This window comes from Candidatus Njordibacter sp. Uisw_039, from assembly GCF_047730075.1.
Lineage (GTDB): Bacteria > Pseudomonadota > Gammaproteobacteria > Pseudomonadales > Balneatricaceae > Njordibacter.
Genome location: NZ_CP159831.1, coordinates 1,821,662 through 1,879,332, shown reverse-complemented (window position 1 = coordinate 1,879,332; position 57,671 = coordinate 1,821,662). Strand labels below are relative to the sequence as shown.

The 57,671-nt window shown below is 43.6% G+C and carries 47 protein-coding genes, 2 tRNA genes and 3 pseudogenes (2 of these 52 running past the window's edge); 25 read left to right on the top strand and 27 right to left on the bottom strand.

Features of this window, described 5'->3' with window-relative positions:
- Positions 1-52, top strand: the final stretch of a protein-coding gene (locus tag ABXT70_RS08895) for a BolA family protein (RefSeq protein WP_443640135.1). It extends 290 nt beyond the left edge of the window; only the last 52 of its 342 coding nucleotides appear in the window; the start codon falls outside the window, past its left edge; the stop codon is at positions 50-52.
- 229 nt (positions 53-281) lie between these two features.
- Here ABXT70_RS08895 and ABXT70_RS08890 read toward each other — a convergent pair whose 3' ends face one another.
- Positions 282-1,163, bottom strand: coding sequence for a LysR substrate-binding domain-containing protein (locus ABXT70_RS08890; RefSeq protein WP_443640134.1), 882 nt, complete (start codon positions 1,161-1,163; stop codon positions 282-284).
- 148 nt (positions 1,164-1,311) lie between these two features.
- On the opposite strand from ABXT70_RS08890, the gene ABXT70_RS08885 reads away from it, so the two are divergent.
- Together ABXT70_RS08885 and ABXT70_RS08880 are read left to right on the top strand one after the other, a co-directional pair.
- Positions 1,312-2,868, top strand: a complete 1,557-nt coding sequence (locus tag ABXT70_RS08885; protein WP_443640133.1) for a trimethylamine methyltransferase family protein — start codon at positions 1,312-1,314, stop codon at positions 2,866-2,868.
- A gap of 23 nt (positions 2,869-2,891) precedes the next feature.
- Positions 2,892-3,983, top strand: coding sequence for an aminomethyltransferase family protein (locus ABXT70_RS08880; RefSeq protein ID WP_443640132.1), 1,092 nt, complete (start codon positions 2,892-2,894; stop codon positions 3,981-3,983).
- A gap of 63 nt (positions 3,984-4,046) precedes the next feature.
- Here ABXT70_RS08880 and ABXT70_RS08875 read toward each other — a convergent pair whose 3' ends face one another.
- Positions 4,047-5,594, bottom strand: coding sequence for a trimethylamine methyltransferase family protein (locus ABXT70_RS08875; RefSeq protein WP_443640131.1), 1,548 nt, complete (start codon positions 5,592-5,594; stop codon positions 4,047-4,049).
- Positions 5,595-5,875: 281 nt separating this feature from the next.
- Between ABXT70_RS08875 and bmt the strand changes: the two genes are divergently transcribed.
- Positions 5,876-6,922: a betaine--homocysteine S-methyltransferase gene (gene bmt, locus ABXT70_RS08870; RefSeq protein WP_443640130.1), complete on the top strand. Its 1,047-nt coding sequence runs from the start codon at positions 5,876-5,878 to the stop codon at positions 6,920-6,922.
- Positions 6,923-6,947: 25 nt separating this feature from the next.
- Here the strand turns inward: bmt and ABXT70_RS08865 are convergent, their stop codons facing one another.
- The gene (locus ABXT70_RS08865; protein ID WP_443640129.1) at positions 6,948-7,421 is read right to left on the bottom strand and encodes a thioesterase family protein; all 474 of its coding nucleotides are present in this window, start codon (positions 7,419-7,421) and stop codon (positions 6,948-6,950) included.
- A 66-nt stretch (positions 7,422-7,487) separates the two neighbouring features.
- On the opposite strand from ABXT70_RS08865, the gene ABXT70_RS08860 reads away from it, so the two are divergent.
- The gene (locus ABXT70_RS08860; RefSeq protein ID WP_443640128.1) at positions 7,488-8,510 is read left to right on the top strand and encodes a GlxA family transcriptional regulator; all 1,023 of its coding nucleotides are present in this window, start codon (positions 7,488-7,490) and stop codon (positions 8,508-8,510) included.
- Positions 8,511-8,521: 11 nt separating this feature from the next.
- Here ABXT70_RS08860 and ABXT70_RS08855 read toward each other — a convergent pair whose 3' ends face one another.
- Genes ABXT70_RS08855 through ABXT70_RS08840 form a run of 4 tightly spaced genes read right to left on the bottom strand, consistent with a single transcriptional unit; the run spans position 8,522 to position 13,159 of the window.
- Positions 8,522-9,304: an enoyl-CoA hydratase-related protein gene (locus tag ABXT70_RS08855; protein ID WP_443640127.1), complete on the bottom strand. Its 783-nt coding sequence runs from the start codon at positions 9,302-9,304 to the stop codon at positions 8,522-8,524.
- Complete coding sequence (locus tag ABXT70_RS08850) at positions 9,301-11,376, bottom strand: acetate--CoA ligase family protein (RefSeq protein WP_443640126.1); 2,076 nt, start codon at positions 11,374-11,376, stop codon at positions 9,301-9,303. Before ABXT70_RS08850 ends, ABXT70_RS08855 begins: the two co-directional genes overlap by 4 nt.
- Positions 11,377-11,408: 32 nt before the next feature.
- On the bottom strand, positions 11,409-12,569 hold the full coding sequence (locus ABXT70_RS08845) for an acyl-CoA dehydrogenase family protein (RefSeq protein ID WP_443640125.1): 1,161 nt from the start codon (positions 12,567-12,569) through the stop codon (positions 11,409-11,411).
- 50 nt (positions 12,570-12,619) lie between these two features.
- On the bottom strand, positions 12,620-13,159 hold the full coding sequence (locus ABXT70_RS08840) for a thioesterase family protein (protein ID WP_443640124.1): 540 nt from the start codon (positions 13,157-13,159) through the stop codon (positions 12,620-12,622).
- A gap of 434 nt (positions 13,160-13,593) precedes the next feature.
- Here ABXT70_RS08840 and ABXT70_RS08835 point away from each other — a divergent pair, with 434 nt between their 5' ends.
- Positions 13,594-15,276: a formate--tetrahydrofolate ligase gene (locus tag ABXT70_RS08835; RefSeq protein ID WP_443640123.1), complete on the top strand. Its 1,683-nt coding sequence runs from the start codon at positions 13,594-13,596 to the stop codon at positions 15,274-15,276.
- Between the two features lie 63 nt (positions 15,277-15,339).
- Here the strand turns inward: ABXT70_RS08835 and ABXT70_RS08830 are convergent, their stop codons facing one another.
- Positions 15,340-16,374 carry a LacI family DNA-binding transcriptional regulator gene (locus ABXT70_RS08830; protein ID WP_443640122.1) on the bottom strand — a complete coding sequence of 345 codons (1,035 nt, stop codon included), beginning with the start codon at positions 16,372-16,374 and terminating at the stop codon, positions 15,340-15,342.
- Between the two features lie 164 nt (positions 16,375-16,538).
- Between ABXT70_RS08830 and hisD the strand changes: the two genes are divergently transcribed.
- Both hisD and ABXT70_RS08820 read left to right on the top strand, forming a co-directional pair.
- On the top strand, positions 16,539-17,840 hold the full coding sequence (hisD, locus tag ABXT70_RS08825) for a histidinol dehydrogenase (protein ID WP_443640121.1): 1,302 nt from the start codon (positions 16,539-16,541) through the stop codon (positions 17,838-17,840).
- Positions 17,841-17,871: 31 nt separating this feature from the next.
- Positions 17,872-18,888: an alcohol dehydrogenase catalytic domain-containing protein gene (locus tag ABXT70_RS08820; RefSeq protein ID WP_443640120.1), complete on the top strand. Its 1,017-nt coding sequence runs from the start codon at positions 17,872-17,874 to the stop codon at positions 18,886-18,888.
- A 76-nt stretch (positions 18,889-18,964) separates the two neighbouring features.
- On the opposite strand, the gene ABXT70_RS08815 is transcribed toward ABXT70_RS08820, so the two are convergent.
- Positions 18,965-19,729 (bottom strand): IclR family transcriptional regulator, encoded by a 765-nt coding sequence (locus tag ABXT70_RS08815; protein WP_443640119.1) that lies wholly within the window; start codon positions 19,727-19,729, stop codon positions 18,965-18,967.
- Positions 19,730-20,070: 341 nt separating this feature from the next.
- Between ABXT70_RS08815 and ABXT70_RS08810 the strand changes: the two genes are divergently transcribed.
- The 7 genes from ABXT70_RS08810 (at position 20,071) to ABXT70_RS08780 (ending at position 30,153) form a co-directional block, all read left to right on the top strand.
- Positions 20,071-21,666, top strand: a complete 1,596-nt coding sequence (locus ABXT70_RS08810) for a GMC family oxidoreductase (RefSeq protein ID WP_443640118.1) — start codon at positions 20,071-20,073, stop codon at positions 21,664-21,666.
- On the top strand, positions 21,659-22,255 hold the full coding sequence (locus tag ABXT70_RS08805; RefSeq protein ID WP_443640117.1) for a YjbE family putative metal transport protein: 597 nt from the start codon (positions 21,659-21,661) through the stop codon (positions 22,253-22,255). The genes ABXT70_RS08810 and ABXT70_RS08805 overlap by 8 nt, the downstream gene beginning before the upstream one ends.
- A 125-nt stretch (positions 22,256-22,380) precedes the next feature.
- Complete coding sequence (locus ABXT70_RS08800; RefSeq protein WP_443640116.1) at positions 22,381-23,484, top strand: TRAP transporter substrate-binding protein; 1,104 nt, start codon at positions 22,381-22,383, stop codon at positions 23,482-23,484.
- A 242-nt stretch (positions 23,485-23,726) separates the two neighbouring features.
- Complete coding sequence (locus ABXT70_RS08795) at positions 23,727-26,060, top strand: TRAP transporter large permease subunit (protein ID WP_443640115.1); 2,334 nt, start codon at positions 23,727-23,729, stop codon at positions 26,058-26,060.
- 380 nt (positions 26,061-26,440) lie between these two features.
- On the top strand, positions 26,441-28,219 hold the full coding sequence (gene xsc / locus ABXT70_RS08790; RefSeq protein ID WP_443640114.1) for a sulfoacetaldehyde acetyltransferase: 1,779 nt from the start codon (positions 26,441-26,443) through the stop codon (positions 28,217-28,219).
- Between the two features lie 220 nt (positions 28,220-28,439).
- Positions 28,440-29,921 carry a glutamate--tRNA ligase gene (gene gltX / locus ABXT70_RS08785; protein WP_443640113.1) on the top strand — a complete coding sequence of 494 codons (1,482 nt, stop codon included), beginning with the start codon at positions 28,440-28,442 and terminating at the stop codon, positions 29,919-29,921.
- 156 nt (positions 29,922-30,077) lie between these two features.
- Positions 30,078-30,153, top strand: a tRNA-Ala gene (locus ABXT70_RS08780).
- Positions 30,154-30,323: 170 nt separating this feature from the next.
- On the opposite strand, the gene ABXT70_RS08775 is transcribed toward ABXT70_RS08780, so the two are convergent.
- The gene (locus tag ABXT70_RS08775; RefSeq protein ID WP_443640112.1) at positions 30,324-31,592 is read right to left on the bottom strand and encodes an HNH endonuclease family protein; all 1,269 of its coding nucleotides are present in this window, start codon (positions 31,590-31,592) and stop codon (positions 30,324-30,326) included.
- Between the two features lie 321 nt (positions 31,593-31,913).
- Between ABXT70_RS08775 and ABXT70_RS08770 the strand changes: the two genes are divergently transcribed.
- From ABXT70_RS08770 to ABXT70_RS08750, 5 genes and pseudogenes are all read left to right on the top strand, one after another.
- A tRNA-Ala gene (locus ABXT70_RS08770) sits at positions 31,914-32,064 on the top strand.
- 204 nt (positions 32,065-32,268) lie between these two features.
- A complete protein-coding gene (locus ABXT70_RS08765) occupies positions 32,269-32,652 on the top strand; it encodes a tyrosine-type recombinase/integrase (RefSeq protein WP_443640111.1) in 384 nt (127 codons plus the stop codon).
- Between the two features lie 15 nt (positions 32,653-32,667).
- Positions 32,668-32,826, top strand: a pseudogene (locus tag ABXT70_RS08760) (phage integrase central domain-containing protein); the annotation flags it as partial.
- Positions 32,827-32,904: 78 nt separating this feature from the next.
- Positions 32,905-33,276 carry a tyrosine-type recombinase/integrase gene (locus ABXT70_RS08755; protein WP_443640110.1) on the top strand — a complete coding sequence of 124 codons (372 nt, stop codon included), beginning with the start codon at positions 32,905-32,907 and terminating at the stop codon, positions 33,274-33,276.
- A 61-nt stretch (positions 33,277-33,337) separates the two neighbouring features.
- A protein-coding gene (locus ABXT70_RS08750) for an IS3 family transposase (RefSeq protein ID WP_443640109.1) occupies positions 33,338-34,488 on the top strand; the annotation gives its coding sequence in 2 pieces (ribosomal slippage) (positions 33,338-33,581 and positions 33,581-34,488; 1,152 coding nt in all).
- Positions 34,489-34,505: 17 nt separating this feature from the next.
- Here the strand turns inward: ABXT70_RS08750 and ABXT70_RS08745 are convergent.
- The 5 genes and pseudogenes from ABXT70_RS08745 to ABXT70_RS08725 form a co-directional block, all read right to left on the bottom strand.
- Positions 34,506-34,900, bottom strand: a pseudogene (locus ABXT70_RS08745) (SIS domain-containing protein); the annotation flags it as partial.
- A 390-nt stretch (positions 34,901-35,290) separates the two neighbouring features.
- A complete protein-coding gene (locus tag ABXT70_RS08740; RefSeq protein ID WP_443640108.1) occupies positions 35,291-36,682 on the bottom strand; it encodes an MBOAT family O-acyltransferase in 1,392 nt (463 codons plus the stop codon).
- A 1-nt stretch (position 36,683) separates the two neighbouring features.
- Positions 36,684-37,625, bottom strand: coding sequence for a biotin/lipoyl-containing protein (locus tag ABXT70_RS08735; protein ID WP_443640107.1), 942 nt, complete (start codon positions 37,623-37,625; stop codon positions 36,684-36,686).
- Positions 37,619-39,574: a thiamine pyrophosphate-dependent enzyme gene (locus ABXT70_RS08730; protein WP_443640106.1), complete on the bottom strand. Its 1,956-nt coding sequence runs from the start codon at positions 39,572-39,574 to the stop codon at positions 37,619-37,621. Before ABXT70_RS08730 ends, ABXT70_RS08735 begins: the two co-directional genes overlap by 7 nt.
- A gap of 4 nt (positions 39,575-39,578) precedes the next feature.
- The gene (locus ABXT70_RS08725) at positions 39,579-40,805 is read right to left on the bottom strand and encodes a hypothetical protein (RefSeq protein ID WP_443640105.1); all 1,227 of its coding nucleotides are present in this window, start codon (positions 40,803-40,805) and stop codon (positions 39,579-39,581) included.
- A gap of 272 nt (positions 40,806-41,077) precedes the next feature.
- Here ABXT70_RS08725 and ABXT70_RS08720 point away from each other — a divergent pair.
- Positions 41,078-42,169, top strand: a pseudogene (locus ABXT70_RS08720) (IS3 family transposase).
- Here ABXT70_RS08720 and ABXT70_RS08715 read toward each other — a convergent pair.
- Complete coding sequence (locus tag ABXT70_RS08715) at positions 42,166-42,372, bottom strand: hypothetical protein (protein ID WP_443640104.1); 207 nt, start codon at positions 42,370-42,372, stop codon at positions 42,166-42,168. The pseudogene ABXT70_RS08720 and the gene ABXT70_RS08715 sit on opposite strands and share 4 nt — an antisense overlap.
- 575 nt (positions 42,373-42,947) lie before the next feature.
- Here ABXT70_RS08715 and pal point away from each other — a divergent pair.
- The 3 genes from pal to ABXT70_RS08700 all read left to right on the top strand — a co-directional run bounded on the left by pal (position 42,948) and on the right by ABXT70_RS08700 (position 46,570).
- A complete protein-coding gene (gene pal / locus ABXT70_RS08710; RefSeq protein ID WP_443640103.1) occupies positions 42,948-43,595 on the top strand; it encodes a peptidoglycan-associated lipoprotein Pal in 648 nt (215 codons plus the stop codon).
- A 129-nt stretch (positions 43,596-43,724) separates the two neighbouring features.
- Positions 43,725-44,375: a tetratricopeptide repeat protein gene (locus ABXT70_RS08705; protein ID WP_443640102.1), complete on the top strand. Its 651-nt coding sequence runs from the start codon at positions 43,725-43,727 to the stop codon at positions 44,373-44,375.
- 152 nt (positions 44,376-44,527) lie between these two features.
- Positions 44,528-46,570: a tetratricopeptide repeat protein gene (locus tag ABXT70_RS08700; RefSeq protein ID WP_443640101.1), complete on the top strand. Its 2,043-nt coding sequence runs from the start codon at positions 44,528-44,530 to the stop codon at positions 46,568-46,570.
- 588 nt (positions 46,571-47,158) lie between these two features.
- Here ABXT70_RS08700 and ABXT70_RS08695 read toward each other — a convergent pair.
- From ABXT70_RS08695 to ABXT70_RS08685, 3 genes are all read right to left on the bottom strand, one after another.
- Complete coding sequence (locus ABXT70_RS08695; RefSeq protein ID WP_443640100.1) at positions 47,159-48,316, bottom strand: aromatic ring-hydroxylating oxygenase subunit alpha; 1,158 nt, start codon at positions 48,314-48,316, stop codon at positions 47,159-47,161.
- A 109-nt stretch (positions 48,317-48,425) separates the two neighbouring features.
- Positions 48,426-48,674 carry a hypothetical protein gene (locus tag ABXT70_RS08690; RefSeq protein WP_443640099.1) on the bottom strand — a complete coding sequence of 83 codons (249 nt, stop codon included), beginning with the start codon at positions 48,672-48,674 and terminating at the stop codon, positions 48,426-48,428.
- 4 nt (positions 48,675-48,678) lie between these two features.
- Positions 48,679-48,864 (bottom strand): hypothetical protein, encoded by a 186-nt coding sequence (locus ABXT70_RS08685; protein WP_443640098.1) that lies wholly within the window; start codon positions 48,862-48,864, stop codon positions 48,679-48,681.
- Positions 48,865-48,931: 67 nt separating this feature from the next.
- Here ABXT70_RS08685 and ABXT70_RS08680 point away from each other — a divergent pair, with 67 nt between their 5' ends.
- A complete protein-coding gene (locus ABXT70_RS08680; RefSeq protein ID WP_443640097.1) occupies positions 48,932-49,534 on the top strand; it encodes a hypothetical protein in 603 nt (200 codons plus the stop codon).
- Between the two features lie 284 nt (positions 49,535-49,818).
- Here ABXT70_RS08680 and ABXT70_RS08675 read toward each other — a convergent pair whose 3' ends face one another.
- From ABXT70_RS08675 to ABXT70_RS08640, 8 genes are all read right to left on the bottom strand, one after another.
- The gene (locus tag ABXT70_RS08675) at positions 49,819-50,118 is read right to left on the bottom strand and encodes a hypothetical protein (protein WP_443640096.1); all 300 of its coding nucleotides are present in this window, start codon (positions 50,116-50,118) and stop codon (positions 49,819-49,821) included.
- Between the two features lie 143 nt (positions 50,119-50,261).
- Positions 50,262-51,346, bottom strand: a protein-coding gene (locus ABXT70_RS08670) for an IS3 family transposase (RefSeq protein WP_443640095.1) whose coding sequence is annotated in 2 segments (ribosomal slippage) — positions 50,262-51,094 and positions 51,094-51,346 — 1,086 coding nt in all. Because the reading frame shifts where the segments join, the coding sequence is not laid out codon by codon here.
- 345 nt (positions 51,347-51,691) lie between these two features.
- The gene (locus ABXT70_RS08665) at positions 51,692-52,906 is read right to left on the bottom strand and encodes an aminopeptidase P family protein (protein ID WP_443640094.1); all 1,215 of its coding nucleotides are present in this window, start codon (positions 52,904-52,906) and stop codon (positions 51,692-51,694) included.
- A gap of 58 nt (positions 52,907-52,964) precedes the next feature.
- Positions 52,965-54,065: an ABC transporter ATP-binding protein gene (locus ABXT70_RS08660; RefSeq protein WP_443640093.1), complete on the bottom strand. Its 1,101-nt coding sequence runs from the start codon at positions 54,063-54,065 to the stop codon at positions 52,965-52,967.
- 9 nt (positions 54,066-54,074) lie between these two features.
- Positions 54,075-54,872 (bottom strand): ABC transporter permease, encoded by a 798-nt coding sequence (locus ABXT70_RS08655; RefSeq protein ID WP_443640092.1) that lies wholly within the window; start codon positions 54,870-54,872, stop codon positions 54,075-54,077.
- Between the two features lie 5 nt (positions 54,873-54,877).
- Positions 54,878-55,699, bottom strand: a complete 822-nt coding sequence (locus tag ABXT70_RS08650) for an ABC transporter permease (protein WP_443640091.1) — start codon at positions 55,697-55,699, stop codon at positions 54,878-54,880.
- A 188-nt stretch (positions 55,700-55,887) separates the two neighbouring features.
- Positions 55,888-57,033, bottom strand: a complete 1,146-nt coding sequence (locus ABXT70_RS08645) for a polyamine ABC transporter substrate-binding protein (RefSeq protein ID WP_443640090.1) — start codon at positions 57,031-57,033, stop codon at positions 55,888-55,890.
- A gap of 48 nt (positions 57,034-57,081) precedes the next feature.
- On the bottom strand, positions 57,082-57,671 hold the 3' portion of the coding sequence (locus ABXT70_RS08640; protein WP_443640089.1) for a creatininase. The gene runs 214 nt beyond the window's last position; only the last 590 of its 804 coding nucleotides appear in the window; its start codon lies beyond the right edge, outside the window — the gene reads right to left on this strand; it ends in the stop codon at positions 57,082-57,084.

Sequence of the window (57,671 nt, the reverse complement as noted above, 5' to 3'; positions counted from 1 at the left end):
AGAAAAGATGCCTGCAACGGCCCCCTGTATGGGTGCTAATAAGGCGAGTTAAGGGACTTTTTATAATTTAAAGATGAGTGTAAGAAATATCAGCCTGATACGACTAACTCATATCCCCCTAACTTATTTACTAGAGAAACTCTATTGGACATACCTTTGCTTTATTGATGCTGGCGTTGTTAGCCGTGTTGACGCTGATGGTCGAAATTAATTTTACCTACCCAACCCAAGACTTTAGATTTGGCTTATTTTCTAGTACTGGAAATCTGGTAAAAGTCCGCTTAGCCGTATTCTTGCTTGGCTAGGTCTAAGATCCAGGTGCGGAAGTGACGCATTGCTGGGTTGTCTAAGGCCTCGTCGGCATAGACTAAGTAGTAGCCATAGTCGTTAAGTTGTACCTCGGATATTGGTATCAATGTGCCTGCGAGCTGTTCGTTTTGGGCTAGGTCGTCGTATAGTGCCATGCCTTGGCCGTCGATGAGTGCCTGTAGGCGCACACTTGGGTCCGGAATGACTAAGTGGCTGCTGTGGGGATAGTAGGCGATTCCAGCGGCATGATGCCATTGTTGCCATGCCCTACTGCCTTCACGGTCTTGTAGTAATGGGGTTTTTTGTAGCACCTGTTTAAGGCCCTCAGCTTTTACTTGGTGGGCCACCTGAGTGCCACCATAGGCCCGCACGGGGCAACTAAATAATTTTTCTACCCTAATATCTTGCCAATGGCCATTGCCCCATCTAATAGCAATGTCGATGCCGTCATTAAGAAAATCTTGTAGGTCGATCATGGGTTGCAGTTTCAATGTAACTTGAGGGTTATGTTGCATAAAACCCATCAATCGTGGCGATAACCATCGGGCGGCAAAATAACTGGACATGCCAACGGTGAGCTGATCGCTGTCTTGTTGGGCTAATTGGTTAATGGTGTTAGTTAAGTGCTTAAAGCTGGTTTTGCTATGAATTAACAAGGTCTGTCCCTGGTCGGTTAAACATACACCTCGTGGTTGGCGTTGAAACACCTGAAAGCCCAATTCATTTTCCAACTTAGCCATCTGATAACTGATCGCTCCTTTGGTCATATATAAAGCTTGGGCAGCTGCGCTATAGCTTTCATAGTTGGCCACCTGAGTAAATAAATGTAACGCATTGAGGGCTTTAAAGGTCATATGTGTGTCTAAATTTTTTGATCGAATAGTTCAAAATAAATGCCTTGTTCATATGCATAAACAGGCGTTTAATCCCTTTTTATGGGTTTATATATCGACTTAGCATAACCGTTTTTTTTGTTAAGCGATAAAATATTTTGGTCATACTATGAATGCAGATATTCCAGTTCCAGTTGCCACTTCTAAGATCCGCCGCGGCGGCCGTACTCAGCGTTTGGCTGCCCGTACCCAAGCTGAGCAAATTAATTTTGTACCCAGTCAACGTCAAATTCCGGTTTACGATTTGTTGACTAAGCATGAGATTAAGCAGTTACAAGACCAATGCGACTGGCTGCTGCAAGAAGTGGGGGTAGAGTTTATTGACGATGCCGAGTCTATTGAGCTATTGAGCCGTGCCGGAGCCCAGGTTTCGGGTACCAGGGTAAGGTTTAAACCAGGTTTGCTGATGGATATTTGTGCTACGGCCCCCAAAAGTTTTCAACTGCATGGTCGTGACCCTAAGCATACGGTAACGGTAGGTGGCAATCAGCTGGTATTTACCCCTGCCTATGGTGCGCCCTTTGTGACTGACTTAGATCAGGGTCGGCGCTACGCTACGCTGCTGGACTTTGAAAACTTCGTTAAATTAGCTTATCAAACACCTTATTTGCACCACTCTGGAGGCACCGTTTGTGAGCCCATGGATGTGGCCGTCAATAAGCGCCATTTAGACATGGTCTATGCCCATCTGCGTTATTCAACTAAGCCTTTTATGGGGGCGGTAACCGCGCCAGACCGTGCCGAAGACTCGGTGGCTATGGCACGTATTGTATTTGGCGCCGAATTTATGGAAAACCATTGTGTCATGCAGGGCAATATTAATGTTAATTCGCCTTTGTGCTTTGACCAGACCATGACATCGGCATTAAAAGTGTATGCCCAAGCAGGCCAGGGTATTGTTTTGTCGCCCTTTATATTGGGTGGCGCTATGGGGCCTGTAACCATGCCTGCTCTTGTGGCCCAAGCTCATGCCGAAGCACTGGTAGGCATTGCCTTAAGTCAGTTGGTGCGGCCAGGTACACCGGTGGTGTACGGAAATTTTTTATCCACTATTAACCTCAAAACTGGGGCTCCAACTTTTGGCACACCGGAGGCTAATTTGGCGGCCTTGGCCATAGGCCAGTTGTGCCGTGCCATGGGTTTGCCATTGCGTTGTGGTGGCCATCTAACGGCGGCTAAGAGCGCGGATGGTCAGGCTATGCAAGAGTCTGCAGACAGTATGACAGCTGGTTTAATGGCTGGGGCAAATTATATTTTGCATGCTGCAGGTTGGCTCGAGGGAGGGCTGACTATGGGCTATGAAAAGTTTGTTATGGACCTTGATCGTTGTGGCATGATGCTGAGGTTTAACCAAGGGCTTAACCTTGATAACAACAGTTTTGCCAAAGATGCGTATTTGGAGGCCGGTCCAGGGGGAAATTTTATTGGCGCCAAGCACACCATGGCTAATTTTGAACAAGCCAACTATATGTCCAGCCTCGCCGACACACAGTCTTACGAAAGCTGGAGTGAAGCCGGTAGTCTCACATTGGAGCAGCGAGCCAATCAACAATGGAAATCTATGCTAGCTAACTATCAAACACCAACCATGGAGCCTGCCACAGAGCGGGCATTGCAAGATTTTATGGCTAAGCGCAAAGCCGCTCAACCAGACCAATGGTATTAATCACACTAACTTGAGGAGTTATTATGGCCACACTTGAACGCACTTCCGCCTTGGCTGCAAGGCATGCTGTGTTAGGCTCAGATCTAGAAGATTGGAACGGCATGGGCACTGCCTGGAGCTATCACAGTGACGCTAACGATGAGCATGATGCGGTAAGAGATAGGGCAGGCATGTTTGACATGTCACCGTTAAAAAAGGTTTGGGTTAAAGGGGTAGATGCGGAACAGGCACTCAATCACCTGATCACGCGGGATTTAACCCTAGTAGCGCAGGGTGAGTCGGTGTATACCGCAATACTTACCGAACAAGGAGGCGTGGCTGATGATGCCATTGTCGCTAATTGTGGCGATTTAACCTTTTTGTTGTGTCATGGGTCAGGCTCAAGCATGGAATTGTTGCAACAGTCGGCGGTAGGCCTAGAGGTAGATATTCAACTGGACGACGATTTGCATAACATTTCCGTGCAGGGTCCCCAAGCATTGGCTATTCTTGATGCTCATACGCCGATGAATTTAGCTCAGTTACCTTACTTCCACCATCAAGCAACAAGCTTGTTTGGGTATGAGGTGCGTATTTCTCGCACCGGTTACTCCGGCGAGCGTGGCTACGAAATTTTTGCCCCAGCTCACTGTGTGGTGGATATTTGGGATCAGCTGTGTGAATTAGGGGTGATGCCTTGCTCATTTACTGCATTAGACAAGGTGCGCATAGAAGCCGCGCTATTGTTTTATGGCTACGATATGACGCATGAGCACTCTGCGTGGGATGTGGGTTTGGGTTTCTGCGTTAATCTAGCCAAAGCAGATTTTCGTGGTAAACAAGCAGCGCAACAACGCCTTAGTAAGCCAGCCTTTAAGGGAGTGGGTATTAGTATCAACCATGATGATGCTTTGGTGGGTGGTGAAAGTTTGTGGCTTAACGGCGAAGAGGTTGGGGTGGTTAATAGTCCGGCCTACTCTCAACGGATGGAGCAAAGCCTAGCCCTGGTGCATTTAAGCCCAGGTGCGGCTTTGGCGGGCACGAAGTTAGAGGTTCGTAGCGAGGCTTTTACCGGCACTGCAGAGGTGCTAAAAACGCCTTTTTACGATGTTAATAAAAGCCGCACTCGTGCTTAACGAGCATAAAAAAAGCCCCCGTGGATCAGATCCATGGGGGCTTTTTTGCTAATGGCGCGTGGTTTAGAAGTCGCCTGTGCCTGCAAGCTCTTCCCTACGCTTGGCCATAAAGTCTTGTAAGCCGTCGTCAATACCTTGATCCAAAGGTGGTGCTTGGTATTCATTAAGCATTTTCTTCCAAAGCGCATTGGCCCGCACTAGCATGTCTTTGCTACCGTCTTCTTCCCACTGCTCAAAACTGTTGTTGTCTGTAAGGTTAGACATGTAAAACGCTTCTTTAAAGTTAGCTTGAGTATGGGCACACCCTAAAAAGTGGTTTCCTGGGCCTACTTCACGAATTGCATCTAGTGCTTGACCGTTTTCTGAAAGGTCTATGCCCTTGCAGAAGGTATGAGCCATGCCAAGCTGATCCAAGTCCATGACAAACTTTTCATAACCCATGGACAAACCGCCTTCTAACCAGCCGGCAGAATGTAATGCAAAGTTAACGCCAGCCATAATGGTAGGCATTAATGTGTTGGCGCTTTCATATGCAGCTTGGGCGTCAGCAATTTTAGAACCAGGCAATGAACCACCACTACGAAATGGAACACCTAAACGACGGGCTAGTTGTGCAGCACCATAAAGCACTAAAGCAGGTTCAGGTGTACCAAAGGTAGGTGCACCAGATTGCATGGAGATGGAGCTTGCAAAGGTGCCAAAGATACATGGTGTGCCAGGGCGGTATAACTGAATGAAGGTGATACCAGCCAATACCTCTGCAAGAATTTGTGCCAAGGTGCCCGCAATAGTTACAGGAGACATAGCGCCAGACAAGATAAACGGCGTGACTACACATGCTTGATTGTTCTCAGCATAAACTTTAGCCGCACCCAACATGGTGTCGTCAAAGGTCATCGGCGAGTTAGCGTTAATTAAGCTGGTGGTGACGGTATTGTTCTTAACAAAGTCTTCGCCAAATACAATCTTGGCCATGTCCACAGTGTCTTGAGCGCGAGAAGGTGCAGTTACAGAACCCATGAAGGCTTTGTCGCTATACTTAATGTGGCTGTAGAGCATATCTAAGTGACGCGTCGTTACCGGCACGTCTACTGGTTCGCATACGGTACCACCAGAGTGGTGCATGTAAGGCGACATGTAGGCTAACTTAACGAAGTTCTGGAAATCGTTAATAGTGGCGTAACGACGGCCGTTGTCTAAGTCACGTACAAAAGGACAACCATAACCGGGAGCGAATACGGTGTTCTTGCCGCCAATCTCTACGCTACGATCGCTGTTACGTGCGTGCTGAGTGTAGGTAGATGGAGCCGACGCTTGAATAATCTGGCGACACATGCCTTTAGGAAAACGTACACGTTCGCCTTCTACACTAGCGCCAGCAGCTTTAAGTACTTCCAACGCTTCTGGGTCGTCACGGAATTCAATACCAATCTCTTCAAGAATAGTATCAGCATTACGTTCGATAAGTTCTAGGCCAGCTTCATCTAATACTTCAAATGGATTGAGTTGGCGGGTAATAAAGGCGGGTGCTTGTACAGTTTCACTGGCGCGTGATGCTTGACGTGCGCTACGACCACCACCGCTTTTGCGGCGTCCACGGACTTCACTCATGGAAATAATCCTCAATAAAATGGAACGAGTTTAATATGGGCCAAATTTTGCAGTTCTTGAGGTTTCTATGCTGACTAAGTGGCGACTGCTTGTTGTGTCTAAGCGCCACTTTTATGAAACGTAAGCGTTGGGCACAAAAGTTGAGTATAAACATGAATCATATTCATAGTAATTTGAGAAAAACTCAACTTGAATAGTGAGTGTAAACGCCCCTAAAGCTAGCTAACAAGCACCTAGATAGGTAGCATAACGTCATTATTCGTATTTTTTGAGAATCAGTTATGACCGCTAATCTACTTCAAGATTTATTAGCAGAGCGTGGTGTTTTACTTGCAGATGGTGCTACTGGCACCAATTTATTTGCCATGGGATTAGAAACAGGTGACGCACCTGAATTATGGAATGTGGATCACCCAGATCGTATTGCTGCTAACTATCAAAGTTTTGTAGATGCAGGTTCAGACCTTATCTTAACTAATACTTTTGGTGGTACCCATTACCGCTTAAAGCTGCATGATGCTGCAGACCGAGTGCACGAGTTAAATGTTGCTGGTGTTAAAATAGGCTGCGAAGTTGCAGCTAAAGCAGGCCGCCCTGTGATTATTGCTGGTTCCATTGGTCCAACGGGTGAAATACCAGAACCCATGGGTAGCTTAAGCCATGCTGATGCTGTTGCCGCGTTTGCAGAACAAGCTCAGGCACTAAAGGATGGTGGTGCAGACGTATTGTGGGTAGAGACCATGTCTTCAACGCAAGAATCTGAGGCGGCTATAGAAGGTGCAAACCAAACTGGATTACCGGTCATTTGTAGTTACAGTTTTGATACCAATGGCCGTTCTATGATGGGAGTTACGCCTGCCGACATGGTGCAGTCGTGCGCCCACGAAGATCATACTTCATATGCTTGTGGTTCTAATTGTGGTGTGGGTGCTTCTGAATTAGTGATGGCTATCCGCAATATGCGTAATGCGCCAGGTGGTGATAAAGCCATTTTGGTAGCTAAAGCGAATTGTGGCATTCCCGAATATGTGAATGGCGCCATTCATTACAATGGTACACCAGAAATTATGGCCCGCTACGCCACCATGGCTATGGATTCCGGTGCAGACATTATTGGTGGGTGTTGTGGTACGTCTCCAGAGCATGTTGCTGCCATGCGCAAAGCGTTAGACGGTCATACTAAAGGTGAAGCACCAACTGTGGAGGAAATTGAAGCGGCATTAGGTGAGATTTCTAAAGGCGGCAAGGCACAGTTTGGCGGCGACTTGACTGTGGCAGGTGGTGCTGCTGAAGGGGCTGCCATAAATCGACGATCACGCCGCCGTTAGTTGAGCGTCATCCCCAGCAGAGTTGCTATTTTCTTTTTAAACCAATACCTTTGCCAGCACTGTCTGGCCAAGGTAGCTGTGACTGTTCAGCTTCAAGAATGGTAATGCTTTGCACCATCATATCGCTAAAGTTGGTTACCTTTTTTGCCAGCAAGTTGTAGCATAAAAACAACATTTCTACTGTCGCTAGCAGTTCATTCTGGTCATTAAACATGCGGTGGAAAATACGCATGCGTTTGTTGTCTGTCTCAAGTATCTGTGTGGTGATAGTTACCGTTTCTCCCAAACCAATTTCTTGCACGTACGCCAAGTGGGTCTCTACTGTGAACAGGGTTTCACCTGTATTTTGGATATGCTCCAAAGTTAAACCCAAGTGGTTTTGCAATGCGTCGGAAGCTTTGGTGAAGATGACAAGGTAATTGGCATCGTTAAGGTGACCGTTATAATCAATCCATTCTTTTATCACTGGCGTTTGTAAGGTTTGTAGGGCGCTGGGCATATTTTTTTCCGTAATAGGTGGGGCAGATTACAATGCATAGATTAGACGTTGCAAGGGCCTTAAAGAATGATTAATATCACATTATTATTGCACATTAACGACTTGCTCTCTATGTTTACAGCTAAAGCGATCACTAAGACTATTAACGTGGTTTTTTACCTGGTGCCAGAGTTTTCCATGATTGGGTTTTCTGCCTTGGTAGACCCTTTGCGTCAGGCTAATAATGTGTCTGGTGAAACCTTCTATCGTTGGCAGGTAGTGAGTGCTACGGGTGAGGCGGTAGTCGCAAGTAACGGTATGAGTTTGATTGCTGATTGCGCTATAGGCCAAGAAGCAACGCCAGACATGCTTATTATCTGTGCTGGTTTTAACCCAGAAAAAGACCAATGTAAAAGGTTACAAACGTGGCTGCAGCAGCATAGCCGGCGTGGCGTTTGGTTAGGTAGCCAAGATACAGGCAGCTATCTGTTGGCTAAAAGCGGTTTGCTTAATGATCACCGAGCCACCATTCACTGGGAAAATCTTATGGCCTTTAAAGAGGTGTTTCGACGTGTGGAAGTGGTGGACGAGCTTTATGAAATCGATGGTCGTCGCTTTACCTGCTCAGGTGGTTTAGCAGGCTTGGATATGATGTTGTATTTAATTCAGTGCCAGCGTGGTCACGAGCTATCTTTGTCTGTATCTGACGAACTAATTTATAGTCATATGCGTGAGGGTAAAGCGCCTCAACGTATGAGTAGCGCCTTAAGGTTGGGTACTAATAATCGTAAATTGCTTACGGTCATTGGTGCTATGGAAGATCATTTAGAAGAGCCCCTGAGTATTCCAACTTTGGCGGCCATGGTGAACGTTTCTGAACGTGAGTTAGAGCGATTATTTAGTAGGCATTTACAGCAATCACCGGGCCGCTATTATCGGGCTAAACGTTTACAAAGGGCCAGGGCATTACTTCAACAAACCGACAGACAAGTGGTAGATATTGCTATGGCTAGTGGTTTTGGTTCGGCAGCACACTTTTCTCGTGCCTATAGGCAGTTTTTTAGTGTGGCGCCAAGCCAAGATAGGCAACCACAACTACGTCGAGCCTAGGTTGGCTAGCTTTATCGACCTTGCCAATGGGGTTCTCGCTTTTCCGCAAAGGCGTTAGGGCCTTCACTAGCATCTTCTGAATGTAACATTTTTTGATAGGCCGGTACTTCTTTACGCATGTGAGTATAAGCTTGCTCTAACTCCATACCTTGGGTAGCGCGAGTAATGGCTTTTATGGAGGCTAAAGACAAGGGGGCAGATTGGGCAATTTCTTGGGCCCAAGCTAAGGCTTGTTCTATAAGCACTTCACCCTCGCAATGACGATTAATGAGACCAAAATGAATGGCTTCTTCCACGGCCATACGGCGGCCAGACATCAACATGTCCATGGCTACTGCTTCTGGTAGGCGACGCGGTAATCTAAGTACGCCACCACTGTCTGGTATGATGCCCAAGGTAGCTTCTGGTAAAAAGAACTGCGCGTGGTTAGCAGCGATGATTAAGTCAGCAGCCAATGCCAGTTCAAACCCACCGCCAGCGGCATAGCCATTTACCGCAGCGATAACGGGTTTATCTAAGTTCCACAATTCTGTAATTCCAGCAAAACCGCCACGACCAAAATCGGCATCAACAGCTTCGCCTTCAGCGGCAGCTTTTAAATCCCAACCAGCACTAAAAAAACGCTCACCACTGCCGGTGATAATAGCGACACGTAAGCTAGGATCATTTGCAAAGTCAATGAAAGTTTCGCCCATAGCATGGGACGTGGGAGCGTCTATCGCGTTGGCTTTTGGGCGGTTTAGGGTGACGAGTAAGACGGCGCCATGGCGCTCACAAATAATTGAATCGGTCATGATTTTTTTTGGCCTAATTGGATAAGGGCATCAACTGCTACTGCGCCCTGTTTTAGTGCGAGTAGGGGGTTGATGTCGAGTTCATATACGGGGTGTTGCTGGCTATAGTTTAGCACTGCCATTACTGCATCAACTATAGCGTCCATGTCGGCAGGAGCTTGGCCTCGGTAACCCGCTAGTAGGGGCGCACACTTTAGGTTAGTTAACGCCTGCATAACCTCGTTCTTGTTGGTGGGAAGTAGCAAGCTTTGGGCATCTTGCAGTATTTCTACCAAAATTCCACCTGCGCCTAACACCAAATATTGACCAAATAGTGGGTCTGTATTGATGCCAATGATCAACTCTGCTAACACATCTTGCATCATTTGCTCAGCCAATAGGGTATCGCTTAGGGCAAATAATACGGTTGCGGCCTGCTCTACTTGAGTTTGATTTTTAAGATTGAGCTTAACAGCGCCTAATTCGGTCTTGTGGGCTAGGTTTGCCCCCACGGCTTTTAAAGTGACCGGGTAGCCAAGGTCGGTTACAGCTTTAAGTACTTGCTCTAAACTAGAGACTGTTTGACCTTTCGGTATAGATAGCCCATGTTGCTTTAATGCCTGTTTGCTCTGTGCTTCAGAAAGCGGTGGCATATCGTCGTTACAGGGAACGTTAATGTTACGAATTTGTAGCGCTTCCGGTATGGGCGCAGCAAAGGCTTGGCCAATGGTATACGCATGGTTTAGGGCCGTTAGGCATTGTTCCATGCCAATCATGGGGGCCATGCCTTTTTTTATGCAGGCGTCAATGGCGTGGGGCGGCATACATTCAGACATGGAAGCCAATACAATAGCTTTATGGTTGCCTGCTTGGGCTGCGTCTGCCAGTGCCAGCAGCGCGGTATCCCATTCTTCTGGGTCAGCAGTAGCGTTGTTGGGCCAATCTAGTACCAATAGGGTGGCACTGAAATTAGCTGCCATATGGGCCCCGAAAGTAGCGGCCATTTGTTGACGTTTATTCCAAATGTAAGTTTGGTAATCTAGTGGATTATCCACCTGTTCGCCGTTGGAAAAGGTGGCTAGAGTGGCCTGCTTTTGGGCTGATGTTATCGCTCCGTAGACAATATCACGGCCATCAATGAGGTCTGCCATCATGCCGGCTTCGCCACCTGAGCAGCTCATGGAAGCAATGTTTTTGTGGGTCAGTGCCCCCAACAGGGATAACAGTTTTAAGGTCTCTAAAAATTCGGGTACGGTGTTAACTCGGGCGATTCCTAGGCGGGCAAATAAAGCGTCAAAAAGGCTGTCTGCACCCGTTAACGAACTGGTATGGGATAGGGCTATTTTGGCGGCAGCTGCGGTGCGTCCAGTTTTAATGGCAACTATAGGTATTTTGCGAGATAAAGCACGCCGTGCTGCGGTATCAAAGGCTGCCAAGTCTGCAATACCTTCAATGTGTAAACCAATAGCTGTTACCCGTGGGTCATCCAGCATGGAGTCTATTACCGTAGCAATATCCACTTGGGCTTGGTTGCCCATAGTAAACATATAGGCAATGGGTAGGCCAATTTTTTGCATGGTCATATTGAGACCAATATTGCCACTTTGGGTAATAATACCTACGCCTTCGTCTACTGGCTGGCAGCCATGTTGATCAGGCCATAAAACAGCCTTATCTAAGGCATTAATAACGCCATAACAGTTAGGGCCAATAATGGGCATCTCGCCTGCAGCTTCTATTAACCGTTGTTGACGCTCTATACCCAAGGCTTGTAACTCATCGCCTAGTTCACTAAACCCAGAGGCATAAAGCAGGGCGCCACCGGCGCCCATATTATTAAGCTGGGCTACGGTTTCTATAGCACTTTCGGCGTTTACCGCAACATAGGCAGCGTCTGGCGCTTGAGGTAAATCTGCAGTCGATTTTAGGCATTTAATACCCATGAGTTGATCACGCTTAGGGTGCACAGACCAGATAGGCCCGGTAAAACCCATGGCTAGGCTTTCACGAATAGCGAAATCAGCACCACGACTGCCAAATACGGCGATGGATTTTGGCGCTAACAAACGCCGTAATCGTTGTTTATTAATCATTCTAAGTTAGACGCCCAGTTTATGATAAGTAGCTATGCTTCTAAAGGCCTTAACATGGCGCGGGAGATAATATGGCGTTGAATTTCGCTGGTGCCATCCCAGATGCGTTCTACGCGGTGGTCGCGCCAAATACGCTCTAGGGGTAACTCGTCCATTAAGCCCATGCCACCTAAGATTTGTATGGCTTCATCAGATACCATTGCCAGCATTTCTGTGGCTTTTAGCTTGGCCATTGCGGCATCGGAATCAGTCATTTCACCAGTGCAGTCTTTCCAAGCAGCGAACATGGTGAGTAACTCAGCAGCTTTAAGTTCTGTGGCCATATCTGCCAACTTAAAAGATACCCCCTGAAATTTACCAACACTTTGGCCAAATTGTTTGCGAGTAGCGGCCCATTCTGTAGCAATTTCTAAGGCCCGTTCAGCACGGCCCAAGCACATGGCGGCAACAGAAAGGCGGGTTGCGCCTAACCATTCATTGGCCACATCAAAACCGTGATCTTCTTCACCTAGTACTTGAGACTTGTGCACACGACAGTTATCAAAATTCAAGATGGAGTTATGATAACCACGGTGGGATACGCTGTTATAGCCTGGTTCTACTGTGAAGCCTGGAGTGTCTTTATCGATAAGAAAGCTGGTGATCTTTTTCTTTGGGCCGCGTGGTGTTTCCTCTACACCACTAGCAGCGAATAGAATGACAAAATCAGCCACATCGGCATGGCTAATAAAATGCTTAGTTCCATTAATGACAAAGTCATCACCATCACGCTCAGCACGGCACTGCATAGAACGAACGTCAGAACCGGCGTTAGGCTCGGTCATGGCTAAACAATCTACCTTGTCGCCACGAATGCTGGCATGAAGGTAGTTTTCAATTTGGTCGCCCTTGCAGGCTAGTAAAATATTACTAGGGCGGCCAACAATGTACTGTAACCCAAAATTGGCACGGCCTAATTCACGTTCCATTAAACAAAGGGTTAAGCTGTCTAATCCGGCACCACCGTGTTCTTCTGGCATATTAGCGGCATAAAGGCCGAGGTCTAAGGCCTTTTGTTTGATTTCTGCATACAGTTCTGGGCGGATTTCATTGGTTTTTTCCACCTCTGCTTCGTGGGGGTATAGTTCTTGCTCGACAAAGGTTTTGAGGGTGTCGATGATCATTTGTTGTTCGTTGGTAAGGCTGAAGTCCATGATCTAGTTTTCTCTATTAGTGATGTATGAGTTAGCTTGGCTTGGTTCAGCTAAGCTTTTTTAGCAGGTGGCACGGCCATTACACGGCCTTTTTGTTTTGGTGCTGGCAGGTGCTGGTGGGCTTGCCACACCTGCTGTAACACCGCTAGTACTTGAGGTTGAATGGGCGCAGCAGCGGAAGTATTCATGTCAACATGTAGCAACATTTGTTCTGTGGTTGCAAGTAGGTCGCCCGTCTCGCCATGATACATGTGGTGGAAAAAATGTAAGCGTTTATTATCAAGGCCCAATATTTGAGTGGTGAAGCGTAGGGGTTTCCCTTGGGCCACTTCTTGGTAATAGTTAATGTGAGTTTCTACCGTATAGAAGGATGAGCCTGATGCGCGGTAGGCTTCGTTAATGCCTATGTAGCGGAAGAGTGCATCAGATGCCTCACCCATGGCGTATAAGTAAAAAGACTCGCTCATATGGCCGTTATAATCGATCCATTCTTCACGAACCTTGTCGGTGAAAAGCGCGAGAGGGCAGTCTATATGTTCACCAGATTGATAGGTCCGATATTGTTTAGTAAGGTAAATGTCGTTATCCATAAATAGCTCTTATGTGGATGCAAACTTAGCTGATTTGTATGCCATTACTATGCCTCAGAGTTTTTGCATCAACTTGATTAAATACGAATAAGTATTAGTCAATAGCGATTAATAATTGTACAGTTTGATGTTGGCAATAGAGCTATACCTTACAGGTATAAATGGTTTGTTAAAAGCGATAAAAACGGCAACAAAATGGAGTCAAACAGAGTGCTAAGTTTCCTTTTGGAAAGGCCGTTGACCTATGTTTCTTATATGCGTCATAACTTGTGACTTTAGGGCTAATCAAATGTCGCGTTTAAGTATGTAGTTAATTTACAAAAGCGTATTATTTTTCACGAATATTAACGTCGTCCGTTATGCGCTAAGCAGAACGTACTAAATAACCACAAATTGATGCCGAATCAGCTCAATTTAAACCCCAAGGTAAAATCATGTCTAAGACTTACTTGTCCGACATCGACATTGCTCGCGCTGCCGAGAAACGTCCGATTGCTGAAGTTGCTGCTAAGTTAAACATCCATGTTGATGATCTAGAAATGTACGGCAAAATCAAGGCTAAGATCAGCCCTGAGTTCATCAAAAGCGTTAAAGATCGTAAAGATGGCAAGCTGATCCTAGTAACAGCCATCAACCCGACTCCAGCTGGCGAAGGTAAGACGACGACTACTATCGGTTTGGGCGATGCCTTGAATCAAATTGGCAAGCAAACTTCTGTATGTTTGCGTGAACCTTCTCTTGGCCCTTGCTTTGGCGTTAAGGGTGGTGCAGCTGGCGGTGGTTACGCTCAGGTTGTTCCAATGGAAGACATTAACTTGCACTTCACTGGCGACTTCCATGCCATAGGCCTTGCACACAACTTGTTGTCTGCTGCTATTGATAACCACCTTCAGCAAGGCAACGATCTAAATTTAGATCCACGTCGCATCGAATGGAAGCGCGTAATGGACATGAACGATCGTGCCCTACGTAATGTTACCATTGGCCTTGGCGGCCCAGCTCACGGTATTCCTCGTGAAACTGGTTTCGACATCACTGTAGCTTCTGAGGTTATGGCTATTTTCTGCTTGGCTAACACTTTAGCAGAACTTAAAGAAAAATTGGGTGACGTCGTTGTTGGTTACACTCGCGACCAGAAGCCTGTAACTGCCCGTGACCTTAAGGTTCACGGCGCAATGACTGTATTGTTAAAAGACGCATTCAGCCCTAACCTTGTACAAACGCTTGAGCACACTCCGGCATTCGTGCATGGTGGCCCATTTGCTAATATCGCTCACGGTTGTAACTCTGTAGTTGCAACACGTTTGTCTATGAAGTTAAGTGAATACACAGTAACAGAAGCTGGCTTTGGTGCTGACTTGGGTGCAGAGAAGTTCTTAGACATTAAATGTCGTAAGGCCGGTATCACTCCAAGTGCTGTTGTTATTGTTGCTACTATCCGTGCACTTAAGCTACATGGTGGCGTTCCTCTTAAAGACGTTAATAACGAAAACCTAGAAGCTGTTGCTAAAGGTGTTGAAAACCTTAAAAAGCACATCGAAAACATGCACCAGTTTGGTCTTCCTGTAATTGTTGCTGTTAATAAGTTTGTTACCGATACTGACGCAGAAGTAAAAACTGTCCAAGCTAAGTGCGATTACTTAGGCGTTCAAGTGATTGAAGCTAACCACTGGGCTGATGGTGGCAAGGGTGCTATTGAGCTAGCAGAAGCTGTTGTTGATTTGGTAGAAAATCATGATAACGACTTCCATTACTTGTACGAAGACGACATGCCTCTTTGGGACAAAGTTAAAACTGTAGCTCAAAAGATTTATGGTGCTAACGACATCCAAGGTGACCAGAAGCTACGTGACCGCTTTGCGGCACTAGAAGAAGCTGGCTATGGCAACTTACCTATCTGTATGGCAAAGACTCAGTACTCGTTCTCTACTGATCCTGCGCTAAAGGGCCGTCCTACTGGTTTTGATATACCACTTCGAGAAGTGCGTTTATCCGCTGGTGCTGGTTTCATCGTAGTACTTGCTGGTGACGTGATGACTATGCCTGGTCTTCCTAAGAAGCCAGCTGCTGAAGTAATCGACATCAACGAAAACGGTGATATCATAGGCTTGTTCTAAGCCAACCGCTGATTTAAAAAGCCCCGCTAGGTCTCGCCTAGCGGGGCTTTTTTTGTGCGCAGGCTATACTAATAACGATAGTTTAGGGGCCGCAGTGGAGTTCCTCAAGCGCAATTCAACATCTAATTGTTGATGGGATTGGGGTGCTGCACCTTCTAATTGGTCTATCAGGTATTGTGCTGCACGTTGACCCATTAATTTAAAGGGAATATGCATGGTGGTGAGGCTCGGGGTTAGGTTTGCACTAATTGCTAGGTCATCAAAACCTGCAATAGATACTTGACTAGGCACCTCAATGCCACTGGCCTGACATTCTAATAAAGCCCCCGTTGCCAGCACGTCATTGCTGCATAGTATGGCAGTAGGTGGGCAGCGTAATTTGAGTAATTGACGACAAGCAGTACGGCCCGCTTCAATGTTGTAATTACACTCGATTATTGAGTCCTGAGCTAATGCAATGCCCTGTGCTGATAGAGCGTCCTCCATGCCTTTTAAGCGATCAAAGGCTCGGTCGTTACCTGTTGAAATGCCACTAATAATGGCAAACTGTTGGTGACCAAGAGATGCTAGATGTAATGGTATGAGTTTAGCTGCTTCATAATTGTTAAATCCCACACAAGGGTGGCGACAATCACTGTGGTAAGCCCACGTCAGTACATAGGGAATTTGTCTTTGCTGTAGCAGATCATAAATCAACGGGTCGTGGTTGAGCCCTACCAACATGATAGCGTCAACGCCGCGTTCTATGAGCGTTCGTACTTGGGTGAGTTCATGTTGCGAATCATAGCCAGAAGTGGTGAGCATTAAACTGAGGCTGGCGCGGTTTAACCTAGTTTCAAACGCTTCAATGCCATCGGCAAAAATGGCATTTGCAAGGGTTGGGATCACTGCGCCAATACAACGAGAGCGTTTACTTGCTAGTGCCCGGGCGGCAGCGTCGGCCACATAATGAAGTTCAGCAATAGCAGTTTGCACTCGTTGCCGAACGCCAATGCGCACTGAGTCGGGCTGATTGATGACACGAGATACTGTAGCAGTGGACACGCCAGATGCTTTAGCGACATCACCTTGGGTAGCTGTTTTGCTAAGTGGGTTCAATATAATAACCACTGTTTTAACGTCATAAATATATTATACACGGATAAAAATGTAAGCGCATACAAAAAGTTCATTTTAGCACTTGTTAGTCTCATTTCAATAGTCTAGTATAGCTGCATTCATAAATGTAAGCGCATACAAGATACACATCAAGGATTTATATCATGGCTGTTAGTTATTTAAAAAGAGCTGCAAAGTCTTCTGCTACTGGTGAGGATGATACCCGCGCCACGGTGTCACAAATGTTGACAGCCATTGAAGCTGGTGGAGAACAACGTTGTATCGAATACGCGGCTGACCTTGATGGCTATCATGGCAATATTTTAGTCACTAGTGAAGACATAGAACAAGCCACTGCTCGTTTGTCACAACAAGTAAAAGATGATATTCATTTTGCTCATGAGCGGGTGAATAAATTTGCTCAAAAACAGCGACAAGCATTGATTGATTTTGAGGTTGAGCTCTCGCCTGGCTTGTGGGCTGGTCAGCGCCAAATACCAGTTCAAACTGCAGGTTGTTATATTCCTGGTGGACGCTATTCACATGTGGCTTCCGCTATCATGTCTGTAGCCACTGCTAAAGCTGCAGGGGTAAAAAATGTTGTGGCGTGCTCGCCTCCAAAACCAGGCACGGGCATTAACGATGCCATACTTTATACAGCCAACTATTGTGGCGCAGATACCATTCTTGCTTTGGGCGGCGTGCAGGGCATTGCTGCTATGGCGTTTGGTTTGTTCAGCGGTCAACCTGCCGATGTGTTAGCCGGCCCTGGTAACCGTTTTGTGGCGGAAGCAAAACGTATGTTATTTGGACGTGTAGGTATTGATATGTTTGCAGGTCCCACAGAAATTGCTGTTATTGCAGATCACACGGCAGACCCAAGGATTGTGGCAAGTGACCTTGTAGGGCAGGCCGAACATGGCCCAGACTCTCCAGTATGGCTCATTAGTTTAGATGAAGAAGTTGCTCGTAAAACTATGGAATTAGTGCCTGGTTTGATTGAATCTATGCCAGATCCATCCCGTTCTGCGGCGCGATCTGCATGGGCAGACTATGGCGAAGTGGTTGTTTGTAGCAGCCGCGAAGAGGCTGCTAAAATTAGTGATAACTATGCAGCCGAACATTTAGAGATCCATTGTGAAAACTTAGATTGGTGGGTTGATAACCTCAATAATTATGGCTCTTTGTTTGTAGGTGAGGAAACAACAGTCACCTACGGCGATAAGTGCTCGGGTACTAACCATATCTTGCCTACTAAGGGCGCAGCCCGTTATACCGGTGGCTTATCAGTAGGTAAATTTATTAAAACGGTTACGACCCAAAGGATGACACAAGAAGCAAACCGAGAAGTAGGTGCAGCGGCAGCCCGTATTTCTCGCCTTGAGGGCATGGAGGGGCACGCTCGGAGTGGTGATGACCGGTTAAATAAGTACTTCCCTAAAGAAACATTTAATCTAGGCCATTAAGCCACAGCCACAGTATTAAAAGGTAACGTTTATGACCATGAAAGCACTAGTTTACACGGGTACTCAAGAAGTAGAGTACCGGGATGAAAATAAGCCAGTTGCGGGGCCAAATCAGGCCCTCATAGAGGTGGCTGCTACAGCCATTTGTGGCTCTGACATGCATGCTTACCATGGTTTGGATGAACGTCGTGTACCACCGCTAATTTTGGGCCACGAAGTGGCAGGTAAGCTAATAACGGGTGCCCCACACTTAGTGGGACAGCAAGTCGTGATTAATCCGTTGATTACTTGTGGCAAGTGCAGTCCTTGTTTATCCGGGCGGGCTAACTTATGCAGTGATCGTGAGATCATAGGCATGCGTTTAGAAGGTGCTTATGCGCAATATCTTGTTATTGATGAGACTAATTTGCTCATACCGCCAGCTGCGTTAGAGCCATGGGTGGCCTGTCTCACCGAGCCCACAGCTACTGCTTTACATGCGGTAGCTTTAGTTGAGCGGGTGGGGTATCGGCCCCTCTCAGAACAACGGTGTTTGATTATTGGCGGCGGCGCAATAGGGTTGCTAACAGCCCTAATTTTGGCTGCAAAAGGTTGTTGCAATATTGATTTGGCAGAAACCAATGCCTTACGCAGAAACACCATTGAAGAACAAGCTGTGGCGCGGGTCTTTGACCCAAGTTCCGAAGCTGTGCCTAATGCAAACGGTTATGATGTTGTATTTGATTGTGTTGGAGCGGGCGTCACTCGGGCCATGGCTAGTGAACATGTTGTAGCCGGTGGTATCCTCTCTCATGTGGGTCTGCAAAACAGCCATGAAGGGTTGGATATTCGCCGTATAACCTTGCAAGAAATTACCTTATTAGGCAATTATTGCTACACGCAAGCAGACATGCAGGCTGCCTTGGATATGCTTGCGGGTGACCGTTTGGGTGATTTGAAGTGGGTCCAATTAAGGCCGTTAAGTGAGGGTGCCCAAGCCTTTTCAGACTTGCACCATGGTCGTGCTGCGGCTGCTAAAATTGTGTTACAACCAGATCACCTCCTGTAATGGATGAATTGCCGCTCAATTTTGCACGCTATTGTTGGCCCGATTATTTAATGCCATGCTCTTGCTAAATATTTAATTAAATTGAAAATATTAGTAGGCTAAGCTGAGTAGAGGCGGACTTTAAGTCGGCGTAATTGTCTTCAAGGGTAGCTATATCTAAACGTACAGTAGGTCCATGCATGGCAACTGCACCATGGTAATGGCCTTTTGGATCTAGCACAGGCACAGCGATGGCAATCATACCGTCATAAAACTCTTCATTGTCTAATGCAAAACCCTGTTTTTGTATTTGAGCAAGCTCCAACATGAGTGCCTCAGTGCTTCTAACTGTGGTGTCCGTGAGGCTTTTTAAATGCAAGCTTTCCACCATGGTACGGCGATTTTTGGGGGTTAGGCTGGCAAGGTAGGTTTTGCCACTGGCTGTACAGTAGAATGGAACATGGGTGCCCACAGGTAAATGAATTTGAAACGCCCAATTGGTTTGTACCCGATCTCTATAAATCATGCCGGGATGTTCAGGGATGACAAAGTTTACGGTTTCTTTCACCTTATTACTGAGTTTTTCCAAAATTTGATGCAAAGCACTGGTGTGCCAGTCACTGGCTAAAAGGCCATTGGCTAAGGTTCGTAAAGAAGCGCTTGGTAACAGCCGTTTACCAGTGGCGTCATAGTGCAAAAAGCCCTCTTCAATCATGGATTTACATAACCGATGCACAGTTTGTTTAGGCCATTTTAAGTGTTTATTTATTTCCGATGGCGTTAAAGGGCTTTGTTGTTTGGCCATCACATCGAGTATGTGAAATAAGCGCATATTAGTGGCGATTCTATTAGAAGCGGGCATGACGTTAACTCTCCTTGAGTGGTAGTCACCTTAAATAAAAGCTTGAGTTCAATCAAGTAATGTGTTTTTGTGTATGTACAATACAGTAAATGAGCATAAAAGTCTCATTTATTGATATAGATAATAATTTGTTGTGTAGTTATAGCATTGGGTATGTGGAGTAAGTGCATATCAGTGACTATTCTATTTAAAGCGCACATGACGTTAACTCTCGTAAGTAATACTCACCTTAATTAAAAGCTTGAGTTCAATCAAGCAATGTGTTTTTCTGTATCTTTAGTACATAAAGTGAGCATATAAGTCTCATTTATTGATAATTATAATAATTTTAGAGGTAGTTGATGCAAAAGCAGTATGACTACATTGTGATTGGTGCTGGATCAGCTGGCTGTGCTGTTGCCAATCGGCTATCGGCAGATGGCCGCCACACAGTAGCTTTGTTAGAAGCAGGAAGCAGGGATTTAAATCCTTGGATTCATGTGCCTGTAGGTTATTTTAAGACTATGGGTAATCCCTCTACAGATTGGTGTTATACAACGGAACCCTGTGCTGGGCTCAATGGGCGTTCTATACCTTGGCCCCGAGGTAAGGTGTTGGGTGGCAGTAGTTCAATTAATGGGCTTTTGTATGTTCGTGGCCAAGCGCAAGACTTTGACGATTGGGCTAACCTAGGCAACGAAGGGTGGCAATGGGATAACGTATTACCTTATTTTAAACGCTCTGAAGACTGGCAAGGTGAGGCCAACACCCTGCGTGGCCAAGGTGGACCACTAGCAGTATCCGAAACCCGCTTAAGCCGTCCCGTTGTTGATGCTTGGCTGCAAGCGGCACAAAATTCTGGCTACCCAGCTAATAAAGATTACAACGGTGCCGATCAAGAGGGTGTTGGCTTGTTTCAACTCACCGCGAAAAAAGGCCGGCGTTGCAGCAGTGCTGTTGCCTACCTCAACCCTGCACGCAAACGTGCCAATCTCACCATACTGACAGACTCATGTGTAGAAAAACTGTTATTTGACGGCGTTCGTGTCATCGGGGTGCAATTAGGCTCTGGCCAGTTAAAGGCTAACAAAGAAGTGATCTTGAGCGCTGGCGCTATAGGTTCACCGCAATTACTAATGGTGTCTGGCATTGGTGCCACAGAACAGTTAAACCCCCACAAGATTGAAATCGTTAAAGAATTGCCGGGAGTGGGGCAAAATTTACAAGACCATTTACAAGCTCGGCCAGTGTTTAAATGTGCAGCTAGCACCATCAATACTGAAATAAGTAGTTGGTTTAAGCAGGGCCTTATTGGCCTAGAATACCTATTAAAGCGCACTGGACCCATGACCATGGCAGCCAGTTTAGGTGCGGGTTTTGTTAAAACATCTCTAAGCCCAGATCGGCCTGATATTCAATTCCACATCCAGCCTTTTAGTGCCGACTCACCTGCTGAAGGCCCCCATAAGTTTGATGCGTTTACCGCCTCGGTACTACAACTTCGCCCTCAAAGCACAGGGCATCTGAGTTTGGTATCTGATCGCTTTGAAGATCACCCTGATATCCACCCTAACTACCTTGCCACTGCATTGGATCAACAGACTATTGTGGCTGGGATAAAAATTGCTCGCGATATCTCCCAACAAGCACCCTTAAAGTCATTAGTGATAGAAGAGTATAGTCCAGGCCCTAGTGTATGTGGTGAGGCTGACGCTGATATTCTTAACTGGGTAAGAGATACAGCAACCACCATCTACCATCCCACAGGCACCTGCAAAATGGGGAACGATGACATGGCGGTAGTGGATGCTCAACTCAAGGTGCATGGTATTAAAGGTTTGCGTGTAGCTGATGCCTCTATCATGCCCATTATTACCTCGGGCAATACCAATGCCCCAGCGATTATGATTGGTGAAAAAGCAGCCGCTATGATTTTGCAGGAGATGGCTAATGTTTAATTGGTTAGATATTGGTCAGATTGTATTTGCTGATCTGATCTTGTCTGGTGACAACGCCTTAGTGATAGGTATGGCAGCCGCAAGTTTGGCCCCTCACCAACGACGTAAAGTAATTATTGTAGGCATGGCATTGGCCGCCTTGTTCCGTATTTTGTTTGCCGTAGGAGCCAGCACCATTATTGGAGTACCGGGTATCTTATTGGTGGGTGGCATTTTGTTAGCCTGGGTGTGCTGGCGTTTCTATAGTGAAATTAAAGACTTTGCAGCTCCCCCAGCAGATGACGTCATTACTTCTAGCCTGGATAAAGGCAAGGTAACCATGAGAAGTGCCTTAGTGACGATCGCCATAGCTGACATTTCCATGTCCTTAGACAACGTTTTGGCGGTAGCCGCCATTGCTCGAGATAACACCCAGTTGTTAGTCATTGGTTTAGTGTTAGCTATTGTATTGATGGCGTTTTTTGCCACTTTAATCATGCGTGTAATGCTAAAGTTTCCAGCCATTGCTTATGTGGGTTTGGTATTTCTAGTGTATTTGACAGCCAAGATGCTGTACGACGGATGGCTGGACCTGCTTACTTATGTTTAGTTTAGCAATGAGCTTTATTTGAATAAATTTACTGTTGCCCCCAATTATGGGACTTTGTGTGAAGCCTTCCACACAGCAGGCAGCAGCTGACTGAAGGCGTAACAATAATAATGGAGGGGGCAATTATGTCCGTTTTAAATAAAATGAAGTTGGCTGCTGTTGCTGGTGCGCTGATTATCAGTACCACTGCAGTTTATGCTAAAGACGTGACCATCCGTGTTCAGTCCGTACTTGGCACTAAATCCGATGAAGTGCACATGCTAAAGGAATTTGCTAAGGATGTGAGTGAATTGACTGACGGTTCTGTCAATATTGAAATATTGCCAGGTGGGTCGGTTGTTGGTAACACGGACATCATCGATGCTATTGATGCTGGTTTGCTAGATGGTGGTTTTGCTTGGACTCATTATTGGGGTGGCAAGCATCCAGCTGCTAACCTATTCGGTGCTCCTATCGCAGGTGCGGGTGTAGGCCTTGATAATATTGCGTTCCTTTCTTGGTTCCAATACGGTGGTGGTAAAGAGCTTTATGATCGTCTATGGGACGAAATGGGCGTTAACATTAAAGGCTTTATGTTGCAGCCTGTAGGCCCAGAAGCTTTGGGATGGTTCCCTGAACCTATTAACTCTATGGATGACTTCCGTAAGCTTCGTTTCCGCGCTCCCCCAGGCATGGTAGGCCAGGCTTACAAAGACATTGGTGTAGCCTCTGTTGCTATGGGCGGTGGTGACATCCTACCTGCACTTGAAAAAGGCACAATTGACGCCGCCGAATGGTGCTGTCCAAAGCCTGATAGTGTGTTTGGTTTCCAAAAAGTATTGAAGCATTACTACCTGCAAGGTCTTCACCAAGTGGTTGTAAATGCTGACATGTACTTAAACGGTGATGTTTATGACTCTCTAACTACTATGCAAAAGAAAGCTATAGAAGTAGCTGCTAATGCATCTTTGTCAAAATCCATTTCTTACCGTATCTATGAGAACGGTAAAGCTTTGAAAGACTTGACCGAGAATCATGGTGTGCAATTACATGATACGCCAGCAGATTACTTCCCTGCGTATATGAATGCAGCAAACGCGCTGCTTCAAAAATCTTCTGAGGAGAATGAATTCTTTGCAGAAGTTTGGCAGTCGCAAAAGGATTTCGCTGCAATAGCAGTGCCTTTCTGGGCTGGTGCACAGGCATCTAATGCTAGTTTAGGTAAGGCCTTTGCTGATAGCATCAAGTAATAGTATGCATTGACTTGATATCGACCTAGTACTAAGTGCTAGGTCGATTTTTCGTAACAAAATAATTAAGTTTGTAAACTTATACGACGGTAAGAGGTTTATCATAGCCTTCTGGCACTTTTCATACAGGATTCTATGATAGGTTTTTTCAATTTTTAACAACTAGTTACAATGACTTTAATTCAGTCTTTGTGAAGACAATACATAATAATAATTATAGACAATAATAAGAGGAAGCTGACATGGCGACACAAGTAACAGACATTGGCGAGCTCGAAATCACCGATGAATTAATCGCAGAGCGTCGTGCCGAAAAACCTGGAGAAACACCAGAGGACATGACGCCTTGGCAGCGTCCCATTACCGCTTTTATTGATGTGCTGAATTTATGGATGGGGCGTATCATTTGCATAGCCATTATCCCTTTGGTGGCTGTGATGGTTACCGAAGTGTTTTCCCGCGGCATGTTTGCTTTACTGATTTCTTACGATTTGGGTGACCTTGCCCGTGCTATAAATTTGGGGCCTACCACCTGGGTGTATGACGTCAGCCGAATGCTTGGAGGAGTCATATTTATGGCGGCAGCAGGCTATGCCTTGATGCGTGGTGTCCATATTCGCGCAGATTTCATTTACCGTAGTTGGCATAAGACAACCCAAGCCACCGTTGATGCTGTCTTATACCTGATGTTTTATTTCCCCGCTATGCTGCTGTTCTTTTGGAGCGCACTGGGCTTTGCTGGTGATTCTTTAGGCTTTAATGGTTGGGGTGAAGAATGGGGTATTTGGGAAGACGCTAGTGCTGATTCGACATGGGCACCCTACTTATGGCCTGCGCGTATTTTTATGCCTATTGGTGCGGGGCTACTATTTTTACAGGGTTTCCCTGAGCTATTCCGCGCTTTTCACCAAATGGGTAAAGAAAGAGAAGCAAAATTCCTAAAATTTTTCCCCTTTTATCTAATAGGCCTGGCGTGTGTTTTTATATCGGTTTTCTATCCAGAAGTGTTGCCACTAGGGGATTGGCTAGCAAGTATGCTAGGTGATGTTAGTATTTCAAAACCTATGATTGGTATGTTGATGTTAGCCGCCATGTTGTTTTCTATTTTCATAGGCTTCCCTATTTCCTTTACGTTGATTTTCCTTGGGTTTGTGTTTGCTTCGATGGGAGGCAGTAGTAAGTTGGCGTTCTTCTTGCTTACCCTACAAGTCAACTCCACGATGATGAATGATCAGCTTGTAGCGGTGCCTTTGTTTATTTTTATGGGCATTATGATGGAGCAAGCAGGGCTTATGGAGCGCCTGTTTAACGCCGTACAAATGATGATGTCTCGCACTCGTGGTGCGTTGTTTATTGCAGTGTTGTTTGTTTCAATGATTTTTGCAGCGGCTACGGGTATTGTTGGTGCGTCGGTCACTATTTTGGGCATTATGGCGGCCAAAACCATGAATCGTTCTAAATATGATGTGCGTTTATCGGCCGGTGCTATTACGGCGGGTGGAACCTTAGGCATATTAATACCTCCTTCTATTATGTTGATTGTTATGGGGCCTGTGTTGGAAGTGCCTGTAACAGACTTATTTCGTGCGGCAGTGCTTCCTGGGGTGTTATTGGCTAGTTTGTATATGATTTATACTATTGGCCGCTGCATGATTAACCCTAACCTTGGGCCTATTTTGCCTGAAGACGAGCAGCCAGAAACATCACCTTATTACGGACTAGAGGTGATATTAGTTATGTCCGGCTTGGGCATGTTTGTATTCTTATGTGTTTTGGCAACCAAGGGTGCCTTGTCATTCTTCCCGCTAGCAGGACTTGTCATTCCATTGTTATGGATTGGTCTGATGTTCTGGTTGTTTAAATGGGCTCGTGAAGTAAGGCCTAAAGGATTCTATTTTTCTGACTTGTGGTATGAGTTTTTTATGGGTCTGGTGCCGCCCACGGTACTCATTGCCTTCTCCTTAGGTTCTATTGTGGCAGGGCTTGCAACCCCGGCAGAGGCTGCTGCGTGCGGTGCTTTTGGTTCGTTAGTTCTGTCTATTGCCTATCGGAAGTTTTCTTTTGCCAGTGGTTATGATGCGTTGATTAAAACCTTAGAAATTACGGTTCTCATCATGTTTTTGGTGGCAGCATCAAACTTCTTTGGTGCAGTATTCTCTAACCTAGGCACGCCACAGATGCTGACCGAATTACTCTTGTCCTTCGACCTGTCGTCATGGGCAATGTTGTTTTTCATATTGGCATTGATTTTCGTACTGGGTTGGCCGTTAGAGTGGGTGCCAATTGTATTGATTATCGTGCCTATCCTGTTGCCAGTGGTAGAAACCTTAGACTTTGGTTTAAGTCAGGCAGACTTGTTAATCTGGTTTGCCATACTGGTGGCGGTAAACCTCCAAACCGCCTGGTTAAGCCCGCCCGTAGCACTGTCCGCTTATTTCCTAAAAGGTGTAGTGCCAGAATGGGATTTAAAGGATATTTATCTAGGCATGATGCAGTTTATGGTTATCCAGTTAATAGGCTTACTATTGATCATATACTTCCCACAAATTGCTTTGTGGTTGCCTAACTATTGGTAGCAACTGTCTCAGTGAGAATTAAGCTAGCACCAAGAAATTGGCAAAATTAAAAGCTAGGCCGCCCATGATTGCATTCATGAGCGGTCTGACTCATTGGGTTGTTATGAGTATTTAACTGCCCTCAAATTGCCCTTTGGTTACCGGACTATTTATACAACCAGTAATTTAACACCCTGTCTAAGTGGACAGCTTGCGCTTTGCTCGCTCAGCACATTTTGTGTCTAGGCGGGTGAGGTGCTTTTTTTGGTTGGCTTAACTGGGCTAATCGAAATAACCAATTTGGTTCTAAGCTATTTGCTAATAGTTTAGTATCCTCCATCCATGACCTAAGAATTCTAAATTCTTTCTATTCATTAAACCCTATTTAGGTGTAACCGATTATGAAAATGACTACTGAAGAAGCATTTGTAAAAACCCTACAAATGCATGGCATTGAACACGCTTTTGGTATTATTGGCTCTGCCATGATGCCCGTGTCTGACATTTTTGAAAAAGCTGGTATTAGTTTCTGGGATTGTGCCCATGAAGGTTCTGGCGGCATGATGGCAGATGGCTACACCCGTGCCACTGGCAAAATGAGCATGATGATTGCTCAAAACGGCCCCGGCATTACTAACTTTGTCACACCCGTTAAAACAGCTTATTGGAACCACACACCACTCTTGTTAGTGACTCCTCAAGCGGCTAACAAAACCATTGGCCAGGGTGGTTTCCAAGAAGTAGAGCAAATGGCTTTGTTTGAAGACATGGTATGTTATCAAGAAGAAGTGCGTGACCCATCACGTATTGCAGAAGTGCTTGATCGTGTTATTGCTAATGCGCATCGTTTCTCAGCGCCTGCGCAAATCAATATTCCACGTGATTTTTTCACTCAGATTGTGGATATTGATCTGCCTACCATGATTGATTTCGAATTGCCTTCTGGTGGTGAAATGGCCATAGCAGAAGCGGCTAAGCTTTTGTCTTCTGCCAAGTCTCCAGTGATCCTAAACGGTGCTGGTGTGGTATTAGCAGCGGGTGGTATTGCCGCTTCTATGGCTTTAGCAGAGCGCTTAGACGCTCCAGTATGTTGTGGCTACCAACACAATGATGCCTTCCCAGGCTCACATCCATTATTTGCTGGCGCATTAGGCTATAACGGCTCTAAATCTGGTATGCAGTTAATTAAAGATGCCGACGTAGTCTTGGCTTTAGGCACACGCCTAAACCCATTCTCTACCTTGCCAGGCTACGGCATAGATTACTGGCCTAAAAATGCCAAAATCATCCAGGTAGATCTTAAGCCAGAGCGTATTGGTTTAACCAAGCCAGTTACTGTAGGCATTGTAGGTGACGCTGCTAAAGTAGCTAAAGGTATTCTAGCTCAACTTTCTGCTACGGCAGGAGATGCAGGCCGTGCTGACCGTAAAGCCCACATCGCTGCCACCAAGGCTGCTTGGGATATTGAACTAGAATCCATGACCAACGAGGAAGACGATCCAGGTACCACTTGGAACGAACGTGCCCGTGCTGCTAAGCCTGAATGGCTAAGCCCGCGCATGGTGTGGCGTGCAATTGCTTCGGTAATGCCCAAAGAAGCCATTATTTCGTCTGACATCGGTAACAACTGTGCCATTGGTAACGCATACCCATCTTTTGAGGAAGGTCGTAAGTATTTAGCACCAGGTTTATTTGGCCCATGTGGCTACGGTTTGCCAGCAGTAGTAGGCGCTAAAATCGGTTGTCCAGACACTCCTGTTATCGGTTTCTCTGGTGACGGCGCCTTTGGCATTGCGGTGACTGAGCTGACAGCCATTGGCCGTGATGAGTGGCCAGCGGTGACCATGATTGTCTTCCGTAACTATCAATGGGGTGCAGAGAAACGTAACTCTACCTTATGGTTTGACGACAACTTCGTAGGAACAGAGCTAGATGAGAACGTTAATTATGCGGCTATTGCTCAAGCCTGCGGCCTACAAGGAGTGCAAGCTCGTACTATGGATGAAGTAAGTTCTTCACTTAGCCAAGCCCTTGTAGATCAAGCAGCGGGTAAGACCACGTTAATTGAAATTCTAATTAACCAAGAGCTAGGCGACCCGTTCCGCCGCGACGCTATGAAGAACCCAGTAGAAGTTGCTGGTATTAGCCGCGACGACATGCGTCCACAAAAGGGCGCGTAACCTTCTAGGTTGCTGACTCACAGCTCGTAATGACAGTTCACACTGTCATTACGAGCGTTTTTTTGCTTTTTTACCCCTCACTTTTCATCTTTGCAGTCTCGCATTTTTCGTCTTTTTGATCTCAGCAAAGTAATCCAACACTAGACATCCCACCAATACACACCAACCCAGTTTCAGGTATAATGCAGCGGAAATTCGCACCCACTGTTAGACCAGAACCATGACTGCTATTCGTACCCGCATTGCGCCATCACCAACTGGTGACCCACACCTAGGCACAGCCTACATTGCCTTATTTAACTTGGCATTTGCACGCCAGCACGGCGGTGAATTCATTCTACGTATCGAAGACACAGACCAACAACGTAGCACCCCAGAATCTGAGAAAGCGATTCTAGATTCATTACGCTGGTTAGGTATTAATTGGAGTGAAGGCCCAGATGTTGGTGGCCCCCATGGTCCTTATCGCCAAAGTGAGCGGGGCAGTATATACAAAAATTACACCGATCAACTGGTAAAAGATGGACATGCGTTCTATTGTTTTGCGACTACCGAAGAACTAAACGAATTACGCCGTCACCAAACAGAAAACAAACTACCTATTGGCTACGATGGCCGTGGTTTAGAGCTATCTCCTACGCAAGTACAACAACACCTGCATGATGGTATAGCTCACGTTGTTCGCATGAAGATTCCTCGCCAAGGGACTTGCGTATTCCACGACATGCTACGAGGAAGTGTTGAAATTGAATGGTCTCAAGTAGACATGCAAGTGTTGCTAAAAGCAGACGGTATGCCCACTTACCATTTAGCCAACGTGGTAGACGATCACCTCATGGGTATTACCCATGTATTGCGTGGAGAGGAGTGGATTAACTCAGCACCTAAACACCAGTTACTGTACAAATATTTTGGTTGGGACATGCCTGAGTTGTGTCACCTGCCGTTATTACGTAACCCAGATAAAAGCAAATTATCTAAACGTAAGAACCCAACTAGCATTATGTATTACCAACGTATGGGTTACTTGCCAGAAGCCTTGTTGAACTACCTAGGCCGTATGGGTTGGTCTATGCCCGATGAACGGGAAAAGTTTAGCCTAGAAGAAATGATTGCAAATTTTGATGTAAATCGTGTGTCTTTAGGTGGCCCGATCTTTGACCAAGAAAAACTGTCGTGGCTTAATGGCCTATGGATACGCGAAAACCTAAGCGATACTCAATTCATGCAGCGTATGCAAAGCTGGGCCATTAATAATGACTTTCTGGCGCCAATCGTACCCCTCATTAAGCCCCGTGTAGATAAGTTCAGCGATGTGCTGCCATTGGCTGGTTTCTTCCTTAGCGGCATGCTAAACCTCACAGAAGACGACTTAGTCAATAAAAAGCTAGAGCCGGAGCAAGTTCGTAAAGCCCTGCAGTTTACCTTATGGCGGTTAGAAGCATTACGCCATTGGCAAAAAAATGATATTTTTGCCATTTGTAAAGGCATGGCAGAAACCTTAGAAATTAAGCCAAAAGACTTATTTGCTACCCTGTTTGTAGTCATTACCGGCACAGCAAATTCCGTGTCTGTATTTGATGCCATGGAAATACTAGGCCCAGACATGAGTAGGGCACGTATTCGCCATGCTGTAGACCTATTAGGTGGCCTTTCTAAGAAAGAAGCAAAGCGTTGGGATAAGGAATACCAAGCGCTATAAACTGTATTAGGCAGATGAGCGGAAGTGATTGATTAAAAACAGTCTTTTTCTACTGAAACTGATAAAAAGGGGCTTGCAATCCCGCCTCATGTGCCTATAATACGCCTCCATCAAGTCGCAACAGTAACGTCCCAAGTAACTTGATTACCCTCGTGTGGGGCCTTAGCTCAGCTGGGAGAGCGCAACACTGGCAGTGTTGAGGTCAGCGGTTCGATCCCGCTAGGCTCCACCATCTACGAGGCTTGTAGCCATAGTAGACACTAACTGAACACAAACTGAACACAAATTACTGAACACAAACTCCCTACTTTTAGGTTGGTGGTTACTAACCTACTTAAAATCTCCCCCAATTTGCTCAGCAGTAAACTGAATCGGAGCATCATCGAAGGGCAGATCATGCGTTTAACTGGCTCCTTTTTTCGAGTTGCAGTTACCACATAAACATTGTGCATTTTCAATCGTTGTAGGTCCACCTTTTGCCCACGCTGTCTTGTGATCGGCTTCCATCTCGTGAAGTGGGATGGTTTTTTTACACTCCTCACAAGCTTTGTCTGCTAAAAACCAAATTGCATATCTTTCTTCTGGGTGAAATATTCTTTTCGTATCTTTGACCCTGATAGTCGGATTCCACTGTAGAAAATATTGTCTTAATATGGATTCTCTCATTTCCATTCCACCACCATCATTGGTAGCTTGCTGACAAAGCCGGGAATACTCTCCAAAATGCCAATCCCGATCTTCAGGGTCAGGGTTTTTTAGATCTTCTAACCTTTTTCTCTCAAACTTTTCAATAAAGCTTTTAATTATGGATTGCATTTGTGGGTGTGAATAATCATGAATGACATGTTTAATAAAAAAGTAATACATTTGGGGAAAAGATACTTTTCTAAGTAAACCATCTTTAAGGCTAAAGTGAGAACAAAGGATATCCAATATCTTTTCTACACGCTTTTGTAGGGTCTCTTGATAAGACTTCGACATAACCTGATTATCTTGAACTAGCGCATCCAAATGTTTCTTCTTCAAATCAGTAAATCTATTTCCACTCTTCTCTTGATTTACTTCAATGCACAAGAATTTTACAGCTATTTCTTCATCAATATATCTCCGAATATTAAAGGCCACATGATTTTTAAAAAATCTATGTTTTGCAACTAGCATGTAAAGATCTCTCATCTCTCCGCCTATCGCTCGTCTTTTTTCTGCACCATTTAAGGAAGAACCATTATTAAGTCTCTCAAATATTTCTTCAATATCACTTTCTTCAGCGTACGAAACATAGACAAAATCTAACTGAGTTTCTTTAAACTTATCTTTGAATTCTTCACTAAGGTCTTTGTAAAAGTCTCCTTCTTTGGGGGGGTTTATCAAAGTGTCATCATTAAACTGAAAAATATTGGTTAAGCAGAATTCGTTTTTCATAAACCCCCAAATAGTTGTTAAACGCTGCTTTCCATCAATCACGCTCCAAAACTCTTGGCCTCCTGCAGACTTAATATCATGAAAGTAGAACTTGGGGATATCATACTTATTAAAAATAGAGTCAATAAGCCGTGTTTTCTTTTCATTATTCCATATACCAGCTTCTCTCTGATAAGGTGGATCAAGTTTAACTCGGACTTCATCTCTGTATGATTGACTTACAGCAACTTGGTTACTTTGACAGTGCATATTATATCCTTTAACGAGTAAACCGATTTTTGCTTACTTAAAAGTATTGTGAGTTAAGCCAGCCGTTACGAAGATTAAATCATAAGTTATATGTTAATCCTCATAGTATATTTCTTGATCAAGTTAATGTCACCAAAGTACATGAGAAATCTTTATCAAATAACCGATAACCTTTTTGGTTAAAAATTGATTGGGTGGGTCATTTAATTAATTTTAATTGTCTCTGAGTAGACCAATTCAGTGTCTTTAGTTGATATGGAAAGGTGAATAGAGGGTTATGCGTGCCAAACTTTCACTTCAGTATGGTTTTGGGTTGACCAAGGATGGCTATAAGTTTGTACGTAATGCTAGGAATCGGGCTTTTTGAACACTGCGTTCTCCCGTTTTCCTTATATAAATCAATTACTTAACGTTTGTCCGCGCAACACTGGCAGTGTTGAGGTCAGCGGTTCGATCCCGCTAGGCTCCACCAATTACATGTCCAACGATGTCTCACATCGTCTCACATCGTCTCATAAGTCCAGCAATTGCTGGGTTTTTTGTTTATACTATGTCCAAAGACATCCAATAAGATACCCCCTTATCCAGTTACTATTAGGGGTACATTTGGGGGTATATATGAAATTAACACCAAATAACCCTTCAATGTACCCCCATTTACCCAAGTGGTGGAACTATGTCATTGACCGATATACAAATACGACAATCCAAACCAAAGGATAAAAGCTATAAGTTGTCTGACGGTAAAGGCTTGTTTTTACTAGTCACTCCTACTGGTGCAAGATATTGGCGGCTCAAATACCGGATAGCTGGTAAAGAAAAACTTTTATCCTTTGGTGTATATCCTAGTATTTCTCTCAAAAAAGCCCGAAAAGCCTGCACTGATGCTAAAGACTTACTTGAACAAGGCATTGACCCTTCGCAAGCTAAGAAAGCTAAAAAGGTCGAACAGTTGCAAGCGCTGACTAATAACCTTGAAGCAATAGCAAGGGAGTGGCAAAAGCAACAAGCGCTTAAGTGGAGCGTTGGTTATAGTGATAAAGTTTTGCGTTCTTTGTAACGTAATTTATTTCCTTACCTAGGCACTTTGCCATTAGGAGATATTACACCGCCACAACTACTAAAAGTACTTCGGAATGTTGAAGCCAGAGGCGCTGCAGAGAGCGCACATAGGCTCAAACAAATAGTTGGGGCAGTGTTTAGATTTGCGGTCGCTACAGGCCGTGCTGAGTGAGATATAACGCCAGATTTGAAGGGTGCGTTATCAACACCAACCAAAAAACACTTCCCTGCCATAACGGAACCGCAACATGTGCGCCGTTTGTTAAGCATGATCTACAATTATCATGGAACTGCAACAGTTAGATTTGCCTTAAAACTGGCGCCTTTGGTATTTGTTCGACCTAAAGAATTACGTTTTGCTGAGTGGCAAGAAATTAACTTTCAAATATCTGAATGGCGTATACCTGCACGTAAAATGAAGATGGGTGAAGATCATATCGTTCCATTAAGTACGCAAGCGTTACATGTTTTCCAAGAACAGTTTTTATTAACAGGCCATTCTAGTATCTATGTATTCCCCTCAGCTAGAAGCCTACACAGGCCGATGAGTAATAATGCGATACTTTCAGCCTTTCGTAACCTCGGCATAAGCAAAGAAGAAATGACTGGCCACGGGTTTTGATACGCACCCAGTTTAATAGACACTCCAATTGGTTACAATGTAACGCAATAGGAGGCCAACAATGGCAGGCGAACGATACACCCAAGAGTTTAAAATTGCTGCGGTTAAGCAAATCACCCAAGAAGGGCATTCAATTCCAGACGTCGCCAGAAGGCTCGGAATTACCACTAAAAGTCTTTATAACTGGCGAACAAGGTACGGCGATAATGCGCCAGAGTATGAAGCCAACCAAGCTCAAGAAGGCGAGTTAAAACGCCTTAAAGCCGAATTAAAGCGTGTCACTCAGGAGCGTGACATATTAAAGGAGGCCGCCGTGTTCTTTGCAAACGAGTCGAAGAAAAATACACGTTTATAAAGTCTCGTAATGACCGTTTTCCAGTGACTTTGATGTGTAAAGTACTCAAGGTACACCGCAGCGGCTACTACGCCTGGTTGCGAGATCCGCAATGTCAGCGCAAGAAGGACGACGCATATCTGCTTGGCTACGTTAAACAGTTTTGGCTAGAAAGTGGTGGTGTTTATGGTTACCGTAAAATCACCAAGGATATGAAGGTATTGGGCGAAACCTGTGGTCGAAACCGTATACTTAGACTCATGAAGGGCGCTGGCATTAGTGCCCAAAGAGGCTACAAGAGACGCGCCAGTTACAAATCTGGTGAGATCTCTATGGTCGCCGAGAACCATCTTAACCGTGAGTTTTCGGTTCCCAAGCCTAATCTTGCTTGGGTAACGGACATTACGTACATCCGCACACATGAAGGCTGGTTGTTCTTGGCGGTTGTTCTAGATTTGTATTCTCGCTCAGTAATTGGTTGGTCAATGAGTGATCGAATTAATACGGATTTAGCACTCGGTGCGTTAACAATGGCTTGCTGGAGACGCAGAGATCACGCTGGCGTGGTCGTTCATTCTGATCAAGGGTGCCAGTATACTAGCTACGAGTGGCGCAGCATGCTCAAAGCAAATGGCTTAAAGGCCAGCATGAGTCGACGCGGTAACTGTCACGATAATGCATGTGCAGAAAGCTTTTTTAGCTTACTGAAAAAAGAACGGATTAGACGCCGCACATACCCAACTAGGGAAACTGCGAAATCCGATGAGTTCAATTATATTGAACTGTTTTACAATCCAACACGACGCCATGGAAATAACGGTGACTTGTCACCAATGGAGTTTGAAAATAACTATTTTAGGAACCAAGCGGGTGTCTAGAAAAATGGGTGCGTATCAGGAATGGCATAGACAATGGGAGCTAGCACCTCATGTACTTTAGGCACAACGATTACACGAGTGGCTTCATCGGCGGCCATTTTTGCATGCGCATCGGCAAACACAAACAACTCACCTCCGCGGGCACGTACTTCTTGCATATTGGCCTTTAGCTTGTCGAGCATATCATCCTTAGGTGCAACCACAACCACAACCACAACCACAACCACTGGCATGTAGGCATCCACAAGAGCGAGTGGCCCGTGCTTAAGTTCTCCTGCTGGGTAGGCTTCAGCGTGGATGTAAGAAATTTCCTTTAGCTTTAGGGCACCTTCTGAAGCAATCGGGTACATGCTCCCCCACCAAGGAATAAGGTGTGATGTTTATCAGCGAAGCGTTGCGCCACAGCTTCAATTAATAGTTTTCTAAAATTCTTTGCGATTTCCTAATAACTTTGCCATTGCTTGGCCCTTAAAATAACCTTTTTAATGCTTGGTATAAGCTCGAGGACTAAATTTTAATTTATAATCCTAGACTTTAACGACATTTTTGTTCTAATGGGCTCGCTTCCTTATAATTAAATCAACAAAATCACCGACTGTAAAAAGTTTGACTAAATCAAGTGTATTTAACTTTATATCAAAGTGAGATTCACACTTAAGTATCAGAGTAATATTGCTCATTGAATCCCAGTTCGGAACATCACTGGCTTTGGTTTTTTTTGTAACACTGTTCTGTGGCAAGCTGAAATGGTTCTCTATGACATGCAAAACATTAGACTCAATGGACATATTATTTGTCACTCTTAAAACTGAAAATAAACGAAGGTAGGTGTCTCACCCACATAGAATAGGGCATATATGAATACTAGTGGACTCCAAATAAAGTTTGTTTTAGCAACCAAGGCAATTAATTGCCTCCTGCCATAAACAACAATATCTGGAACATCATTTCTAGACTTTCGACGGTAAAGTTCATATCCCTCAAATCCAAAAACGCTCCACAGGTAGCATAATAGCAAAACGAAAGCAAACTGATCTGTGATTACAGTGTTTTGGAAACTAAAAATATCAATGATTTCATGAAGTAATATTCCAGCCATCGCCTTTGTATCACTCACCTCATATCTAAAATTCACAAAAATCAGAAATAGAAGCATATGTAATCCGAGCATCCGCACCCATTTATACCACCTCTCAACAATAGAAAATTTTCCAGAGTACGCAATTAGGACTGCGATGCCATTTAGCAGGCCAAACAATATGAAGTTGAACCCAGCGCCATGCCACAATCCTAGAATCGAAAAGTATGTAACTAAACTAATACCGAATGCCAGTTTTTGTCTTTTAACTCGTGCACTATGTAGCAATAAAGAATTAAGCAAATAGTCCCTGAAAAACTCAGTGAGTGAAATGTGCCACCGTTGCCAAAAACTCGTTATTGAGATAGCAGACATAGGCATTTTGAAGTTTATTGGAATTCGATATCCAGCCATCAAGCCAAGGCCAATCGCCATGTCACTATATGCTGAAAAATCAAAATATAAGTGTATTAATATGGCTGGTATTGCAAATAAAATATCAAAAAAATGAACGCCTCCGTTGGATAGAAAAAAATAATCAAAATCGTCTAAAAACACGCCAATATTGTCAGCAATTAAGACTTTTTTTGCTAACCCAAAAGCAAAAATTGTTATGCCAAAATATACAAACTTAATACGCCTACTAAAAAGTTTTGAAGGACCCTTTTGCGGAAGGAATTGATTAGACCTTACAATTGGACCAGCAATCAATTGTGGGAAAAACGTCACAAAATGTAATACGTCGAGAAACTTTTCTTTTTTGTTTGTCTCATAAAAAAATGACATTAATTGGAATGTATAAAAACTAATTCCCAAGGGTAGCATTAAAGCTTCGTGCCCTAGAGAGCCAAATTGGCTGAGAACCCAATCAGAGTACTTAAAATATAATAAGGGAGACAAAATTACGATAGCAAATAAAGCTGTATTGTTCAGATACCTTGATAAAAGAAACACAAATGCTACAAAAGCTACTAAAAAAAGAAAGAACTCAGCAGAGGTATAAATGTAAAACAAACTAGATATTACTAGAAACGCGCCAACTCTGGCAAAAAAGAGGCAACTTAATGTGTAAATTGGCAAGAGTAGCAGCAAAAATTCTGGGGATGAGAATATCATTTTATAGGGCCATAAGCTCAGCAAGGTCGAGCATGTCATTGCCATCGAAGTACACATGATTATATGTAACTTTGATTTCAACGTTCATTGTCTTATTACAAATTGCAATAGCTAAAACTATAATGCTGCCGGGCCATAACAAAGCTGTATGCGAAAAGTCTATATTTGACCTCAATATAGAAATCAAAATATCTGGAGTGTCTTTTAATTTTTCACCCCTAAAAGCTTGAAGCTGGCGGGATAGTAGTTCAGCTTTAAAGGTCTCTAATGAAGTGGAAACATTAGGCGTCCGCACAGGGATCAATGTATCTTCGGTTTTTGTAAGTAAAAAGCTCTTTAAATCAATTTTTTTATTGTTCTGCCATTGCGCAATACCATTTAAAAGTGAGTACTCAATTGCTTCAAGCTGACCAGCTCTTGCTGTAAAACTAAATCCAAAATAGGCTACTGGTGGTTCAACATATCCCTCAATAAAAGGATATTTTTGCAAAGATATTGATCTTTCATCAGGTTTATTTTCTATCGTGTGCCCACTTTGCTGATCAAAAAAAACTTGAACATCATCTTTTGTGACCAATACTTCACCGAAGGCATTTATATCAAGACCTAGTGATTTGGCTAGTTCAAATGCACTAACTGTAAAATTGTCTGGCTTTTTGATTGTTTTCTCAGGTGAATTAGATTTTATTCCAGAAATAGTTTCAGATTCATTTGTCTCAATGGTAACAAGTGGTGTGTTAACTTCTACATTATCCCCAACCACAGGCAACATCGACACTAGGCCTGAATAAGTACTCTCAACTACAAATGTTGTTTTGTCCGTTTCCAATTCAACAAGTTCATCGCCAACTGATATAAAGTCACCAACAGAAACTAAATTAGTTACAACAGTACATTCATCATCATTGGCATTTAACCTTGGTACTAAAATTTCTACTAACATAGGCGAATTGCTTCCTTTACGTCATCCACACTTACCATAAAGCTATCTTCTTCTTGTTCATTGACTGAATAAAATTCACCGTTAAGACCAACTTGACTGATTGAGGTTAAATCATGTTGCTCTGAAAAAACAGATGCACAGTGAGCGTGAAATCCCGTATGAATAAATCCCTCATCAACAATTACTAACTTTTTACTCTTACCAAATAAAAAGTCAAAGTCAACAGTGTCAACGTTGAGGAGCAAAGGGCATGCGATTGAAGTTATTACTTCGTCTTCTATAAACAGTTCAGATGAAGCCTTAACACACTGACGTAAGGTCAGTGCTGTTGTGACAACGGATATTTGGTCTTTATCAGAAAATTTACTTTTTAAAACTAACCACTGTTGTCGACTTTGGACATCATTATAAAGATGCAAATTAAATATTTTATCAGCATTTTTGATATTCAATAGAATTTGCCCATTACGTCCATATTCAAGTTTGGGCTCATGCCAGATAGATAGAACTTTGCTGACCTTGAATTGGTTTATATAAAGATCTAGTTGATGGTAGGGTGACGCCATTACTATATCAATTGCGGGAACTCCCAAAAATAGTGATGATAAATTTTGAGAGTGCGTTGCACCGTAGCCACGGCCTCCACCTACAGCAGTTCTTACAATAAGCGATGGCGAACTATTTTTGTGAGTTAGGCAGAATTTAGAGACATGATTAACAATCTGGTCAACTGTTAAGGTCATAAAATCGCCAAACATTATTTCTACTATCGTAGTTGTTTCGCTCCCGACTGAATACCCGGCACCAAACCCAACAATCCCAGCCTCACTTATTGGCATATTATTTACAGCAGTTTCAAGGTTAGTTTTATCACTGGCAACTAAATCGCTGGTAACCTTAAATGCTCCTCCATATGGAGCTTCAACATCCTCTCCAAAAATACATGACCCTTCATCAACAAGGGTTTGCAATATCTCACGGATTTTTACACGGCCATTGACTTGCCTATTATAGGGATTTATTTCTTTGTAGGACCCCCGTAGTTCTGTTTGGATTCTTGTCACTACGCTTTTAGGGGTAGTTTTTAATTCAACGACAGCATTTTCAAAAAGGCTAGCGATTTTTTCTTCTGCTTCATCTCGTAGAGTTGAAAATTTTGAATCTTCTAATGTTGCTTTTTCTAGGTAGTCTCTAGCTAGAATATTATTCAAGAAATCTTTGGTTCGGCTATCATCACCCTTACTGTGAGGTCCATGCCGATCAACACTCCAATGGATTGCAAATGGTTTTTTTGATTCTCGGACTTTAGTTATACTTTTTTGAGCAATTAAAGCCATCTTATCTAATGGCGTTCCTATTGGAATTGAAACGCTTTCTATTCCAAAGCTTTTTATTTTTTCGATTGAATTTCCAGATTGGACGCTAGCCGTCAGGGTAGATTGAGAAATTTCGTTGTCCTCAACAATAAATAACACCGGACATTCTTTTGAAGCCGCAAGATTCAAGCTCTCAAACAACACACCCTCTCCAAAGGTACCGTCTCCAATGATGGCTATCGCTATCCCTTCTCTATCAATCGAGTCCTTCAGTGCATTTGCATATCCAACAGCAAATGGAAGAAGGCCCCCTTGAATACCATTCGAGTAAAAGCGACGGGGTAAAACAATATGCTGAGAACCAGCGCGACCAGCATTCACACCATTATGGTGACCCATTATTTCATAAAGTAAACCTTCATAATCTTTTGTTAAGGCAAGAAAATGCCCATGGCATCTATGGTTTGAGAAAATCAGATCAGACGGAGTTAAGAATTGGGATATCAAAACACCAACTTGCTCCTGGCCTAAACAAGTATGTGTGGTGCCACGAACCATGCCCGTTGAGTATAAATCTAACAAATATTTTTCGAATAACCTTATCTTCCAGCATTCACTAATTATGTTCTGCATATTCTCACTGCCCTATGACACCTAAAGCTTTCATTTCTGACCTAACAAAATCTAAAGCGCATGTCGCTGGATGAATCCAATCAATAAAGCAATTTCTTTTTGCTTTAATAACCTCATTATTGTAACTGCCTACTAGCTTCAAGTTATATTGTTTAGCAAATTTGTTGAGTTCTTTCTCGACTTTGATAAAGCCCATGAAGTCGCCCTTTCTCTCTGATTGTTCATAAAAGCCAGGGTGTGGTGGAGTGATCAGCAAAGTAACGTTTGCTCCATTGCTCCTATACAACGAAACAATTTGCTCCAATAAATTAATAGCAAGGGGATCAATACTTTCCGTGACTGGCATTTTAGGATCAATTAGAAGCAGCTTTTCAACTTCAGCAACCTCCTCCGCAGTTTCTTTGCCAATATACATAGGCATCGAACCATCAGCGCAGAATACATAGTGCTTAGTTACTTTTGAAGTTTCTTCAGTACATTTTTTTGATGTTGATTCCATGTCATCTATGCTTAAGTGGATAGTTGTTACAGAATTAAAAAACGAAGAAAAATTTGGGGAAAATGAACTAGTTGATGTAATAAATTTTAAAAAATTTCTAACGCTCTTGGCATGTTCACCTTTGCTTCCTTGGATAGTCTCAAACTTACTAAACTCCGTTTTGGATAGTTCTGGTAGGCCGTTCATTTTGTAGAATTGAACTGCTTCACGATACAAAGCTGGATAGACTATTTCAATCCAATCTGCATATTCGTTTGTTTTTGACAACATGTGAGGGTCTATTGATAAAACTAATTCTCTCGGCCAGTGTCCACTGCGCTTGTCTCTAAGATAAGTAAAAACGATGAAGTCTTGTAATGTACCACCATTCACTACTTCTACAAAGACTTTAGGGTTTGGCCAGTTAAAAAAACTGTTGTTTAACATGCGCGCTCTAGAACTACCAAATATTATTGTTTCTTTTTTTACATCATGGTTGGTGTACCAAAACCATCTTAATATACGCTCGTTAAAATTAATTTTTGATGAAGGAATTAAAACATTTTTGTCGTCACCCATAAATTCAGAAAGCCTAGTCTCATCTTTGTAATGAATCTTAAAAAACCCAGTAGTGTCAAAAAAAAAGTTGACGCTTACTAGCATTAAAATTCCAAATACCAAAGCTAAGTGGGATAGCAAGAATACGTGGGTAGGAAATATTTTTGAAGTTATTTTTTTTAAACTGTCAGTCATTAAGCTGTCTTCAATACTGAATAAAGTGTTTAAGGATTTTAGCGTGGAATCAACATGTTTTTTAAATTAATGTTAATAATAAATTTTTTGGCTTTGAATTAACTAGCTGAAAATATGTTAAATATTATTTGGTTAATGTCTATATCTAGCATTTCGAAAGCCTTATATTATAACTCCACCCAATTGTTAAGTAAAGTTCAAGCCTTGTTGATACGCACCCAGTTTAATAGACACTCCAATTGGTTACAATGTAACGCAATAGGAGGCCAACAATGGCAGGCGAACGATACACCCAAGAGTTTAAAATTGCTGCGGTTAAGCAAATCACCCAAGAAAACATCCCTAGGCCAGCATTCCCAAAAAACTTTAGATTTAGTAGCAAAACAACTAAACGAGCGCCCACGAAAAGTATTGAAATTTAAGACTCCGCAGGAGATTATAAGCAAGAGTGTTGCACTGATGGGTTGAACCTACAGCCGTGTTCTTTGCAAACGAGTCGAAGAAAAATACACGTTTATAAAGTCTCGTAATGGCCGTTTTCCAGTGACTTTGATTTGTAAAGTACTCAAGGTACACCGCAGCGGCTACTACGCCTGGTTGCGAGATCCGCAATGTCAGCGCAAGAAGGACGACGCATATCTGCTTGGCTACGTTAAACAGTTTTGGCTAGAAAGTGGTGGTGTTTATGGTTACCGTAAAATCACCAAGGATATGAAGGTATTGGGCGAAACCTGTGGTCGAAACCGTATACTTAGACTCATGAAGGGCGCTGGCATTAGTGCCCAAAGAGGCTACAAGAGACGCGCCAGTTACAAATCTGGTGAGATCTCTATGGTCGCCGAGAACCATCTTAACCGTGAGTTTTCGGTTCCCAAGCCTAATCTCGCTTGGGTAACGGACATTACGTACATCCGCACACATGAAGGCTGGTTGTTCTAGATTTGTATTCTCGCTCAGTAATTGGTTGGTCTATGAGTGATCGCATTAATACGGATTTAGCACTCGGTGCGTTAACAATGGCTTGCTGGAGACGCAGAGATCACGCTGGCGTGGTCGTTCATTCTGATCAAGGGTGCCAGTATACTAGCTACGAGTGGCGCAGCATGCTCAAAGCAAATGGCTTAAAGGCCAGCATGAGTCGACGCGGTAACTGTCACGATAATGCATGTGCAGAAGGCTTTTTTAGCTTACTGAAAAAAGAACGGATTAGACGCCGCACATACCCAACTAGGGAAGCTGCGAAATCCGATGTGTTCAATTATATTGAACTGTTTTACAATCCAACACGACGCCATGGAAATAACGGTGACTTGTCACCCATGGAGTTTGAAAATAACTATTTTAGGAACCAAGCGGGTGTCTAGAAAAATGGGTGCGTATCATAGAACCATTCGTCGTTATAGTCACCCCATGTATCGTATGTGATTTCTTCACCAATAAGTGCTTGGCTCAACGCTAAACGAGCTGCTTGACCTCTGCCCCAATTGTTCCAAATTCTCGTGGTTGAGTGTCCATCTTCGATGTCTAGGTATACTGCAGGCTGGTTATACTTTCCTTTGTTTCCCATTCCAGCATCTAAAACTTTGAACGTGTTATCGACAGCTCTTGGAACTCCATTTTTTGCATTATCAATAATATTTCCTGCCTTAGGGAGTCTGCGTATTTCTTCGTCCTTAGGGCCAATCATAAAGTTAATGATTCAAGAGCATGGATTCGATTGTTGACAGAGTATGGATTTGATTGTTTACAGAGTATGGAATGGATTGTTTACAGAGTATGGAATGGATTGTTGACAATGTTATAACCTGCTGATATATTGTTGGCCAGTTAAGTTCTAAAAAATGAAGAAGCTGTTATGACTATTACTATAACGTGGGTCGCTGGATTCCTTATACTCACTTGCCTAATTCTTATTCTAGCAAAGATTCTAAGAAAACGTTCATTGACCCGTTTCACTACTAAATGGGAACGTTAGGTTCTCAACCTGACAATCTTTGTAATCTTTAAAACACAGTTATTGGTACATTAATCTAAAGGGTCAGTCCAACTAATGACTCTACTCTGGCCACGAGGTTCTTCAGAGCTTCGTTGGTCAACCTTTGTATGTATCAACACTTAAAAAGTTCATTAAGGAGCAAGTCCATGCAAGCGGTTAACTTAAGTAAAATTATCGCCTCCAGTGTTTTGGTCGCGTTTTTAGCTGCCTGCAGTTCTACTGGTGAGACCACGGATGCAAGCGCCAGTGCTCAAGCAGCCCAAGTAGCTGTTGAAGCAGCTTCATTAGCCCAAACTCAAGCAGACGCGCAAGCTCTTAAAGATGCTCAAGCGGTAGCAGCGGCAGCGGCTCTTATTGAGGCTCAAGCTTTAGCAGATACCGAGGCAGCCCAGCAGGCTGCTGATAACGCCGCGGCTCAAGTCGCCGCTCAGAAGCAGCAGGCTCAAGAAGCTGCCCAAGCTTTGGCCCATGTTATCTATTTTGACTTTGACCAGTCGACGATCAAACCAGAGTTTCGCAGCGCACTCAATGGCCATGCTGCGTACTTAAGCCAAAACCCTTCAGCAAGAATTGTGTTAGAAGGTCATGCTGATGAACGTGGAACTAGGGAGTACAACATCGCTCTCGGTGAACGACGTGGTAACGCTGTAAGTCGTTATTTAGTTGTGCAAGGTGTTTCCATAGAAGCAATTGAAGTGGTTAGCTTTGGTGAAGAACGTCCTGTCAACTCAGGAAGTGATAGCGCTTCTTTGTCTGAAAACCGTCGGGTAGAAGTACGTTACGTTAACTACTAGTTACTGCTAGGGTCTACCAAAACAAAGTAGACCTTTACAGGCCCTAAATAACATCGTTGTGCTTGTCACATCGGTGGTTTTTTGTTTCTTAACTCGGTGCTTTTCTTAATAAAGAATAATTGTTAATAAATGGATGTTTTGGTGTATATAAATAGATTTTTAGTAGCCTTAGTTTTGTCAATATTCTTTGGAAATGGAGCCACCTTGGCGGGCGTCGAAGAAGATTATTCGAGAGCCAAACAGTTATTTGACTCAGGTGATTATAAAACTGCGATGTCAGCATGGGGTCCTTTAGGTGAGGAGGGGCATAGTAAATCTCAAGTTATGCTAGGGTATGCATATAAAAATGGTATGGGCGTGGTAAAGAACAATAAAACTTCTTTTAAGTGGTATGCCAAAGCTGCCGCGCAGGGAGATTCTTATGCTCAATTCAAAGTAGGAAGTGCTTATACCAATGGTGAGGTTGTCCTAGGCAACAATCAAACAGCTGTAAAATGGTTCACCTTAGCAGCCAAACAAGGGTTTGGTAATGCTCAATATATGTTAGCAGTCAATTACTACAATGGCAGAGGTGTTAGAAAAGATTATAAGCGGGCCTATATGTGGTGCACCTTAGCTTTGTATAACGGTACCCAATTGGCTAATAATATTAAAGGACAGATAGCTAAGAGACTGCGTTCATATCATCCCAAAAATGGGTGGTATGATGAAAGCGCCTCCCTCTCTGAAGCGCAGAAAATGTCACAGATTTGTTTAGCGAGCAACTATCAAACTTGCTAGCGAATGGCAATTCGACTTTGTTTTTTTCCATGCAATACTGGCAGTGTCGAGGTCAGTGGTGAGATCCCACTAGGCTCCAGCATCTACGATGCTTGCAGCCATAGTAAACACTAAATAAACAACAACTCCAAACCACTAATGAAAAGTATTATATGCACTCACAATTTGACCATGGTCTGAAGGCATTCCAGTTGGGTGACCACGCGGTTGCGATAAAAGACTTAACTCCCTTGGCTGAGCGCGGTGATGCGAGAGCCCAATATCATCTGGGAATTATGTACACGCAGGGCGCAGGAGTTGCAAAGAACGATGAGACTGCGCTCAAGTGGTACACTAAATCTGCTGAACAAGGTGATGCCCTGGCCCAATATAATCTGGGATTCATGTATCAGCGGGGTGCAGGTGTTACAAAGAATGATCAGATAGCAGTTAAATGGTTTATCAAAGCTGCTGGACAGGGCCATGATGGTGCTCAATTCAATCTGGGTTATATGTGCGCGCATGGTGTGGGTGTTCCAACGAGCAAGGACTTATCAATTAAGTGGTATACACTCGCTTCTGAGCAGGGGCATGACCGGGCCAAAGCTAATCTAGTAAGGATTAATGAGTTACATAGTAGGCTGCCAAAAAGTGACTCAGAAACTGCTCTCGAGCATTTAAAAGGGGCTGAGGAGGGGCACGCTGACGCGCAGTTTAACGTAGCGATTATATATCGAAATGGTCAGGGTGTTACTCAAAGTGATGAGGCTGCTGTTCAATGGTTTACTAAAGCGGCTGAACAGGGCCATATGAGTGCTGAGTTCAATCTTGGTTTTATGCACAAACGTGGCGATGGTGTTCCACAGAATCATTTCATAGCATTTGAATGGTTTGCTCTCGCTGCTGAGCAGGGGCATGCCAGAGCCCAATATAACGTTGGAAATATGTGTTTTAGTGGCGAGGGAGTGGTAAAGAACGATCAGCAAGCTGCTCTGTGGTTCAATCTAGCTGCTGATCAGGGTTATACCCTGGCTCAATATAATCTCGCAGTCATGTATAAGCGTGGCGATGGGGTGATACAGAGCTATCAAAAGGCACTCCTGTGGTACACCGCAGCAGCTGATCATGGGCATGCAAGTGCGCAATATAATTTGGGTGTGATCTACCAACATGGGAAAGGAGTGCCAAAAAATGATCAGATGGCAGTCAAGTGGTTTCAAGATGCTGCTGAAGGTGGACACTCAAGAGCTAAAGTTGCTTTGCAGGAGTTTGCTAACCTTGGTGATGTCGCGCAAAACAATCAGGAAGCTCCTTCTGAATATACTTTGGCCGCTGAAAAAGGGAGCGCCAAGGCTCAATATAATTTGGGACTGATTTATCAAGAAGGAACACTCGTTGCAAAGAACGATACATTAGCAGCTAGGTTTATTACCTTGGCCGCTGAACAAGGGTATGCTCTGGCTCAGTACACATTAGGGTTCATGTACGACAAAGGCGAATGTGTTCCAAAAAATGACAAGATTGCTGCGAAGTGGTATCTCTTAGCAGCGGAGCAGGAGCACGAAAGTGCTCAATCTAATTTGGGACAAATGCACACTAACGGTCTAGCAGGGATACAAAACAGTGTAACTGCAATTAAATACGTCATTTGTGCTGCTGAGCAAGGGCATGCCAATGCCCAATTCTACTTAGGGGATGTGTACGACAAAGGTAAGGGCGTTCCAATAAACGATAAGGAAGCGGCTAAGTGGTACACTTTAGCTGCTGAGCAAGGGCATATGGAAGCTCAATTTTGTCTGGGAGATATATACGATAAAGGCAAAGGTGTTCCCATTAATGCTCATGAATCTGCGAAGTGGTTCGCCTTGTCTGCTGAGCAGGGCTATGCTAACGCTCAATCTAACTTGGGCAATATTTACAGGCGTGGCGAAGGGGTTCCGCAGAATGATAAAACCGCAGTGAAGTGGTATACCTTAGCGGCAGGCCAAAATTACGCTCTTGCTCAATATGCTCTGGGGTTTATGTACAGCAAAGGAAATGCTGCTATTAGAGACTATAAACTCGCATATATGTGGTATGACATAGCGGTCTCTAATGGGGTCGTTAAAGGTATTCAACATAAAAAAGAGATCGTTAAGGGAATGACCCCCACTCAAATAGAAGAGGCAAAAAAAATGTCGCTCAGGTACTTTAAGAATAGTCATGCTGGTGATTAAGAGCGAAGTATAACCATTCTTTAAGTGAGTTCAAAATTAAGAAGCTAACAGAGTTTTACAACGCGATTGATAGTGGAGATAAGGATAAGATTAGGGAGGCAGTTGAAGGTATCCAGAAGTACAATTCTTACTTACTTAAGAATGTAGTGGTACAGTGATTTTGGTCACGTAATAAGAAGTGCTAAAATGCACTTAAATCATTACGGTGACATTATGACTACGAAGACCAGACCCCGGTTCAACCCCGAATTTAAAGTTGAATGTGCTCAACTCGTTTTAGATCAGCGGTACTCTGTGCGAGAAGCAGCTGATGCCAATAAGTGACCACTTGTTAGAGCAGCTTTCTATAGCTAGGGGAGAGCTTGATTGCTTAGTAGCCACCATGACTGTGTTCTGTCTGGGCGCAGTATCATTGTGGTAGAACTGTGAATAGCCTGCTTGCCTAAGTTTGGCTATAAGCTGCTTGCCTTATTGGCAACACAGTACTGACTTTGTGCATCCAGATTGCGGGGGATAATGGCTAAACCGCGCAGTACTTTGTCCTACTTGAGCGTCTTGTTAAGTGCTTTTTTAATATCCTAGCAACACTTATTCTCTGATTGCCTGATAACAAAGTTTGTGGAAGTTGAACACGAGATGTTCGCTCTGGTTCGGCAGGCTGTCATCAATCAGATAACGCCCCGAGCCGAAGCCTATGGAATGCAAACCCTTCTGGTTAGTTTCATTCAGTACGATATCCTCTGGGCCAAGCTGCGTGTTCATCCAGTGAATCGCCGCTTTCGTCACTTCTGGCACTGGGCGGCCTTTTGGCGCGTAATAGCTAAAGCGCAACAGGGATTTTTCCGATGTCAGTGGGATCATGATGAAGACGCCGACCATATCGGTGTAGGGGAAGGAATAGAACGTCGTATTTGGCCAAAGTCCGATATTGAAAAAGGAGTCCGTCTGCCAAGTGGCGCCTTCAAGCGGCATGCCGTAAGCATGGGTAACATCCTTATTGGGCGGACCGATATAGGTCCAGTACTTGTCATAGGCCGACAGCGTATAGCCTTTAAAATCAATTAACGCGGCGAGGTCTTTGTGAACAGGCCCGCTCAGAACAAAATGATAGCCTTCAACGGAATTTTCCTGAATGACTTTCCAATTGGCGTTAACGATCACATCGGTTTCTTCTACTAGCTCGACATTATCCATATCGGGCAGATACTTGCGCATTTTCTCTTCTGCGCCGGCAGCCATTTCGGATACGGCCTGTGCATCATCATCCAGCGTGATAAACACCCAGCCTGCGAAAATCTCCATCCGCACTTTGCGCAGGCTGTGATCTTTCTTGCAGAAGTTATCCAGATGCTCTGTCCGCGGAGCGGCTCGCAGGCTACCATCAAGGTTATAGCACCAAGAGTGGTAAGGACAGCGCAACATACCACCAACCTTGCCACGCCGTTCGTTCATCAGGCGGTTGCCACGATGGCGGCATACATTGTGCCATGCATGAATGTTACCGTCTTTTTCGGTGATGATGATAACGCTTTGCTCAAAAACATCCTGAACAATAAAGGTGCCTGGCTCTTTAAGCTCGTTAACATGGCCAACAAGATGCCAGCATTTCATAAAGATGTGTTCTTTTTCTTGCTCGAAAATATCCGCGTCATAGAAAAAGGGGGCCGGAATAGATTGCCCATTCACCGGATCGCTATAATCCCATGTCAGGTCTTTATGGCTCTTAGAATTGTGAACTTTACCCATGCTGGCTTCCCTTGGCTACTGAAGTGGTCCTGCTTTTCAGGACAGCTTTGCGACTTTTCTAAGATGCATTGGCTTTGAGTTCATGCCGCTTTTCGTATAGATGAATAAGTCATTTGAAAATCATACCTCTTTGATTAGGCATCCACTTTCCAACTTCAAGCTTCATAGTACCTAAGCCGAGTGTCTTAAGCCACTTGGCTGCTGAGTCGATCGTACCCCAAGTTTTAATGGCCCCAGCTTGGGTGGTGATTACCTTCTTATCACCACTAAGGGTAATGATCTCAGCATGTACGACAGAGCCATTAGCGATTATGCTAACCGCTTTAACTGCACCAGCCTCAACGAGGCCTTTGAGCATCTTATTATTCATCTTCAAACAGCGGGTTTTGTTCTAATACAGGATACCCAGCGTCGCGACAGTATTGACGAATCATCATCTCTACCATATTGGCAACGCTCCTGTGTTCTTGGTTAGCGGCATAGCGAACGGCGTCCTTAACTAAGGGATCAACTCGCAGATTTAATGTGGTGGTCTTTTTAGCTATCATTCGATAAGTATGGTACAAACGCGTTACATTTTCAATATATGTAATTCAGATAATCAAGGATCAGTTAATGTCAGTCCCTTCGTATTCCATACTCTGTACCCAATGTGATTACAGATCGTCTAGTAACGCCACCAATGGACAATATTATTATAAGGACGACGAAGGGCAGTTTAACCTTGAAAGGCAACTAGGGTGGTGCAATGGCTGTCAAAGCATTACTGCCATTGAAGATTTTGGTAAGACGTCTAAGGCAGCTTCTGAAATCAGGTCTAAATTAGAATTGATTAGCCTTAAAACGGGCACAGTCTGGGCGAACATTCTCAATGTGTTATTCAAATCACGTCGAGAGTGGTTAGATTCGACTATTGAGACCATTAATAGTTACGCGAAATACATTGAGTTAGCTAAAGCTCGGACTGGCCAAGAGCGATGTTTGAAGTGCAGTAGTTATGTAGTTGTTCCTTACAAACCTACCAAGGAACGTGGAGATCTAGATGTTCATGGCTTTATGTATCATGGGGAACGCAACACCGACTTTGAGCATCCAGGTTGTGGTGGTATGTTTTACGAGAAGGCTGATAACGTCCGACTTCATGGTAAGTTTGAACCACGATTTTATACGACCGAAGGGGTGTTTATTGAGTCTTGCCTTGAGAAAACGAAGTACTAGTCGGATATGCATCACTGGCTGAAAAGTGGTTAACTAAGCCGTGTCAGGAACGATGTAGATTAGATGCCAACAAAATGTAAATTATTAATTGGGGGCACATATGGGGGCACATATATGTTCTGCACTGTAATATATGCTTATAAATCAATATTTTGTAATGACTATTTGATAGAGCTAGGCCCACCATTCACGAGGTTTACAGCCATAGTAGTTACTAACTGGACACCAATTGGACACCATTAGCTGGACACCAATAGCCTATTTTTAGGTTTGTGGCTACTAACCTACTTAAAATCCCCCCCGATTTGATCAGCAGTAAACTGAATCGGAACATCATCAAAGGCTTTCTTATCAATAGTTACATCGGCAACGATCTGTTGTTTTACCTCCATTGAAATAAGCTGATTGAGCTTCACATCTTCTATAGAAATTGTAGATGCCAACATAAGGAAAGAGAAAAACCGATCAACTCTCATATCAGCCAGAGAAAATGTTGATAACAACATAGGAAAAATAATAAACACTATAATTCTGTGTCGAATCATTTTAAGTTTTTTCAACACAAAATAGGTACGTTTAGTCATAAATAGTCCTTTGATGCATCCTTCGTGATGCACGCAGCTAGATTCTTTAATGCTATCCCTTGATACTATTCACTCCATAGACTGGGTTTTATGCTTATAGCGAGGTAATCCCCCCATTAACAACCGAAGTTAAAAGTAGAGATTTAGGCAGCTGCCAACTTCATCATTGGTGTAATGCCGTTTAACGCCATATTAGGGCGTTCGTTATTGTAGGTCCAAAGCCAATTTGTTGCATGCCTTTGAACCTCATCAATACTTTCAAACAGGTAATGGTTTAACCAATCATACCTCACAGTCCGATTGTAGCGCTCAACGTATGCATTTTGCTGAGGGTTACCTGGCTGTATAAATGCCAATTCTATGCCGTTGCTCTTGGCCCAGTCACCCAGCAGATTGCTGATGTATTCGGGTCCATTGTCACAACGAATTCGATTAGGCTTTCCACGCCATTCAATCACCTGATCTAGTGCTCTTATAACTCGGCTAGCAGGTAGTGAAAAATCCACCTCAATGGCCAACCCCTCTCTGTTGAAGTCATCGATGACATTAAATAGACGATAGCTTCTGCTGTCCGATAGTTGATCATGCATGAAATCCATCGACCAGCAATCGTTGATCGCCTCAGGAACAGACAGAGGCTCAGGCTTTTGCCTCACTAATCGCTTTTTAGGTTTTATACGTAAGTTGAGCTCAAGTTCACGGTAGATACGGTACACGCGCTTATGGTTCCATTGAAAACCCTTAACGTTACGCAAGTATAAATAACATAAACCAAAGCCCCAGTTACGCTGATTATGCGTCAGCCGAACGAGAAGGTCTGCAATCACCGCATTCTCACCGCTGAGCTTCGGCTGATATCGATAGCACGTTTCGCTTACGACAAAGATTTGGCAGGCCAAGCGTACGCTTATCGCCTTATTACTAACTGCTGCCTGAGCCATCTCTTTGCGCTGAGATGGCTTTACCACTTTTTTGCCATCGCCTCCTGAATAATTTCAGACTTCAAACGTTCTTCGGCATACATTTTTTTGAGGCGGCGATTTTCGTCTTCTAGTTCTTTCATTCGACCCATGAGCGATGCGTCCATGCCACCGTATTTAGCTCGCCATTTATAAAATGACGCATTGCTCATGCCATGTTCACGGCATAGCTCTGGGATAGGCACACCGCTTTCAGCTTGCTTGATGATAGCCAGTATTTGGCTGTCCGAATATCGTGATTTCTTCATGTAGATCTCCTTCGTAAAGTTTACGAGAAAATTCTACTTTTGGCCTCAGTTATTTTTCGGGGGGATTACCGCGAGATCTCATCATAACTAGCCAGTATAAAGACAAGACAGAGTTTATCTGATGCAAACACTGGAAGCTGTATCAAAATTCTCTATGCATAATTAATAAAATTAACACTTGTTAAACGTTAAAAACCTCATGCTTTAAGTGCTGTTAAGTCTAAAGCTTGTAATAAAGTGCATTCAAAATTGATAAAAACACCCAATCAGCAGAACCTGCCAACTGAGTAGAGATCTAACAACGGTTTCACTTTCTTCAGGCGTTAAGATTCATATTGATATTTTCTATCTGATAATATTGTGCTCTGGACCAAATGGGAAATGAGTAATATTTTCAGCCCCATCATCACCAACAATTAATATGTCATGTTCGCGATAACCACCAGCACCATTTACACCCTCTGGCAGAGTGATCATAGGTTCAATGGACACAACCATACCTGGCTCTATCACTGTGTCGATATCCTCTCGTAATTCAAGTCCAGCTTCGCGGCCATAATAATGAGAAAGAGATCCAAATGAATGCCCATATCCAAAAGTACGGTACTGAAGTAAATTGTGGGTTAGAAATATTTCATTAAGTTCTGCAGCAATGTCACTGCAAACTGCTCCAGGTTTAATAAGAGTCAAACCCTTTTTATGAACTTCACAATTTATCTCCCAAAGCTCAATCTCACGTTTAGTGGCTGAGTGGTAAAACATTGTGCGCTCTAGTGCCTGATAGTATCCTGAGATCATGGAAAAACAGTTCAGACTTAATATATCCCCTTTTTCTATTCGTCTAGTAGTGACAGGGTTATGAGCACCATCGGTATTGATACCAGACTGAAACCAAGTCCAAGAATCCATTAACTCTGTATGGGGATAGGTATTAGCAATGGCTCGAACCATTGCTTGTGTAGAGTGAAGTGCAACTTCATATTCTGGTGCACCTTCGCAAATGGCTTCAGCGCAAGCAGCACCGCCGATATCAGATACTCGAGCGCCTTGTCTAATTAATGCATGCTCTTCAGCAGATTTGATCATACGCATTTTCATAGTAGCCACACCAATGTCAACGAACTCAGCATCGGGCATAAACTCAGCTAACTTCTCTCTTCGTTCCAAAGTGATATGGTCATATTCAATACCGACTCTAGCTTTTCCGGGCACTAATTTTTTCAAAGCTCGAAAATAATTATCTTTTTCCCAGTCTGTATAAACAATGTTGTCATCGTAACTTTGACGCCAAGGCTGACCGCCATCAATATTTGCTGTAACGGTTGTATGTGCATCATGCGTAACGACTAACGCATAGGGCCGGCCAAATGAGCAATAAACAAAGTCAGCGAAATAATTAATATTATGAATAGATGAAAAAACAGCTGCATCAAGGTTCTCTGATGATAAATGCGCTCGCAATTTCCCATTACGATTTGCCATTTCAGCAGCAGAAAAAGTGGGTTTATCCTTAATGCCATTTTCAAAGTTGATAGCTTGTGGTCTTTCTATACGTTGCATATAGTATCTCCTGAATTGATACGTTAATTGAACTCTAGTTAGGTTAATTGAAAGATAATTATCCTGCGTTTACCTCGGGTATACAGAAAACATTTATGGGATCCCAGTGGGCATAAATTTTGCAGCCATAGGTTAACTCTAATGGCTCTATTTCTCGTTGTTGCTTTTGTACTATTAGCTCATTTTTGTTGTCATCTTCAAAATACAGAGTGACCACCGAACCAGTAAATTCTTCAGCAATAAATTGTATTTGGATCTCGTTTTTAGAGGATGTTTTTTCCTGTGATAATTCGACCATGTCTGCACTAATAACCAGTTCAACTGCCCCACCTGCAACATGGCTGTTATTTCCATCATGCAGATTAGACTCTATTACCCCAAAAGCTGTGTTACAGATCATGCTGTGTTCGTTTAGCTCTTTAATATAACCACTGATAATATTATTGGTGCCAACAAACTCGGCGACAAAACGGCTAGCTGGATTCCTATAAATTTCTTTGGGTGATCCAATTTGTTCTATAACGCCTTCACTCATGATGACAACTCTATCGGCCATTGCAAAAGCTTCAGACTGGCTATGGGTAACATAGACAAAAGTAATGCCCAGTTCCTTTTGTAGTCGAGTTAATACACTCTGCATGCGCACAACCAAATTCTGATCCAGTGCACTTAAAGGTTCATCCAAAAGCAGCACTGGTGGCTCAGTCACCAAGGCACGTGCTAGAGCAACTCTTTGTCGCTGCCCACCAGACAATTGGTCTATTGAACGATTTGCAAACTGTTCGATCTCCATCCGTTTAAGCCACTTTAATGATCTCTTCGTGCACTCAGATTTTTCTACGCCACGCATCTTAAGCCCAAACTCTACGTTTTCAATGACATTTAAAAAGGGGAAAAGGGCTAGGGTTTGCCAGACTAAAGGCGTTTCTCTTTCATGCGCTTTTAATTCATTCATACGCACACCATTTAGCCTTATCTCTCCACTTGAAGGTGTTTCGAGCCCAGCCAGCATCCGCAGTGTCGTTGTTTTCCCACACCCACTGGAACCCATAATTGCAAGGAACTCACCAGCTTTAATTTCAAAATTAATAGGTTGCACAGCGACTGCGCTACCAAACTGTTTTGTTACGTTCTCAAAAACTATCTGTCCTTCACTCATGATGTATCTCTATTTTATTGTTGTGGGTTTTTTAGTGAAAAGAAATAGCTGAGCAATCACCACTAAAGTCATTGTCGTGGCAAATACAAAAGATCCAATGGCGTTGATTTGGGGGTCAACATTACCTTGTAATATTTCCAGAATCACAACAGGAATAGACTTATTTAGACCCGATACGAACCAGGCAATTGCAAACTCATCAAATGACACAGCCATTGTTAGGCAGAGTGCAGAAATAATTGATGGTAGGGCAAATGGAATAATAACGTACCTCATAGTAGCCCATTCAGAAGCGCCTAAATTCCATGCCGCTGATTCCAGATCTTTGTCCATCTGCTGCAGACGAAGACGAATAATAGCCATAGCAAAAGGGGCCCCCAATACAGTGTGCGCAATAATTAGAGCCCATATTTGTCCTGAAATACCAAGCTTTGAAAACCAAGCAAGCATGGCTAAAGCGAGTATTATTAAAGGAATAGTTGGAGGCAATAATGCCAATGCTAAATATGCATTTTTAAACCTAAAATTATAACGAAAGTCTGTGTACGCGGTACAAAAACCAATAATAGTTGCTAACAAGGAGGCTGATAAGGCTACGATGATGCTAGTTCTGATGGCATCCCAGGTTTCTGGATCATTATAGACTTTGTCATACCAATTCCAGGTAAAGTGCCCTAATGGTAGTGATGGGAAGCGATCAGAATTGAATGAAAACACCACACTGGTGACAATTGGCATGAATATAAATACAAAAACTAGCAGTAAATAAATCCTTAACAGCCATACAATTGATTTGTCATTTAACATTGTCACTATCTCTTTTTGTAGGCAATCTTAATAGCACTAAGTGCAACCAGCATTAGTGTCACCATCATTACGGTTGCAATTACTGCAGCCCGAGGCCACTGTTGTCCTGATTTAGTGGTATCAATAATTAATATAGGAAGTGTTGGTGGGTTGGATCCTCCTAGATAGTAGGGACTGACAAAGTCGCCAAAACTTAGAATGAAGCAAAATAGAGCACCAATTATGAGGCCTATACGAGCCGCTGGAATAATGACTGAAACAATGGCGCGCACTCGTCCAGCACCTAAATTATGCGCTGCCTCAATAAGGTTTTTATCGATGCTCGCCATTGATAGGGTTTGTAAAATAATCACAAGAGGCAGCGTCAGGGTGAGATACCCAATATTGGTAGCAAACATTGTGTTCAACATTTTAATGGGCCCAATACCCAAATGACCAATAATGTTATTGACTACACCTGACTCTGCCATCAACACATACCAAGAAAACGTACGCACTAAGTAACTTGTGAAAAATGGGATAATTAAAAAGAAAATGGCCCACCGGCGTGCTGTTTCAGACAATTTGAATGCTAGGCAATATGATGCTGGAAAGGCGATGCAGGATGCAGTGAAAGTGGCTAGGGCAGCTAATCCCAATGAGAGTCCATAGCTATTCCAAAAATAGCCCTTGGAGAAAATTTTCATCCAGTTAACGAGTTCAAATGCCTCTACCATTCGATAATTTTTAACTAGAAAAAAAGACATGGCAATCATAAAAATAAGTGGTGCAAGAAAAAACAATACCTGCCAAATGATAACAGGTAGGCGCCAAGTTAATGCGTACACATCTAAACTTCTAATCCAATTTGAAAATATCATCCTTGTCCAGCCTGTAACATTCTTTATACCTCTACTTAATAAATGAAAATGGACCAACACTTAGGATGTTGATCCAAAATCTAGGAAGCTAGTCATCATTTAAATAATTGAACAGTTGGAGAATGTAATCATTATTAATGATGACTAGCTGTCAATTAAGAGCTTTTGTATTCAGACCAAACGTCATTCCAGTCTTCGAGACTTTGCTGAACTGGGATATCCCTGTAGTGAATACGACCGTCATTAATTAATTTTATTGGATTGTTACTAGCACCATCAATTTGTCCTGTGCGTTGTGCTTCAAAAAAGTTTTCTTTTCTCAACGCTGCTTGTCCCGCATTAGTCACACAAAAGGCAGGGTAAGCAGCCATCGATGCAGACTTGACTTGTCCTTTAGGTGAAAGTAAATAACGGATAAACTCATTTGCTATTGCAGCTTTTTTAGAGCCTTTGCCGATACAATATGACTCGGTCCATTGCAGTCCGCCTTCTTCTGGCACTACCGAAGTAACTGGCGCGCCATCCCTTTCAAGCGCCCCTGTGATCCAATCACCGATACCGCACATTGCCAACATCTCACCATTCTTTAGAGAGTTAAATGACCCGCCATAATCAAAAAAACCACCCGACTGTGAACGCAGACTCATCATTGTTTGCTGCACTTTTCCCCACTGAGTAGAGTCCAAGTTGAATGGACTAGGAATGTTTCCATTATATAGGCTAGCTGTTCCAAGATTGGGTAGATGCCAATCAAAGTGACCGACCTTACCTTTAAGGTTTTTATTCCAGAAGCAGTTGTAACTCATTGCTTCTTTTTCTGAAACCGCGTTACGATTATAAGAAACTCCAAGGAATCCAAATCGGATCATTGCTGAGTAAAGGTTTCCATCACGCCAGTGACCTGGGAAATTTTTGAAATCATCATGAATAAAATCATCAAATGGATAATCACTAGGATTAAGCTGTTGGATATGTCCCGCTTGGTCTAGTTGTTGGACAAACTCTCCATCTGACAAGATTAAATCGTAGGTTCCTGGTGGTGATTGGGCGATTAAGGCAAGCATATTATCGCCACCGGCGTAATACTTCGGCTTAAATTTAACATTATGCATAGCTTCAAATTCAGCCACCACATCCGCTTCACCATGACCATACCAAGCTAGCATGTTAATTTCAGTGGGTGCAGCCAAGGCTTTTCCTGAGGTGAAAATAGTGGGAAATGCCAATGCAGTGGCAATTCCACTAGATTGTTTTATAAAGCTTCTTCTAGACTTTTTATCAGTTTTAATTTTGTCACTCATATTCTTTTTCCTTTAGTTATAATTTTGAGGGCATCGAGATAAGGTTTATCAAGCTGTTTTTTTGGTAATAGATTTAACATAATCGACGTTAAATACGTCCTCTACTGAAAGTGAAATACCTTCAACGCAAACGTTCATTAATATTTCCCCCTTCACTTCACTTGCATTTTTTGCTGAAGATAAAGTTCCTGAAGGTGGGGTTAAATCAGAGTTGACTGGAAACATGTCATAGGGTGGAAAGGTAGCTGGGGGATGGTCTACTATTTTGTCAATATCAACCAAATGTGGATAAAGGTGCAACATTAAGGACGTCTCTAAAACACCCCCATGTTCCAAGTCCCAACCAGTAAAACCATCAGGGTAGAGAAGTTTTATTGTTGGAGCTTCAACAAAATCCCAGTAAGATATAATCATCACATTCATGTTGGTAATGCCATCCCAACCTAATTCTCGAATCGCTAGATCAATCCCTTCAATAATAAACATTGAATTTTCATAATGACCATTCATCATGACGATCTTTCGATTGCCGTGCCGTGCTAACTCTTTAATAACATCTCTAATAGTGTGCGTTAGAGTTTGACCGTCTAAACTGGTCGTACCCGGCATATGATTACCACCACCTGACTGCTGCTGTG

What these genes read in the sequence shown, in the direction of transcription:
- ABXT70_RS08675 (WP_443640096.1), bottom strand. Translation starts at nt 50,118, where the DNA reads ATGACTAAACGTACCTATTTTGTGTTGAAAAAACTTAAAATGATTCGA.
- pal (WP_443640103.1), top strand. Translation starts at nt 42,948, where the DNA reads ATGCAAGCGGTTAACTTAAGTAAAATTATCGCCTCCAGTGTTTTGGTC.
- ABXT70_RS08795 (WP_443640115.1), top strand. Translation starts at nt 23,727, where the DNA reads ATGGCGACACAAGTAACAGACATTGGCGAGCTCGAAATCACCGATGAA.
- ABXT70_RS08700 (WP_443640101.1), top strand. Translation starts at nt 44,528, where the DNA reads ATGCACTCACAATTTGACCATGGTCTGAAGGCATTCCAGTTGGGTGAC.
- ABXT70_RS08835 (WP_443640123.1), top strand. Translation starts at nt 13,594, where the DNA reads ATGTCTAAGACTTACTTGTCCGACATCGACATTGCTCGCGCTGCCGAG.
- ABXT70_RS08690 (WP_443640099.1), bottom strand. Translation starts at nt 48,674, where the DNA reads ATGCTCAAAGGCCTCGTTGAGGCTGGTGCAGTTAAAGCGGTTAGCATA.
- ABXT70_RS08665 (WP_443640094.1), bottom strand. Translation starts at nt 52,906, where the DNA reads ATGCAACGTATAGAAAGACCACAAGCTATCAACTTTGAAAATGGCATT.
- ABXT70_RS08845 (WP_443640125.1), bottom strand. Translation starts at nt 12,569, where the DNA reads ATGGACTTCAGCCTTACCAACGAACAACAAATGATCATCGACACCCTC.
- ABXT70_RS08685 (WP_443640098.1), bottom strand. Translation starts at nt 48,864, where the DNA reads ATGATAGCTAAAAAGACCACCACATTAAATCTGCGAGTTGATCCCTTA.
- ABXT70_RS08865 (WP_443640129.1), bottom strand. Translation starts at nt 7,421, where the DNA reads ATGCCCAGCGCCCTACAAACCTTACAAACGCCAGTGATAAAAGAATGG.
- ABXT70_RS08735 (WP_443640107.1), bottom strand. Translation starts at nt 37,625, where the DNA reads ATGTTAGTAGAAATTTTAGTACCAAGGTTAAATGCCAATGATGATGAA.
- ABXT70_RS08805 (WP_443640117.1), top strand. Translation starts at nt 21,659, where the DNA reads ATGTTTAATTGGTTAGATATTGGTCAGATTGTATTTGCTGATCTGATC.
- ABXT70_RS08765 (WP_443640111.1), top strand. Translation starts at nt 32,269, where the DNA reads ATGTCATTGACCGATATACAAATACGACAATCCAAACCAAAGGATAAA.
- ABXT70_RS08680 (WP_443640097.1), top strand. Translation starts at nt 48,932, where the DNA reads ATGTCAGTCCCTTCGTATTCCATACTCTGTACCCAATGTGATTACAGA.
- ABXT70_RS08800 (WP_443640116.1), top strand. Translation starts at nt 22,381, where the DNA reads ATGTCCGTTTTAAATAAAATGAAGTTGGCTGCTGTTGCTGGTGCGCTG.
- ABXT70_RS08850 (WP_443640126.1), bottom strand. Translation starts at nt 11,376, where the DNA reads ATGATTAATAAACAACGATTACGGCGTTTGTTAGCGCCAAAATCCATC.
- gltX (WP_443640113.1), top strand. Translation starts at nt 28,440, where the DNA reads ATGACTGCTATTCGTACCCGCATTGCGCCATCACCAACTGGTGACCCA.
- ABXT70_RS08715 (WP_443640104.1), bottom strand. Translation starts at nt 42,372, where the DNA reads ATGGGAAACAAAGGAAAGTATAACCAGCCTGCAGTATACCTAGACATC.
- ABXT70_RS08655 (WP_443640092.1), bottom strand. Translation starts at nt 54,872, where the DNA reads ATGTTAAATGACAAATCAATTGTATGGCTGTTAAGGATTTATTTACTG.
- ABXT70_RS08705 (WP_443640102.1), top strand. Translation starts at nt 43,725, where the DNA reads ATGGATGTTTTGGTGTATATAAATAGATTTTTAGTAGCCTTAGTTTTG.
- hisD (WP_443640121.1), top strand. Translation starts at nt 16,539, where the DNA reads ATGGCTGTTAGTTATTTAAAAAGAGCTGCAAAGTCTTCTGCTACTGGT.
- ABXT70_RS08660 (WP_443640093.1), bottom strand. Translation starts at nt 54,065, where the DNA reads ATGAGTGAAGGACAGATAGTTTTTGAGAACGTAACAAAACAGTTTGGT.
- ABXT70_RS08695 (WP_443640100.1), bottom strand. Translation starts at nt 48,316, where the DNA reads ATGGGTAAAGTTCACAATTCTAAGAGCCATAAAGACCTGACATGGGAT.
- ABXT70_RS08815 (WP_443640119.1), bottom strand. Translation starts at nt 19,729, where the DNA reads ATGCCCGCTTCTAATAGAATCGCCACTAATATGCGCTTATTTCACATA.
- ABXT70_RS08810 (WP_443640118.1), top strand. Translation starts at nt 20,071, where the DNA reads ATGCAAAAGCAGTATGACTACATTGTGATTGGTGCTGGATCAGCTGGC.
- ABXT70_RS08775 (WP_443640112.1), bottom strand. Translation starts at nt 31,592, where the DNA reads ATGCACTGTCAAAGTAACCAAGTTGCTGTAAGTCAATCATACAGAGAT.
- ABXT70_RS08860 (WP_443640128.1), top strand. Translation starts at nt 7,488, where the DNA reads ATGATTAATATCACATTATTATTGCACATTAACGACTTGCTCTCTATG.
- ABXT70_RS08840 (WP_443640124.1), bottom strand. Translation starts at nt 13,159, where the DNA reads ATGGATAACGACATTTACCTTACTAAACAATATCGGACCTATCAATCT.
- ABXT70_RS08885 (WP_443640133.1), top strand. Translation starts at nt 1,312, where the DNA reads ATGAATGCAGATATTCCAGTTCCAGTTGCCACTTCTAAGATCCGCCGC.
- ABXT70_RS08820 (WP_443640120.1), top strand. Translation starts at nt 17,872, where the DNA reads ATGACCATGAAAGCACTAGTTTACACGGGTACTCAAGAAGTAGAGTAC.
- ABXT70_RS08880 (WP_443640132.1), top strand. Translation starts at nt 2,892, where the DNA reads ATGGCCACACTTGAACGCACTTCCGCCTTGGCTGCAAGGCATGCTGTG.
- ABXT70_RS08725 (WP_443640105.1), bottom strand. Translation starts at nt 40,805, where the DNA reads ATGACTGACAGTTTAAAAAAAATAACTTCAAAAATATTTCCTACCCAC.
- ABXT70_RS08740 (WP_443640108.1), bottom strand. Translation starts at nt 36,682, where the DNA reads ATGATATTCTCATCCCCAGAATTTTTGCTGCTACTCTTGCCAATTTAC.
- ABXT70_RS08875 (WP_443640131.1), bottom strand. Translation starts at nt 5,594, where the DNA reads ATGAGTGAAGTCCGTGGACGCCGCAAAAGCGGTGGTGGTCGTAGCGCA.
- ABXT70_RS08730 (WP_443640106.1), bottom strand. Translation starts at nt 39,574, where the DNA reads ATGCAGAACATAATTAGTGAATGCTGGAAGATAAGGTTATTCGAAAAA.
- xsc (WP_443640114.1), top strand. Translation starts at nt 26,441, where the DNA reads ATGAAAATGACTACTGAAGAAGCATTTGTAAAAACCCTACAAATGCAT.
- ABXT70_RS08855 (WP_443640127.1), bottom strand. Translation starts at nt 9,304, where the DNA reads ATGACCGATTCAATTATTTGTGAGCGCCATGGCGCCGTCTTACTCGTC.
- ABXT70_RS08890 (WP_443640134.1), bottom strand. Translation starts at nt 1,163, where the DNA reads ATGACCTTTAAAGCCCTCAATGCGTTACATTTATTTACTCAGGTGGCC.
- bmt (WP_443640130.1), top strand. Translation starts at nt 5,876, where the DNA reads ATGACCGCTAATCTACTTCAAGATTTATTAGCAGAGCGTGGTGTTTTA.
- ABXT70_RS08645 (WP_443640090.1), bottom strand. Translation starts at nt 57,033, where the DNA reads ATGAGTGACAAAATTAAAACTGATAAAAAGTCTAGAAGAAGCTTTATA.